The sequence below is a fragment of the Algoriphagus chordae genome (genome assembly GCF_003254055.1).
Taxonomy (GTDB): domain Bacteria; phylum Bacteroidota; class Bacteroidia; order Cytophagales; family Cyclobacteriaceae; genus Algoriphagus; species Algoriphagus chordae.
In genome coordinates this window covers 2221-59891 of the sequence record NZ_QKZT01000021.1, presented here as the reverse complement: position 1 = coordinate 59891, position 57671 = coordinate 2221, and the positions used below count along the sequence as shown (strand labels likewise).

41 protein-coding genes and 1 tRNA gene (1 of these 42 running past the window's edge) are annotated in these 57671 nt (G+C 40.2%); 33 read left to right on the top strand and 9 right to left on the bottom strand.

Features of this window, described 5'->3' with window-relative positions; genetic code table 11:
• The 10 genes from LV85_RS18535 to LV85_RS18490 all read left to right on the top strand — a co-directional run.
• Nucleotides 1-4, top strand: the final stretch of a protein-coding gene (locus LV85_RS18535) for a sodium:solute symporter (protein ID WP_111322245.1). 1487 nt of this gene lie to the left of the window's left edge; the window shows 4 of its 1491 coding nt (coding positions 1488-1491); its start codon lies beyond the left edge, outside the window; its stop codon occupies nucleotides 2-4.
• A gap of 221 nt (nucleotides 5-225) precedes the next feature.
• The gene (locus LV85_RS18530) at nucleotides 226-738 is read left to right on the top strand and encodes a peroxiredoxin family protein (RefSeq protein ID WP_111322243.1); all 513 of its coding nucleotides are present in this window, start codon (nucleotides 226-228) and stop codon (nucleotides 736-738) included.
• A complete protein-coding gene (locus LV85_RS18525; RefSeq protein ID WP_111322241.1) occupies nucleotides 738-1958 on the top strand; it encodes a hypothetical protein in 1221 nt (406 codons plus the stop codon). Before LV85_RS18530 ends, LV85_RS18525 begins: the two co-directional genes overlap by 1 nt.
• A gap of 180 nt (nucleotides 1959-2138) precedes the next feature.
• Nucleotides 2139-2408 carry a quinolinate synthase NadA gene (gene nadA, locus LV85_RS22500; RefSeq protein ID WP_211318442.1) on the top strand — a complete coding sequence of 90 codons (270 nt, stop codon included), beginning with the start codon at nucleotides 2139-2141 and terminating at the stop codon, nucleotides 2406-2408.
• A gap of 9 nt (nucleotides 2409-2417) precedes the next feature.
• Complete coding sequence (locus tag LV85_RS18515) at nucleotides 2418-2666, top strand: FAD-binding protein (RefSeq protein WP_111322239.1); 249 nt, start codon at nucleotides 2418-2420, stop codon at nucleotides 2664-2666.
• 164 nt (nucleotides 2667-2830) lie between these two features.
• Complete coding sequence (locus tag LV85_RS18510; RefSeq protein WP_111322237.1) at nucleotides 2831-3424, top strand: RNA polymerase sigma factor; 594 nt, start codon at nucleotides 2831-2833, stop codon at nucleotides 3422-3424.
• A gap of 225 nt (nucleotides 3425-3649) precedes the next feature.
• Nucleotides 3650-4684 (top strand): FecR family protein, encoded by a 1035-nt coding sequence (locus tag LV85_RS18505; protein WP_111322235.1) that lies wholly within the window; start codon nucleotides 3650-3652, stop codon nucleotides 4682-4684.
• Between the two features lie 67 nt (nucleotides 4685-4751).
• Nucleotides 4752-8237, top strand: a complete 3486-nt coding sequence (locus tag LV85_RS18500; RefSeq protein ID WP_245942372.1) for a SusC/RagA family TonB-linked outer membrane protein — start codon at nucleotides 4752-4754, stop codon at nucleotides 8235-8237.
• A 12-nt stretch (nucleotides 8238-8249) separates the two neighbouring features.
• Complete coding sequence (locus LV85_RS18495; protein WP_111322285.1) at nucleotides 8250-10028, top strand: RagB/SusD family nutrient uptake outer membrane protein; 1779 nt, start codon at nucleotides 8250-8252, stop codon at nucleotides 10026-10028.
• Between the two features lie 125 nt (nucleotides 10029-10153).
• The gene (locus tag LV85_RS18490) at nucleotides 10154-12202 is read left to right on the top strand and encodes a sulfatase-like hydrolase/transferase (protein WP_111322233.1); all 2049 of its coding nucleotides are present in this window, start codon (nucleotides 10154-10156) and stop codon (nucleotides 12200-12202) included.
• 166 nt (nucleotides 12203-12368) lie between these two features.
• On the opposite strand, the gene LV85_RS18485 is transcribed toward LV85_RS18490, so the two are convergent.
• From LV85_RS18485 to LV85_RS18465, 5 genes are all read right to left on the bottom strand, one after another.
• Nucleotides 12369-14672 (bottom strand): DNA topoisomerase 3, encoded by a 2304-nt coding sequence (locus LV85_RS18485; RefSeq protein ID WP_111322231.1) that lies wholly within the window; start codon nucleotides 14670-14672, stop codon nucleotides 12369-12371.
• 245 nt (nucleotides 14673-14917) lie between these two features.
• Nucleotides 14918-14991 (bottom strand) — tRNA-Pro (locus LV85_RS18480).
• 263 nt (nucleotides 14992-15254) lie between these two features.
• The gene (locus LV85_RS18475) at nucleotides 15255-15644 is read right to left on the bottom strand and encodes a hypothetical protein (RefSeq protein ID WP_111322229.1); all 390 of its coding nucleotides are present in this window, start codon (nucleotides 15642-15644) and stop codon (nucleotides 15255-15257) included.
• A 78-nt stretch (nucleotides 15645-15722) separates the two neighbouring features.
• Nucleotides 15723-18185, bottom strand: a complete 2463-nt coding sequence (locus LV85_RS18470) for a TonB-dependent receptor domain-containing protein (RefSeq protein ID WP_111322227.1) — start codon at nucleotides 18183-18185, stop codon at nucleotides 15723-15725.
• Nucleotides 18186-18262: 77 nt separating this feature from the next.
• Nucleotides 18263-19069: an AraC family transcriptional regulator gene (locus LV85_RS18465; RefSeq protein WP_111322225.1), complete on the bottom strand. Its 807-nt coding sequence runs from the start codon at nucleotides 19067-19069 to the stop codon at nucleotides 18263-18265.
• A gap of 421 nt (nucleotides 19070-19490) precedes the next feature.
• Here LV85_RS18465 and LV85_RS18460 point away from each other — a divergent pair, with 421 nt between their 5' ends.
• From LV85_RS18460 to LV85_RS18440, 5 genes are all read left to right on the top strand, one after another.
• Nucleotides 19491-21233, top strand: coding sequence for a GMC family oxidoreductase (locus LV85_RS18460; protein ID WP_111322222.1), 1743 nt, complete (start codon nucleotides 19491-19493; stop codon nucleotides 21231-21233).
• A 3-nt stretch (nucleotides 21234-21236) separates the two neighbouring features.
• Nucleotides 21237-21944, top strand: coding sequence for a gluconate 2-dehydrogenase subunit 3 family protein (locus LV85_RS18455; RefSeq protein ID WP_111322220.1), 708 nt, complete (start codon nucleotides 21237-21239; stop codon nucleotides 21942-21944).
• Nucleotides 21945-22125: 181 nt separating this feature from the next.
• The gene (locus tag LV85_RS18450; RefSeq protein WP_111322218.1) at nucleotides 22126-24732 is read left to right on the top strand and encodes an alkaline phosphatase D family protein; all 2607 of its coding nucleotides are present in this window, start codon (nucleotides 22126-22128) and stop codon (nucleotides 24730-24732) included.
• Nucleotides 24733-24877: 145 nt separating this feature from the next.
• On the top strand, nucleotides 24878-26431 hold the full coding sequence (locus LV85_RS18445; RefSeq protein WP_111322216.1) for a sulfatase family protein: 1554 nt from the start codon (nucleotides 24878-24880) through the stop codon (nucleotides 26429-26431).
• Between the two features lie 77 nt (nucleotides 26432-26508).
• Nucleotides 26509-27912 carry a sulfatase family protein gene (locus LV85_RS18440; protein ID WP_111322283.1) on the top strand — a complete coding sequence of 468 codons (1404 nt, stop codon included), beginning with the start codon at nucleotides 26509-26511 and terminating at the stop codon, nucleotides 27910-27912.
• A gap of 716 nt (nucleotides 27913-28628) precedes the next feature.
• On the opposite strand, the gene LV85_RS18435 is transcribed toward LV85_RS18440, so the two are convergent.
• Nucleotides 28629-28904 (bottom strand): hypothetical protein, encoded by a 276-nt coding sequence (locus LV85_RS18435; RefSeq protein ID WP_111322214.1) that lies wholly within the window; start codon nucleotides 28902-28904, stop codon nucleotides 28629-28631.
• An 82-nt stretch (nucleotides 28905-28986) separates the two neighbouring features.
• Nucleotides 28987-29961, bottom strand: coding sequence for a tryptophan--tRNA ligase (trpS, locus tag LV85_RS18430; RefSeq protein WP_111322212.1), 975 nt, complete (start codon nucleotides 29959-29961; stop codon nucleotides 28987-28989).
• A 70-nt stretch (nucleotides 29962-30031) separates the two neighbouring features.
• On the opposite strand from trpS, the gene LV85_RS18425 reads away from it, so the two are divergent.
• Nucleotides 30032-31126, top strand: coding sequence for a DUF1573 domain-containing protein (locus tag LV85_RS18425; RefSeq protein ID WP_111322210.1), 1095 nt, complete (start codon nucleotides 30032-30034; stop codon nucleotides 31124-31126).
• Nucleotides 31127-31238: 112 nt separating this feature from the next.
• The gene (locus tag LV85_RS18420; protein WP_111322208.1) at nucleotides 31239-34973 is read left to right on the top strand and encodes a T9SS type A sorting domain-containing protein; all 3735 of its coding nucleotides are present in this window, start codon (nucleotides 31239-31241) and stop codon (nucleotides 34971-34973) included.
• Between the two features lie 150 nt (nucleotides 34974-35123).
• Here the strand turns inward: LV85_RS18420 and LV85_RS18415 are convergent, their stop codons facing one another.
• Complete coding sequence (locus LV85_RS18415; protein ID WP_245942370.1) at nucleotides 35124-35837, bottom strand: N-acetylmuramoyl-L-alanine amidase-like domain-containing protein; 714 nt, start codon at nucleotides 35835-35837, stop codon at nucleotides 35124-35126.
• Nucleotides 35838-36146: 309 nt separating this feature from the next.
• Between LV85_RS18415 and LV85_RS18410 the strand changes: the two genes are divergently transcribed.
• Together LV85_RS18410 and LV85_RS18405 are read left to right on the top strand one after the other, a co-directional pair.
• Complete coding sequence (locus LV85_RS18410) at nucleotides 36147-38531, top strand: peptide-binding protein (RefSeq protein ID WP_111322204.1); 2385 nt, start codon at nucleotides 36147-36149, stop codon at nucleotides 38529-38531.
• A 119-nt stretch (nucleotides 38532-38650) separates the two neighbouring features.
• Nucleotides 38651-40432: a glycosyl hydrolase family 28-related protein gene (locus LV85_RS18405; RefSeq protein ID WP_111322202.1), complete on the top strand. Its 1782-nt coding sequence runs from the start codon at nucleotides 38651-38653 to the stop codon at nucleotides 40430-40432.
• A gap of 36 nt (nucleotides 40433-40468) precedes the next feature.
• On the opposite strand, the gene LV85_RS18400 is transcribed toward LV85_RS18405, so the two are convergent.
• The gene (locus LV85_RS18400) at nucleotides 40469-41629 is read right to left on the bottom strand and encodes a sialidase family protein (protein ID WP_111322200.1); all 1161 of its coding nucleotides are present in this window, start codon (nucleotides 41627-41629) and stop codon (nucleotides 40469-40471) included.
• Nucleotides 41630-42020: 391 nt separating this feature from the next.
• Between LV85_RS18400 and LV85_RS18395 the strand changes: the two genes are divergently transcribed.
• From LV85_RS18395 to cas2, 14 genes are all read left to right on the top strand, one after another.
• A complete protein-coding gene (locus tag LV85_RS18395; RefSeq protein WP_111322198.1) occupies nucleotides 42021-42695 on the top strand; it encodes a CRISPR-associated endonuclease Cas6 in 675 nt (224 codons plus the stop codon).
• Nucleotides 42692-44236 (top strand): Cas10/Cmr2 second palm domain-containing protein, encoded by a 1545-nt coding sequence (locus LV85_RS18390; protein WP_111322196.1) that lies wholly within the window; start codon nucleotides 42692-42694, stop codon nucleotides 44234-44236. The genes LV85_RS18395 and LV85_RS18390 overlap by 4 nt, the downstream gene beginning before the upstream one ends.
• Nucleotides 44237-44242: 6 nt before the next feature.
• Nucleotides 44243-44815: an RAMP superfamily CRISPR-associated protein gene (locus tag LV85_RS18385; protein WP_111322194.1), complete on the top strand. Its 573-nt coding sequence runs from the start codon at nucleotides 44243-44245 to the stop codon at nucleotides 44813-44815.
• On the top strand, nucleotides 44812-46236 hold the full coding sequence (locus LV85_RS18380; RefSeq protein ID WP_111322192.1) for a hypothetical protein: 1425 nt from the start codon (nucleotides 44812-44814) through the stop codon (nucleotides 46234-46236). The genes LV85_RS18385 and LV85_RS18380 overlap by 4 nt, the downstream gene beginning before the upstream one ends.
• The gene (locus LV85_RS18375) at nucleotides 46233-47789 is read left to right on the top strand and encodes an RAMP superfamily CRISPR-associated protein (RefSeq protein WP_111322190.1); all 1557 of its coding nucleotides are present in this window, start codon (nucleotides 46233-46235) and stop codon (nucleotides 47787-47789) included. Before LV85_RS18380 ends, LV85_RS18375 begins: the two co-directional genes overlap by 4 nt.
• On the top strand, nucleotides 47786-48202 hold the full coding sequence (locus LV85_RS18370) for a TIGR04423 family type III CRISPR-associated protein (RefSeq protein ID WP_111322188.1): 417 nt from the start codon (nucleotides 47786-47788) through the stop codon (nucleotides 48200-48202). Before LV85_RS18375 ends, LV85_RS18370 begins: the two co-directional genes overlap by 4 nt.
• Nucleotides 48199-50676 carry a TIGR03986 family type III CRISPR-associated RAMP protein gene (locus LV85_RS18365; protein ID WP_111322186.1) on the top strand — a complete coding sequence of 826 codons (2478 nt, stop codon included), beginning with the start codon at nucleotides 48199-48201 and terminating at the stop codon, nucleotides 50674-50676. The genes LV85_RS18370 and LV85_RS18365 overlap by 4 nt, the downstream gene beginning before the upstream one ends.
• 79 nt (nucleotides 50677-50755) lie before the next feature.
• Nucleotides 50756-51826, top strand: coding sequence for a Card1-like endonuclease domain-containing protein (locus tag LV85_RS18360; RefSeq protein WP_111322184.1), 1071 nt, complete (start codon nucleotides 50756-50758; stop codon nucleotides 51824-51826).
• A gap of 4 nt (nucleotides 51827-51830) precedes the next feature.
• Nucleotides 51831-53090, top strand: a complete 1260-nt coding sequence (csx2, locus tag LV85_RS18355; RefSeq protein ID WP_158531205.1) for a TIGR02221 family CRISPR-associated protein — start codon at nucleotides 51831-51833, stop codon at nucleotides 53088-53090.
• 5 nt (nucleotides 53091-53095) lie between these two features.
• On the top strand, nucleotides 53096-53443 hold the full coding sequence (locus tag LV85_RS18350) for a CRISPR-associated protein (protein ID WP_111322180.1): 348 nt from the start codon (nucleotides 53096-53098) through the stop codon (nucleotides 53441-53443).
• A gap of 2 nt (nucleotides 53444-53445) precedes the next feature.
• Nucleotides 53446-54855 (top strand): ATP-dependent DNA helicase, encoded by a 1410-nt coding sequence (locus LV85_RS18345; RefSeq protein WP_111322178.1) that lies wholly within the window; start codon nucleotides 53446-53448, stop codon nucleotides 54853-54855.
• Nucleotides 54856-55031: 176 nt separating this feature from the next.
• Nucleotides 55032-56027 carry a CRISPR-associated endonuclease Cas1 gene (gene cas1 / locus LV85_RS18340; RefSeq protein ID WP_111322175.1) on the top strand — a complete coding sequence of 332 codons (996 nt, stop codon included), beginning with the start codon at nucleotides 55032-55034 and terminating at the stop codon, nucleotides 56025-56027.
• Nucleotides 56024-57061, top strand: a complete 1038-nt coding sequence (locus tag LV85_RS18335) for a CRISPR-associated primase-polymerase type B (protein WP_111322173.1) — start codon at nucleotides 56024-56026, stop codon at nucleotides 57059-57061. The genes cas1 and LV85_RS18335 overlap by 4 nt, the downstream gene beginning before the upstream one ends.
• Complete coding sequence (gene cas2 / locus LV85_RS18330; protein ID WP_111322172.1) at nucleotides 57054-57548, top strand: CRISPR-associated endonuclease Cas2; 495 nt, start codon at nucleotides 57054-57056, stop codon at nucleotides 57546-57548. The genes LV85_RS18335 and cas2 overlap by 8 nt, the downstream gene beginning before the upstream one ends.
• Nucleotides 57549-57671: the final 123 nt, after the last annotated feature.

Sequence of the window (57671 nt, the reverse complement as noted above, 5' to 3'; positions counted from 1 at the left end):
ATAGGACGGGAATGAGAGTTGCCAACTTGGGCTATCACCTAGTGTCCAAGGTATCACTGAGTTGGATTTAGTCAGTTGTACAGCTAATCAATAGTTGGTTACAGTTTCCAATAATTGAGAAGATCTTTCAGTGACAAGCTTGACACATTTAATTTTGATATCTTCGCTGACTATTACCTAATCTAGTTCAGGCTTTTGATCCTGTCCTGATCTTCAAGTCAATGTATGATGAATCGTTTCTTGGTTGTGGTTTTCTTGCTAATGTCTCTCATGGGATGTGAACAAAGTACAAGCTCCATCTCTACTAGTGCTGCTGAGAAGGTTTCTTCAGATAGAAGCTCAATAAATAGCCTGCTTTTTAAGGATCTGGAGGGAAATACTATTGCTATTTCAGATTTCAAGGGGAAACGAGTTTTGCTTCACTTTTGGGCTACCTGGTGCAAACCCTGTTTAGAAGAGTTGCCGGATTTGGAGCAGGTCAAACCTTTTCTGGAAAAGGAAAACTACCAACTGCTCTTAGTGTCGGAGGAATCCTTGGAAGAAATTATTGAGTTTCAAAAGAAAAAGGGCTTCGATTTTCAGTTTGTAAGATATGAAGGGGCATTATCTGATTTGAAAATATACGCTCTGCCAGCCACATTCATTTTAAACGAAAAAGGGGAGAAGGTCATGGAGATGTCAGGTAAGATGGATTGGGATTCTGAACTAACGATCAAAGAACTTACAGAGCTTCACTAATGGGGAAAATCGCGAAAGTTTGTCTATTCTTTACAATAGTATTTGGCGTATCATGCAGTACTCCGAAAGTAGAACCTTTTCAGAATATTCCTTTTCCTGAAGATGGAGAAAGCGCTCTTCCTTATTTGTTTTCGGGCTCTGAAGGTCTCATGATGTCCTGGGTCAAAACACTGGATGACTCTACTTCCCAACTTATGTATTCCCATTTGGAAGGGGCAACTTGGTCGCAACCAGAGACTGTTTTGGAAGGAGTCGATTGGTTTATCAATTGGGCAGATTTCCCATCCATAACTGAGAATAATGGGAATTTATTAACTCATTTTCTGCAAAAATCATCCAAGGAGAAATTTTCGTATGATGTGAAGTTGAATGTACTTCCTAAAGGTTCATCCGACTGGGCACTTGGATTGCCGCTTCACACAGACTCTACATTTACCGAACATGGATTCGTATCGGCTGTCCCATATAGGGATGATTCATTTTTTGTAGCCTGGTTAGATGGTAGAAATACCGCCTCGTCGATGGATCATGGGCACTCTGGACATAACGGTGCTATGTCTATCAGAGCTGCCAGAGTAGGTCAGGATGGCGCTATATATGATGAAGCTCTACTGGATGCAAAGACCTGTGATTGCTGTCAAACAACTGCCGCTATTACTGATAATGGCCCTATTGTAATTTATAGGGATCGTTCAGAAGAAGAGCTGAGGGATATTGCTATCACTCGGTATGTGAATGGAGAATGGACGGCTCCACAAGCAGTGTATGAGGATGGCTGGGAAATAAATGGCTGTCCAGTCAATGGGCCTAAAGTAGATGCGCAAGGTAATGAAGTAGTTGTAGCTTGGTTTACGGGGGTGAATAATAAGCCAGCTGTAAAAGTCGCCTTTTCCTCAGATGGAGGAGAAAGCTTTGGAGAGCCAATACAGGTAAGTGGAATGGAAGCTTTGGGAAGAGTAGATGTGGACTTGTTGGACGATAACTTGGCGGTCGTAAGCTGGATGGAAACCGAAAATGGAGAAACTTATTTGAAAGTTTTGAAAGTTGGGACTTCAGGTGAAAAATATGCTCCCGTAGTAGTGACGCAAATGGACCCAGCTAGAAAGAGTGGTTTTCCTCAAATGGAGAAAGTAGGCGATAGGCTATATTTTGCTTGGACATCGATAAGTGAAGAGAGTACCAGTATTAAAACTGCTTCTCTTGCTATTTCCACACTTTGATTAAAGCTAGCAAACACAGCAATTACATCTTAGCGCGAAGCCAATAGGGTTATGGAGCCTCCGTCCTTCAAAGTCGCTCTGTTTAATGATTTCCAACTTAATCACCTTGGCTGTAAGTCTGAAGAGCATATTTTAAAGACCGCAAATTATGTAGGTTCTACAGACGGAATGATCAATTAATTGAAGGCTAGTTCGAGACAAAAGTTTATTGTTGCTAGGGAATTAGGAATCCTTAACGAGATGCAGAAGGAAGTGCCACTTAAGCAATTAATTCCCGCTCATATTGAGGCTGATAATACCTGTGCCTGTAGTGAGTGTAGCTACATGAAGATAAATACACTTCAAAAAACTTACGATTGTCTGCTATATGAATCACCTGAAATTGAGGTCTCGGATGGTATTATAGAAAAGTCCATTTTGCCCATTGAACGAATGCTACAACTGTCATAAGCTGAAGAAATGATTACAACTGATTTTTTGGTGATAGGCTCTGGCGTTGCGGGTTTGACCTTTGTGGCGAAGATTGCAGGAAAACTTAGTGATAAAAGGATTTTTATCGTTACTAAGGCAAACAAAGATGAGTCCAATACAAAATATGCCCAGGGAGGAGTCGCCATCGTGAATGAAAGTACTGGAAATTCATTTCACAAATATATTCAGGATACATTGATCTCTGGCGATGGATTGTGTAAATACGATTGTTGCTGAGAAAAGAATTGTCGTGGTGAAACAAGCTGAGGGACAGATAGGTAATTGCGATCCTTTCGGTTTTACTAGGCTTCAATTTTAGTCCAAAAGTACTAGATAGTCGGATAATATGTGTTAATTAGTGTTCTAAAGAATGCTCAAAGTAGCAAAGAATACTTAAGTTAATGAGAGTTTTGGATGATGATGCAGCGTATGTAAATGAGCTCAAATTGGGTTCAGAGACTGCATTTAATTATTTATACAGCAAGTACGCTAGGAAGATTTATAACACTTCTAGAAAAATGAATCTGGATCATGAAGATGCTGAAGGAGTAGTACAGGAGACTTTCATCAAGATTTGGAAAAACCGAGAGCGATTGGATCCTTCCTTGAGCTTCAATGCCTATTTGCTGGCTATTCTAAAATCTCTGGTAATACGTTTAGTGCAACAAAATGCCAGAAAATCACTTCAAAAGTCTGAATTGATGGTTGATGGTGCAGAAATTCGGAATTCTATCGAGGAAGATTTTATCTATGCAGAAATGCTGGAAGCTTCTCTTAAAGAAGTAAATAACCTACCGCCACGGCAAAAGCAGATTTTTCTCCTAAAAAGGACAGAGTTACTTTCTCTGGATGAAATAGCTGAACAACTTCATATTTCGAAGAAAACTGTCAAAAATCAATTGGCTGAGGCTAATAAGTATTTGAGAAGTAGAATGTTGGAACAGGATGTTATTGCGTTTTTTGTCTTATGGATATCGGTTTTTTGTGATTATTAGCACTATTATTTTGAGTTAAATCTCAGATGAGATAGAATATTTTAAGTTTTTTCACATTTCCACCGGGACTTTATCTCTGTTCGGGTCTATATATACTGAACCCGAAATATGTAATAGAAAATCTATTACGAATTAGAGCTACCAAATTTATCTAAGCGGATATTCTTGTAGTCTCCATTCTCCTACGAATTCTAATTCATGATCCGGGTTAATTAAATAAACCTAATGGACAAGGATAAACAGTTTAAGGAATTTTTTGAAGGCAGAATGTCTGAGCCAGAAGCGACAGTATTCTGTGCTTGGCTGAATACTGAGGAAGGTGCTGCTTATTTAGATTCTAGAATTGATAGAGCTTGGAATAGTAAGCGGGGAAACAGTAATTATCCAGCTTGGGATAGTCAGACAATACTGCAGAAAATCAATGCTGAAAAGGCGGGTTATGAACAGCAAAAGCCTGACAACAAGCAAGCTAAGGAAGTCAATTTTTCACCTAGAAATCATTTTCCCTCATGGCTAAGTGTAGCTGCCATAGTAGCCTTAGTAGTCTTAATTCCCTTTGTCTTTTTCAAAGCGAATAATTCCGGTTCGACTCAGCAGAGGGAGCCTCAGCCTAAAATTATCACTAGAAGTAATCCTTCGGGTGTGAAATCAAAATTTCATTTGCCAGATGGTTCTCTGGTATCATTGAACTCTGAAAGTTCCATCGTGTATCAAGAAGACTTTGCGGTTAACAGAAATATTGAGCTGATAGGAGAGGCATATATCACCGTGGCAAAGGATAGTTTACATCCCTTTGTGATCAAAAGCTCCGGGTTAAATACAGAAGCTCTTGGGACTATTTTTAATATCAAGGCCTATGCAAATGAGAATAGCGTTGAGGTGTTGCTGGTCGAGGGAAAAGTGAAAGTTGATAATATAGATAGTAATGAGGCCTTAATCCTAGTGCCAGGAGAAAAGGCTGTCTTGTCAAATGAGAGGGGGGATTTTGAGAAAAAGAATGGTGATATCACTCGAGAAACACAGTGGACTCAAGGGGTTTTAGAATTCAAGAATCAAGGTTTTCAGGAGATATTCAAATACCTGGAGCGATGGTATGGAGTGAAAATCGAAGTAACAGGAAATATGACTAAGGCTAAGGGTTTAGGTAAGTTTCAAGAAGGAGAAAGCTTAGATAATGTTTTAGAAGTGCTTAGTTATTCAAATTACTTCAACTATAAAATAAATAAGGATACAGTATTTGTTGATTTTAACAAAGACTAACTGTTTAAATAACTGTAGAATACAAGTGATAATTGCAATTAATAAACCTAACAATAAATGATGCGCTATGATTAAAAGTTTACGTGTTTTAAGTCCGTTTCTAAATCTAAGCCTTATTGCAGTGCTTATGTTGGGGATGTCAGTCTTTTCGACTGCTTCCGCAAATGATCTGCTTCAAGCTGGTGATATAGAGAAGGTTGTGATTTCGATGCAACCAAGAGAGCTGTCGATTAAGGACGCTTTCAGAGAGATTGAACAGAAAACCACTTTCACCTTTTTCTTTACTGATGAGGTGGTGGATCTGTCCAGAAATGTGATTTTGAAGAATAGTCGTGCTTCAGTGGCGACTTTTCTCGGCGAAATCGCACAGCAATCCCAGCTGAAATTTAAGCAGGTCAATGAGACCATAAGTGTGAATTCTGCTATCCCGGCTACCAAAGTAAGAAAGGTGCAAGAAGAACCAGTAGAAAAGGAAATTACTGGACAAATCACAGATGAAGATGGTCTGGGAATACCTGGGGTAAACATTTTGCTCAAAGGAAGTGTAGCGGGTACGATCACAGATTTGGACGGAAACTATACGCTTTCTGTTCCTGATGAAGGAGCCGTACTTGTAGTGAGCTTTATTGGCTTTAAAAAGCAAGAAATAGAAGTAGGCGCTAGAAGTAGTGTTGATATCATCATGGTGGAAGATTTCGCAGGATTGGATGAAGTAGTTGTTGTTGGTTTTGGTAGCAAGGAACGTGAGGATATTTCTGGAGCTGTTACTGCTGTCAAAATGGACAAGGTGCTAGGAGATAGACCTGTGACTGACGCTGCAAAAGCGCTTCAAGGCACAGTGCCAGGTTTACAGATTACTTATGGTAGTGGTCAGCCTGGATCAGGCACGAATATCAATATACGAGGGTTCACTTCTATCAATGGAGGATCACCACTTGTATTGGTGAACAACGTTCCGATGAGTTTGGATGATGTCAACCCAAGGGATATTGAAGATGTAGTAGTATTGAAAGATGCTTCTGCTGCTTCTATTTATGGTGCAGAAGCTGCGTTTGGAGTGATTTTGATTACTACCAAAACAGGTGGGTTTGAACAACCTATGAAGTTGGAGTACTCCAATAACTTTGGTTTTACTCAACCAAGTACCTTGCCTGAAAAAGCTTCTCCATTAGACTTTGTGTCAGCATTGGACGACTGGGGGCAGCAGACATACTGGACTGGTCAGAATGTGTCAGATTGGATGGGATATATCAATGATTATAATGCCAACCCTAGTGCCTATCCTGAAGGATATATTACCGATCCAAATGGGCTGAGATATTATACGCGTGAGAACGACCTATACGGAGAGTTTTTAGGAACAAATGGATTCGAGCAAATTCATTCTTTATCTGTGAAGGGTGGCAGTAAAAAAACCTCTTACCGTATCTCCTTAGGATTCAATGATGAGGATGGAATTATGGTGACGGATAAGGATAGCTATAGGAGATACACTGCAAATGTGGATCTTACTACACAGATCAGTCCTAAGATTACTACAACTTTCAATAGTTTTTACAAAAACGGCTTGAGAACTGGGCCAATTGGAGGCAACTGGAGTAGTTTATATTACAGTGCAATCAACTTTCATTCTGCTACTCCTATTGGTAGTGACAATTTGGGCGGTACTGAAGAGATACCTTTTGCTACTCCTGCCAACCTTATCAAATATTCTCCGGAGCGTGAGAATTTTGAAGAGGTAATTAGATTCTTTTTCAAAGGATCATATAAGCCTTTAGCGGGAATGGAAATCAATGCTGAATATACCTTTGAGAAAAGTAGAGATGAGATCAGTTCTCCTTCTTTTACTCCTACGATGATCAACCCAGCAACTCTTTCTATCACCCCATATAACCCAGGCGCTTCTTCTTACTTCACAAGTTCAAATAAGAGGAATTACCATGCAATAAATGCCTATGGTAAATACAATAAGAACTTTGGGGAGCATGTATTAGATTTCATGGTAGGGATGAACCAGCAGGTGTCCGTTCGTGAAGGATTCAATGCCTCTAGACAGGAACTGATTTCACCATCCAATCCAGGCCTTTCTACGGCTACTGGAGTGGTGAATGTTAGTGATTTCTATACAGATTATGGAATAGTAGGTTTCTTTGCTAGAGCAAATTATCAATTCAAAGAAAAGTACCTTCTTGAGGTGAACGGTAGATACGATGGCTCTTCTAGATTCCCAGAAGGAAATCGTTTCGGTTTCTTTCCTTCTTTATCTGGAGCATGGAAAGTGAGTAGAGAGCCATTTATGGCTGGTGTGGCTAGAGCGATTACTGAACTAAAATTGAGAGCCTCATGGGGAGAAATAGGAAATCAGGCCGTAGAAGGAGCATGGGGGAATTATCCTTATCTGCCTACAATGAATTCTTCAAATGTGGCTTGGATAGATAATGATTCTGGAGTTCGCGCTGTTAGTTTAAGCGCTCCTGGGCTAGTTAGTGCTAATTATTCTTGGGAAGCCGTGCGAACTACCAATATTGGTGTTGATTTTGGCTTATTTGAGAACAAGCTATTTACCACGTTTGATTGGTACAACAGACAGACTTTGGATATGCTTTCTGCAGGCTCTCAATTGCCAGCTTCACTCGGAGCAAGTGCTCCACTTCAAAACGTAGCTGACCTGAAGACAGTGGGTTGGGAATTGGACGTCAAGTGGAGAGAGAATTTCGATAGATTAAGCTATACTGTAGGTTTTAACTTATACAACAATAATACAGAGATCACCAGATTCCAAAATGAAGCTGGATTGCTTAGCCAATATTATGTTGGTCAAAACTTGAATGAAATCTGGGGCTTTACTACTGATGGTTACTATACAGTGGATGATTTCGTAGATGGTTCTTTGGATGCAAATCTTCTAAATGGAGAATTGAAAGATGGAGTGCCTTCCTATAACGGGGTAAACCAAAATCCAGGTGATATCAAATATGTAGATCTCGATGGAGACGGAGAGATTTTCACAGGAAACAGTACCCTAGATGATCCAGGAGATAGATCAGTTATCGGTAATTCCACCAGAGGAATGGAGTACGGGGTGAATGGATCTCTTACATATTCCAACTTTGATTTGTCTATTTTCATTAGGGGCATAGGCAAGCGTGATGTGTGGATCAATAACCCAGTTTATTTTCCATATACGTTTGAATTTACTACGATTTATAATCATCAGTTGGATTACTGGACTCCAGATAATACGGATGCTTTTTACCCTAGAAACTATCCAAATGGTGGTGGAAATTATGGCAATAGCAGAAGAGTTCAATCTAAATATCTGGCTAACGGGGCTTACCTCAGATTGCAGAATATTACACTCGGGTATTCTTTGAGTGATAATTTATTAGATAGACTCAAAATCACACGATTCAGAGTGTATGTTTCGGGAGAAAACCTCTTGAATTTTGATCATTTACCAGATGGTCTTGATGCTGATTTAACAGGCATCAACAATGGAGGTAATTATCCATTTATTAGGAAGATTTCCTTTGGACTTAATGTGACATTTTAAAAAATGAAGTTTATGAAAATAGTTAAAAATATAGCATTCGGTTTTTCTATAGCGCTTTTGACATTTAGTTGTGTTGAAAGTACCTTAGATAAAAAGCCAGAATTAGCATTTTCAGAGGATAATGCCTTTGAAAACTTCCAGGTTTCGCAAACCTATGCTTATGGGTTTTACACTGTGTTTCCTGGATATGGCTTTGGACCAGCCAATAGTGACTGGAATGGAGATCTAATGATGCAGAATAATACCAATCAAGGTTCAGCTTGGATTTGGGGCCGTCAGACGATACCAACTTCTTCTTCGATTTGGGATTTTTCCTTTGTGCGACGTGCCAATATCATGCTCGACAATTTAGAAAGTTCTCCGATGACAGAATCTGAAAAGAATCATTGGAGATCAATAAGTTACTTCTTTAGAGCCTTTGATTACTATGAAAAAATCGCTGCTTATGGAGATGTGCCTTGGATAGATAGAGTACTTACGGATGATGATGAACTCCTATTCGCCCCAAGAACGCCAAGAGAGGAAGTAGCTCAGAATATGTTGGATGATCTATTGTTTGCAGTAGAGAATATCTATGAACCAGGTACTAATGGCGTAGCGAGTAATACTGTCAGTAGTGATGTAGTTCGTGCTTTAATTTCAAGATTTGGGCTTTTCGAAGGTACTTGGAGAAAATACCATGGCCTGCCAGGTGCTGAAGAATTTCTTAGAGCAAGTGTGACAGCTTCTGAGGAGCTTATAGCAAACAATCCTACTCTTCATCCTAATTATAATGAAGTGTTCAACAGTGAGTCATTGGATGGTGTTCCAGGGATCTTGTTATTCAAAAGGCACGAGAATGGAATCCTTACTCACAGCTTAACTTCACGTCATAGAAATTCTGCTGGTAACTGGGATATCACTAAGAGAGGTGCTGATTCTTATTTGATGCAAGATGGAGAGACGATTTGGAACAGTCCTGATTTTGAGACTGACAAGGACCCATATGCAGAGTTTAGAAAGCGTGACTTAAGAATGCTATATACGATCACTCCTCCCTTTAGAGTGTTACCTGTTGCTGGAGATCGCTTAGCATGGGAACATACCGCTGATCCGAAGGATAGAGAATACATAGATTTCTTTGATGGTATTACTACTCAGAATCAGAAGGCTTTGCCATCCCGAAATCATGCAGGATATATATTGAGAGTTGCACCTCATTTCAGAGATTTCAATGAGGGCGATCCTTACAATGTTTCTAGAACGGGTTATAAGTTATTTAAATACTACAACCGTCTTCACGATATCCAAAATAATGATTTCAACGATGCACCTATTTTCAGAATGGGAGAGGTTTTGATAAACTATGCAGAGGCTCAATGGGAACTGGGAGCATTTGATCAGTCTATCGCTGATATGACGATCAATAAACTGAGAGCAAGGGGTAATGTGGCGCCAATGATAATTGGTAATATTACTGCTAGTTTTGACCCAACAAGAGATCCGGAAGTAGATCCTATCCTTTGGGAAATCAGACGTGAGCGTGGAATAGAGTTGATGGCAGAAGGATTTAGATTTGATGATCTGAGAAGATGGAAAAAGATGGGGTATACCAATGATCCTAAGCTTGGTCGTTGGATAGTAGGATCTGAGGTGAATAATAGAATTCCGATTCAAAACGGAGCCGATGAAGGGTATATTCAATTCTTCAGCGGAAATCCTCCAGCTTGGGAAGACTACCAATACCTTTATCCAGTACCATCTGAAGAGATTGCTTTGAATCCTAATTTGGAGCAAAATCCAGGTTGGTAATCCTTAAGCAATAAAAATATTGCCCTTCAATCCATCTTGATTGGAGGGCATTTTTATTACGTCAGAATAATCGTACCAATGGTTATTTATTACACCTCAATTTTCAATACAAACCAATACAGAAAGTGAAGAGTTTTCTAAGAATTATAAGCCTGCTACTGGTGTTAGGCGTTTTTCCATATGCGGGCTATACCCAGGAGAAACCAAATATCATTTTCATCCTGGTGGATGATCTAGGATACGGGGATATAGGTGTTTTTTTCCAAAATGAAAGAAAAGTACGTAACGAGCGAAGTGAACCGTGGATCATGACTCCAATGCTAGATAAAATGGCTAATGAGGGAGCTATCTTAACCAACCATTATACTGCAGCCCCTGTCTGTGCACCATCTAGAGCTTCCATCCTTATGGGGGTCAATCAAGGACATGCGCATGTTCGCAACAATCAATTTGATAAGGAAATCGGTGATAATTATACGATGGCTGATGTCCTTAAAAATGTCGGTTATGAAACCATAGCCATAGGTAAGTGGGGATTGCAGGGAAAAGGAAAAGGTCCAGATTGGCCAGCTCATCCACTTAAGAAAGGCTTTGATCATTACTTTGGTTATATCCGACACGGAGATGGTCATGAGCATTATCCTGTAGAGGGAATATATAGAGGAAGCAAAGAAGTTTACGATGGCTATGAGCTGGTAGAAGGGCTTGACAAATCATATACCGGTGATTTGTTTACTGCTAAGGCAAAAGACTTTATCATATCTCACCAAAAGGAAAAATCAGACCAGCCATTTTTTATGTATCTAGCTTATGATACCCCTCATGCTGTTTTGGAATTGCCAACGCAGGACTATCCTGCAGGTGGCGGCTTAAATGGTGGGCTTCAATGGCTGGGCACTCCAGGGAAAATGATAAATACAGCTTTTGGTGAAGTGGATTCATTTACCTATCCAGAATTTGCCACTGCGACCTACGATCACGATAAAGATGAAAATACACCAGAGATAGAATGGCCATCTACCTATCAGCGCTACGCCACAGTCAATAGACGTATTGATGATCAAGTGGGAGATTTGATGCAATTGCTTGATGATCTCGATATTTCAAAAAATACATTGGTGATATTTACCTCAGATAATGGACCATCCAGAGAGTCATATTTGCCAAAGGAGTATGTGGCTTATACGCCTGAGTTTTTTAACAATTTTGCGAATTTCGACGGTATCAAAAGAGACGTCTATGAAGGAGGTTTACGCACAGCCACTATAGCACATTGGCCTACTCATATCAAAGCTGGAACGGTCGTTTCCGCTCCAAGTATATCCTATGACTGGATGACAACATTTGCAGAGGTTTCCGGTGCAGCAGCACCCATTCGTACAGATGGCGTATCCTTATTGCCTTCTCTGATCGGAAAGGGTAAGCAAGCTTCCAGTAAGATTTATGTAGAGTATTCTCAAAATGGAAAAGTCCCTGGCTACGATGAGTTTCTTGAATCGCATCGAAACAAAAAACGTGGTGAGATGCAGATGCTGAGAAAAGGGGAAATGGTAGGAGTTCGTTACGATATTCAATCGCAAGAAGATGATTTTGAAATATATAATGTGATTAAAGACCCTCAACAAGGGAATAATCTGGCGAATGAAAATCCCAAGCTTCAGGAAGAATTCAAATCTATTGCTCTGAGAAGTAGAATTGCCGATTCGGGAGCTCCTCGTCCATATGATTCCTCATTAGTTCCTGCGTTAAAAGGGTTAAAATTCAAAGATGGCTTAGTGGCTTCAAGCTATAAGGTGCAACGTGCCTTCATTCCTTCTGTCTTGGGAAAAGCGATCTCGGAAAAGGTTGTTGCTTTGCCTACTATAGATGAAGAAGGTGGAGATGGGAATCTAGTAGTATGGACTGGATATATTAAAGTTCCTGAATCAGGCAAGTACAGTTTTTCTGCTGATCGCAAGAAAAGTCACTTCTTTATGCGCATTCATGATATTTCGGTCATTGATGGTAATTATGCCATAGATGATTCACCCCAGGGTACTGTTCATTTGGAAGCAGGATATCACCCAGTGAAAATTTATTTATTGAAGGAGGACAGCTCGCCAAAATTGGAATTGTCGTGGGCCTTTGAAAATGAACCTAATAAAGTAGTGAATTCTGAATATTGGTTTAGATAAGCTGATAGCGACATAAGACTCTGTGGATACATCGAATATTGATTTCTAATCTAAGGTTTTGATTTTCCTATAAACAATAATCAGCCCCACATAAGGCTGGTTTATTGTTTAAACAGCGTGTTTTTTAGATAGAGATATGGGTTTACCAAGCCATTCACTCAATAAGCTAAATACTCACACTCTCCTTCAGTAGATTTTTCACCAGCTCAAGGGTTAATGGTTTCTTGTTGGCTTTTTCCCGGAGGGTATCAAAAGAGTAACGAAAGTCACATCCTTCTTTGTAGGCGCTACAGCCATAAGCTGTTTTGCCCCTTATTATCGTTCCTTTATGGCACAATGGGCAAGAAATGACTGGAGGGGATTTTTTAGCGGAATTTGCAGGTTTCTTTTCTTCCAACACGAGTTGAAAAGTCTCATTGAAACGTACCAAACCTTCTTTATCTCCCGCAGCTGTTTTAAATCCTTTTAAGTTGACAGTCGATCCCTTTTGAAGCAAACGTAAATATTGATTCTCTGATATGTTTTTACCTTCAAAGGAAAAAGGAAGTAAAAAATCGCAGCCGGTTTTATAGGCGCTGCAACCGTAACTCGATTTTCCTTTGATCAGCGAGCCTTCCTTGCATTTTGGACAAGGCTGTCCCACGATCCCAGTTGCAGTGGGTGATTTTTCTTTTTCAGGAGCTTTATTTTCAGTGCTGTGAGATATTCTAGCATGGCTTTGTTCCCGGATAACTTCGTATACCAAATGCTCCACCATAGCCTTCATGTTCTTCACAAAAGAGCCCGCGTTAAAATTGCCTTTTTCTATCTCTTTCAATTGTTTTTCCCACTGGCCTGTCAGTTCGGCTGAGGTCAGAAGATCATTCTTTATAATATCAATCAATTGCAGACCTGTTTCAGTGGGCAAGATTTGCTTTTTATTTCGTTCAATATATTGTCTTCTGAATAGGGTTTCAATAATATTTGCCCGAGTAGAAGGACGGCCAATGCCATTTTCTTTCATTAAGTCTCGCAATTCTTCATCGTCCACTTGCTTACCGGCAGTTTCCATGCCCCTTAGCAAAGTCGCTTCAGTATAGTGCTTAGGTGCTTTGGTTTCTTTCTCCAGGAAGGTAGGTTCATGCGGCCCTTTTTCTCCTTTTGTAAAAATCGGGAGCTCATCTTTCTCCTTTTTATCCTTGCCGTCAGCAGTCTCAAAAACAAGCCTCCAGCCTTTTTCTAAAATCACCTTTCCGGTTGTTTTAAAGGGAACTGTATCCACTTTTCCTAATACTGTGGTGTTAGATACCGTACATTCATCGTAAAAGACTGCGATAAATCTCTTGGCAATTATGTCATATACTTTTATGTGATTCCCTTGTAAACTACTTTGGATTCCTGTAGGAATCATGGCATGGTGATCGGTTACTTTTTTATCATTGAAAACCTTGGGAGACTTTTTTAATTTTTTGCCCAATATCGGCTGAGTTAACGAAGTATAGTTCGTCAGTTGTTTTAAAATTCCTGCTGCTTTAGGATAAATATCGTTCGGTAAAAAAGTGGTGTCTACTCTTGGGTAGGTGATTAATTTTTGTTCGTATAATTGCTGCGCTATTTTAAGTGTTTCATCGGCAGAAAGCCCAAACTTGTTATTGCAATAAACCTGTAATCCTGTCAGGTCAAAAAGCTTTGGAGCGTACTCTTTCCCTTTTTTATTAGCAATGGAGACCACTTCAAAGTCATGTTCTTTTACCCTGTTGGCAAAAGCTTCTCCATCTTCTTTCTTTAAAAATTTCCCCTCTTCATAATTAAATGTAGCCTCTCTATATACGGTTTGTAACTCCCAATATGGTTTTGGTTGAAAGTTTTGAATTTCTTTGAACCGATTAACAATCATGGCTAGGGTTGGCGTTTGGACTCTACCAATGGAGAGCACCTGTTTGTATCCACCATATTTCACCGTATATAAGCGTGTGGCGTTCATTCCCAATAACCAATCCCCGATTGCCCGAGAATACCCGGCATAATACAAATTATCGTACTTAGCAGAAGGTTGCAATTTTTCGAAGCCTTCTTTGATGGCCTCTGTGGTCAACGATGAAATCCATAAGCGTTTGACTTCTCCTTTATACTCCGCTTGTTCGATTACCCATCGTTGAATCAATTCTCCCTCCTGGCCGGCATCACCACAGTTGATCACCAACGTGGCTGTATCAAATAGCTTTTTTACTATATCAAATTGCTTCCTAACCCCTGGATTATTAACGACTTTGGTTTTGAACTTTTCGGGAAGCATCGGAAGGTGACTGAGGCTCCAGCTCTTCCAATAAGGATCATAATCGTTCGGCTCAAGTAAGGTGCAAAAGTGTCCGAAAGTATAGGTTACGCTATATCCATTTCCTTCATAGTACCCATCATGCCTATTATTTGCACCCAGAACAGCGGCGATTTCACGGGCGACACTTGGTTTTTCAGCAATACAAACTATCATCTGAAGCAAAACTAGTAAAAATAGGGTAGGGTTAGTGGAATGCTGGCGCAATCAAAGGCTCGAAAATGAAGTGAGCTTTGTGAATCAAGCTGTTATAGATTTTTTATACAAATCAAATTTTTGCCAAAAAAGGAAATTGTTAAGATGCAAATTTGATGGCTTTTGGCAGAACGGGGGAACTCATTCTTATAACTAAAAATTGGACATAAAAAAAGCTCCTAGAAATTAATCTAAGAGCTAATAAGTCGGGGTGGCAGGATTCGAACCTACGACCTCCTCGTCCCAAACGAGGCGCGATACCGGGCTACGCTACACCCCGAGGTGTTTGTTAATTACTTCAATGAATTGATCTTTCAGCCTTCTCATGATGAGATCACTTGCGGAGTTAATCCCGATAGCTATCGGGGCTACACCTCGAACTTTCAATTATTGACCCAAGACTTGCTCTTGAATCGGATGCAAATGTAGTAAAATATTTTTCTGACCAATGCTTTTTTGAAAATGAAATCGAAAAAAATGTGAGAATATTTTGATGTTCTTTTAACTATGTTTCCAACGGACTTGAAAATGAGTTGGATAGCTTTAGTTGACGATCAATAGTTCCAAGGTCAATCCCAGGTGTTCCGTATCAGATTCGTCCACATCAAGTTTATAGGTGTAATAGCCTTTTGATAGAGGAGTTTCTCCCATATAGTCTCGAGGTTGAATTCTCAATTCCTTACCATTTGCCAATAAACTCACAAAGCCATAACGATAGGCAGATTCAAATTCTTTAAAGCCTGATTTTTTACCAGCCTTGACATCACCAAATTCAACTGGCATAGATCCAGAGCTAATCAGGATATCCTTAAAATCTAATCCTGAACTGTTCTCTACACGAATAAGCACAGCCTCTGGATTTTCATAATCAGAATCATCAGTGCAGGAAGTAAACAAAGAAATAGCTAAAAAGAGGATGATTAGATTTCTCATAGATCAATTAAGGTAGCGATAATGAAAAGACGCAATAGTATTGTTAAACGCTACTTTTCAACCGGGAATTATCATCTCTTAAAATTCCTTTTCACCAAACTCACTCTTGATGAACCTGGAGTTGTTTTTCAATTTGTTGAAGGAATAGCTGATGTTCAACTGAATTACATCTACCTCATAGACATAATTTGTTGTGGTATAAAATTCACCATCAACCCAGGTACTGATACGTTGCTCGTTGGTAGGAAGTAAACCCATGTCGATATTGAGCCACTGAAGCGTTGTGCTTAATCTTCCATCGAGGAAAGTCTTTTTGATATTCAAGTTGGGAGATAGGAAACGGGAATCCTCACCCTGAGCAGTGTTGGTAGGAGATAGATAATTAACTGCCAACTGCGCCTCCCAGTTCTTGCCGAAGTTAAAGCTGGTGTTTGCATTGATGGAGTAAATCCAGCTTTCGGAATGGATCGGTTTGTCATCAAATTCACCATTAATGGAATAGTGATACACATTCGTTCCAGCGAAAATCTGCCACCAATCGGTAGGATTCAGTTCCAGCCCTACTTCTATACCTAGAGATTTTCCTGTACCGACATTTGAATAAATACGATTCAAAATTGTGTCATTGTAAACTGTATTGACTCGGTTTACGAGATTTTGAATATTCCTGAAATAGGAGGTAGCTGTAAATGAATTGTCACCAAAGTTTTTTACCACCCCCAGTTCCACCAAGTCCACAAACTCAGGAAGGAGAGTTGGGTCACCTTGCTCAAGTGTTTCTGAATGCTCTCTTTCTGGAAATGGGTTCATCTTGAAAGTAGTCGTTCTTTCTACCCGTTTAGAATAGGAGGTTTTGACTTGCAATTCATCATTGAATGAATATTGTAAACTTGCCGAAGGGTACAGTTTCACAAAATCATACAAGTAGGTAGTGTCTACCGTACCTCCAATATCCTTCAAATCGAAAATCCTGTCCATGATCTCTAGCCTGGCTCCAGCGGCATAGCTCCATTTTCCTTTTTCTCCCGTCAATTGCCCATAGCCAGAATGCAAGACTCTATTCAAATCGACAGCACTTGAAAATTCTGGAACTAGTTCGAATTCACCCGTTTCATTATTTTTTCGTTCATAGACAAAATCCCCCGTATGATTGAGGTACCTAAACTGATAGCCAAATTCAAGGGTTCCAAAGGCTTTAGGAGCTGCTTTGTAGTCCAGTTGCAGCCTAGTTCCGTTGAGTGGGTTGTCGTTTGTATTGTACTCGTCTTGGTAGATGATGCTGGTATCAGGATAACCTAGGTTTCGGTTGGTTGTAGGTCCACCAAGCATGGTGTACTCGTAAAGAAAAGATCCGGAAAGCTGAGATTTGTTTTGGAAGGTGTGCTTATAGTCTAAGCTGCCAAGCACAAAATCTCCTCTACGAATTCTCAAATTTTCATTGTAATACTGCATCGTATAAATCCGCTGTCCGTTCACCTCAGCATGGTTGTCATAATACAGAATGTCCGCAGTACGGTCCGCAGTTTTCTTTCCTGCATAAAATCCTAGACTAAAATCATTGGCTTCATTGGGCGCATAGGCTAGCGTAAACCTACCTGAGAAGGTTTTGGCATCGGTACTCCGTTCTCCATCCGAAGGGAAGTATGTGGTGGTGTCTCCGCTTATTGTATAGACATTTCCTTCTCGTCTTCCATTGATATCATTCCTCTGATAATTTCCACCTAGAGAAAGATCCCATTTCCCTTTTTTGTGATTAATTGTGAAGTCAGCACCATAGCGCTGTGGCTTATTTTTATTGTCGTAAGGCTCTATGCTCGGCATTCCGAACTTAGCATTCACTTGTACAAAAGTGCCATCAGCAGCGCCTTTCTTGGTGATGATATTGATGATCCCAGCCTTTCCTTCAGGATCGTATTTGGCAGAAGGAGAGGTGACCAATTCTATATTTTCTATGGCATTGGCGGGCAGCTGAGAAAGCAAGGCTTCAGGACTTGATTGACTGGGCTTACCGTTAATCATAACCACAAATCCCGTGGTCCCTCTAACCGCTATTTCACCTTGCGCATTGATGCTAACTGATGGGAGATTTCGAAGTACATCTGTAGCGGTTCCTCCTTGACTTGTCAGGAAGTTATCGGAATTATATACCTGACGATCTACCTGATTCATAGTAGTGAATTTCCTTCCTGAGACTTCTACTTCGGCAAGTAATTGTTGATCAGGATTCAGGGAAATAGTACCTAAGTCAAGTGATTGATTTTTGGAAATAGTTATATCCGAAACAGTGGTTGTTTCATAACCCATGAATTGAGCTAAAAGGTAATAACTTCCTGTTTTTAAACCTTCTAAATAAAATACTCCTTCTTGATCCGTAACTGCCCCTGACACCAAAGCACTATCCTTTGTTTGGAAAATAGCTACACTGGCATATTCCAAAGGGCTGTTTTCGGATCGGTCAATCAGTTTTCCTTTTATTGAGGTTTGGGAAAAAGCTGTTTCATAAAAAAGCGAGAGAAAAAGGAGAAGAAATAATCTATTCATTTGAGGTTTATTTATACACACAAATAACTAGTGCTTCTGTGCTATTTTACGGTAGAAAAATACTGATTATGGTATAATTAGACTTTTATTTTGGATCTATACTCTAGTGGTGTCAAGTTAGTCTGCTGCTTAAAGAACTTCACAAAATTTGAAGAATCAGTGAAATTCAAAGAATAAGCAATTTCCGACACTTGACTACTGGTGTGCGTCAGGGAGTTTTTAGCCTCTATCAAAATACGTTCTTTGATCACTTCCCTAGCATTAGTGTTGAGGGTAGTTTTGCAAATAGCATTCAGTCTTCTCACTGGGATGTTCATCAAGTCAGCATAATCCTGTACATTTTTCAGTTGGGAGTAATTTTCGTTAATAAGTCTTTTGAAAAGTGCTAATTGATCAATGACCGTTGAATCCATCTTAGGAGTAGAAAAGGGAAGATTAAGTGTGGTTAGAATTAATAGATTGAGGTGAGCAGACAACAGATCCTGCGAACTGCCTTTTTTGTATTCTCGATAAAAAGTTTCTAGCATAGGAAAGATTTGGGTCTGTGAATCTCCAATATCAAAGGTTTTGGCTAGCTGAAAAAGGCTATTGAACGCATTCGGATATTGCGATAAAACTTCTTCTTTGAAGAGTATTACATAGCCATCAGGAATCTTGCTGAAATCCCAGCAATGTACTTCACTCAGCCCTAGGTAATAGCCGGTATTGGGGATCACATCAAATTTCTCATCACCGATCGTATGGGAACCGGCTCCTTTAGAAAGGAATATCAATTCATGGTAGCCAGAGTGACGATGTGGAACAGTCGGTTTGATGACAGGCTTCATTCGTGAAACTTTCAGTAGAATTTCACTTTCAAGTTTTGATTTTACTTTGATTGACATGCCGCGTAGCTGATCTAGAATTAATTGTTTGCAAAAATTGTAAAAAAGCCAAACAAGATGACTGCCTTTTAAATAAAAAGGTATTAGTAGTCCAGATATACTTTAAATGAATATTTTTCCGAAAGACCAGCTTTCCATTTATAAAAAAATAGAAGAAGTTGCTGGTGTTTTTATCTGTAGTTTTTTGGTGCAACAGCAACTCAGAATGCCTTGTAAAAGCGTTCTGGGGGCTTTAATGGATCATGTGACAGGTTTATTTTGAAAGGGGTTTTTTTTGGATTCAGTCTGAATAGGTAATTCAGCAAGTTTGGGAAGAAATTATTTTGTTATTTTATGATTAGAAGGAGCCAGCTGAGTGAACACTGGAAATCGACTTCTCTTTTTCAAAATTGAATTACATCAATAAAGTAAATTCTAGCTAATGAGTTTTCAAATCAAAAATTCCGGGGAGGCCTACGATGTTATAATTGTCGGTTCGGGAGCAGGTGGAGGGATGGCCTCCAAAATACTTTCTGAAGCGGGTCTGTCTGTGGCAGTAGTGGAAGCAGGTGGAGATTTTGATCCAGCCAAAGAAGAGGATCGTACACAGCTAAGACCACCATGGGAATCCCCGAGAAGAGGGGCAGGCACGCGTATTCGTCCTTTTGGTGATTTCGATGCAGCTATCGGTGGCTGGGATATTGATGGTGAGCCATACACCAGAAAAAATGGAACTGAGTTCGATTGGTTCCGATCCAGAATGGTTGGAGGAAGAACAAATCACTGGGGAAGAATTTCTCTACGTTTCGGACCTAATGATTTCAAACGAGCCAGCATTGATGGACTAGGTCACGATTGGCCAATCGGTTATGATGATCTCAAGCCATATTACGATAAGGTTGATAAGCTTATTGGCGTGTTTGGAACAAAGGAAGGAATTTACAATGAGCCAGATGGATTTTTTCTACCTCCTCCGAAGCCACGATTGCATGAGCTTTATATGAAAAAGGGAGCTGACAAAGTAGGTATTCCGATGATTCCTTCCCGTCTCTCCATGCTTACTCGCCCTATTAATAAGGATAGAGGGGTTTGTTTTTTCTGTAGTCAGTGTAATCGAGCATGTCAAGTTCATGCGGATTTCTCAGCAGGTACTTGTCTAGTTCACCCTGCGATGAAAAAAGGTAAAGTTGATCTTTACACGCATTCGATGGTGAGAAAAGTCACTACTGACGAAAGCGGAAAAGCCACAGGTGTTTCTTTCGTAAGTAAGGTGGATTTGAAGGAATATAAGCTGAAATCTAGAGTGGTTGTACTTGGTGCATCAGCTTGTGAGTCTGCAAGAATCATGATGAATTCCAAGTCCAAGTCGCATCCTGATGGAATAGGAAATAGCTCTGGGATGGTAGGTAGATACCTGCATGATTCCACAGGAACTGACCGCATGGCCATAGTACCGAGCATGATGGATCGTGAGCGGTATAACGAAGATGGTGTAGGTGGGCTGCATATGTACACACCGTGGTGGGGAGATAATAAGAAATTGAACTTTGCCAGAGGATATCATATCGAGTACTGGGGCGGAATGGGCCAGCCTGCCTATGGTACTGGTGGAAGTATGGATTCGATGAGAAAATACATCACAGACGAATTCGGTAAGCCAAGTCCAAACGGTGGCTACGGAGCAGGTCTGAAAAAAGATATCCGAAAAATCTATGGCTCTACCATGGGTATGTCAGGTAGAGGTGAAAGTGTACCTATGTATGATAACTACTGTGAGATCGATCCAAATACGGTGGATAAATTCGGTATTCCTGTCCTTAGATTTAATTACAACTGGACAGATCAGGAAGTCAATCAGGCGAAGCACATGCATGATACTTTTGAAGAAATTCTCACTGAAGCAGGAGGAATTTTACTTGGTAGCAAGCCAGGTCCAGAGACTAAATATGGTCTTTTGGCACCAGGAAGAATCATTCACGAAGTAGGGACTACCCGTATGGGAAATGATCCTTCTACCTCTGTGCTGAATTCTAATTGTCAAGCGCATGACTGCGACAATCTATTCGTAGTAGATGCTGGTCCTTTCGTATCTCAAGCAGATAAAAACCCAACTTGGACCATTTTGGCTTTGGCGTGGAGAACTTCCGATTATATAGTTTCTGAATTGAATAAGAAAAATATCTAAACCATGAACAGAAGAGAAAATCTAAAATTGCTCTTTACCGGCTCGGTCGGTACGGGTTTATTATTTACTGGCTGTTCACCTGAGCAGCAGAAATTACCTGCCAGGGATTTGCTTTCTGGCGGTACTATTGGTGGTAGAACAGAAGAAGAAAAGCAGCGGGATAAAGAGTTGCTTTCCGAGACGTTTTTCACGGACGATGAGCGTAAAAAGCTTAGTGTCATGGTGGATATTATCATGCCAAAAGATGATGAATCTCCAGCTGCCACCGAATTGGGAGTAGTTGATTTCATGGAATTTATCATGAAGGATATGCCGCATTACCAAACTCCTATGAGAGGTGGCTTGATGTGGTTGGATTTTGAAGCAGATGAGAAGTTTGGCAAACCATTCAATGAGCTTAGTGAGCCTGAAGTTATTGAGATCGTGGAGGAAGTAGCTTGGCCAGACTCAGCAAAACCAGCCTACAAAGGAGCTGTACGCTGGTTTAATATGCTTCGTAATCTTACCTGTTCTGGTTATTTCTCTACCCCAGAGGGTTGGAAGTACATGGGATATGTGGGTAATACACCAAATGCCTGGGATGGAATCCCACAGGAGGTAATGGATAAGCATGGGGTGAAACTGGAAGAAAAATACATTCCTCAGTATCTGAAACCTGAGGATAGAGGTACCATTATCGAGTGGGATGATGATGCAAATATCATTGGCTAATTAGTTGTAGCTCCAATTAGAATTTTATGAAAAACCAATGGGTGTAAGCTCATTGGTTTTTTTGTTGACTTGAAAATTTGGGTAAAAAAAAATCTACCCAATAAGCAAAGCCATTTATCCCATTTTTCAAGGATTATTAGGGCAAACAACCCATATTTACCTTTTCACCACCTCTTAGACTATGAAACGCAGATCCGCTGTCAAGGCCATGGCCTTAACTTCCCTTTCGACTCCTTTTTTCTTTTCTCAAGGATTTACCAGCATCAAAAAACTTCTTTCCCCTGAGACTTCAGGATTTAAAAGTAACTGGGAAAACTGGCCAGATATGAAGTGGATTGGTCCAGAGTTTTGGGGGAATAGACTTCAAGACTGGGAGATCGTAGGTGGCAAGGCAGTCTGCAATATTTCCAGCAACAATAGAGCTTTGCATATTCTTACCCATCAGTTGGGTGCTAATAACAAGGATTTTCAGCAGTCGGTAAGCATCAGCTGGAGCAACAAAGGATTGATTGGCAATGCTGATGTCTATGTTGGATTCAGGTTAGGTGCAAAAGGCATTTTCGAAGACTATCGCTCTGCTGCCGTTTTTGGAAAAGGTTTGGATGTTGGTGTCACAGGAACAGGTCAGTTGATGATCGGGGAGAAGCTCAGTGAGGATAAATTGGATTTATCTAAAGCTATTGATTTGTCTCTTAAAAGTACTTTTAAGCAAGGGAAGTACCTGTTGACTCTTACTGGTACTGCGAGTAACAGCACAGTGGTTTTATCTGCTGATGGGATTGATCCAGAGGACTTGCAGGGCAATTTGGCTTTAGTCGCCAACTGTCCAAAGAAGGAACAAGACACAAACAGCCTAGTGGCATTTTCAGACTGGGTATTCCAAGGCGATAAAATTGTAGAAGCTGCCGATCAGGTATTTGGGCCGATTTTCTTTGCACAATATACACTGCACAAAAACAGTCTTAAATTAACTGCACAACTCGCTCCGTTGGAGCTGATTCCAAATACTAAGGTAGATCTTCAGCTCAAAAAAGGTTCAGGATGGGAGACGGCTCAAACTTCAGCACTTGATCCAAATGGAAGAATCGCCAATTTTAGGATAGATGACTGGAAGCATAAGAAAATGATTCCATATCGAGTGCAGGTGAATGTTCCTCTAAAAGATAAAACGCAGGAATTCTATTTTTATGGTGAAATTGCGGCGCAGCCGAAATCTTCTGATGACTTAAAAGTAGCAGTCTTTAGCTGCAATGCTGACCATGGTTTTCCTGATCAGGAAGTAGCTATTCATGTGGCAAAACACAAGCCTGAAATGGCCTTGTTTCTCGGAGATCAGTTCTACGAGGGTTCAGGTGGATTTGGTATTCAGACCAGTCCTTTGGAGAAGTCGTACCTAGATTACCTTCACAAGTGGTACATGTTTGGTTGGTCATATCGTGATATTTTTAGAAACATACCCACAGCCATTATCCCTGATGATCATGATGTATATCATGGGAATGTATGGGGTGAAGGAGGTAAACATGCGCCATCTGATGAAGGCTGGGGCTATATAGCCCAAGATCAGGGTGGCTACAAAATGCCTCCTGAATGGGTGAATATGATTCAAGATACTCAAACTAGCCATCTGCCAGATGCCTTTGATCCAACTCCTATTAAGCAAGGGATTAAGGTATATTACACAGATTGGGAGTATGGCGGAGTAAGTTTTGCGATTTTGGAAGATAGAAAATTCAAATCTGCTCCGCAGAATGTCCTGCCTAAGGAAGCAAAAGTAATGAATGGCTTTATTCAGAACCCTGATTTTGACATCAAAAAGTATTATGATATAGATGCCCAGCTACTAGGCAAAAGACAACTTGATTTCTTGGAAAGTTGGACCGCGCAATGGGATCCAGGAGTTCAGATGAAAGCTGTATTGTCTCAGACGAACTTTTGTACTGTAGCCACTTTACCGGAAGGAAGTATCATTGATAGCATAGTTCCTAGTTTGCCTACTCCTGAGAAGGGAGAGTACGTGGATGGTGATGCGCCGACTACTGATATGGATTCGAATGGCTGGCCGCAAAAAGGCAGGGATAAGGCCGTGAGAATTATTCGTAAATCTTTTGCCCTACATATCGCCGGAGATCAGCATTTGGCAAGTACTGTGCAATATGGGGTGGAGGAATTTCGTGATTCTGGGTATGCCTTTGGAGGGCCGGCACTGAATAATCTATGGCCGAGACGCTGGTGGCCTCAGGTGCCCGAAGGACATGAGCCATTCCCAGGAGGAACCAAAAATACGGGAGATTTCGAAGATGGCTTTGGAAATAAAATGACAGTAATGGCTGTAGCCAATCCTTATAAAACTGGTTTCACACCTACCCGAATTTATGATCGAGGGACAGGTTATGGAATAGTCACATTCGATAAGAAGGCTCGGACGATGAAGATCGAATGCTGGCCAAGAAACGTTGATCCGATTGCTAACCCTGAAGGACAATATGAGGGCTGGCCTATTACAGTTTCGCAGAAAGATAATTATGCTAGAAAAGCTGTCGGCTATTTGAAAACCTTGAATCTGGAGGGAGTTGAAAATCCACTAGTTTCTGTTTACAATGAGTCCACAGGAGAACTAGAATACGCGATGCCTGTCAATACTGCTAGTTTTCAGCCAAAAGTGTTTTCTGCTGACAAGTATAGAGTAGAAGTAAGAGATCAGGATAAAGGCTTGATGAAAACGTATGCAGGGCTTACTATGCAAAGCGATCATTCGGATAGTATAGTTGTGAATCTTGCGGAGTAATTTTATTGGTTAAAGTACGAGCTGAAGGGCTTCATTCGTCAGGATAAATCATTCTACTTTCGAATTTTTAATGAATAGTAAATGTCGAATACTGAATCAAGAATGCTGAATTTTAGGATTAAATATGATATATAAACATAACATCATGAGTTTTAAGAGTAAACTTTTGCTAGGATTGACTGGCGCTGCCCTGTTTTTTAACTGCAGTTCCCCTAAAGAAGAACAGACTGATTCAGAGCTGAAAAAGCCAAACATTGTCATCATTTATATGGATGACTTGGGCTATGGTGATTTGAGCTCCTATGGAGCTACTGAGCTTTCTACTCCGAATATTGACAAAATAGCAAATGGTGGAATTCGATTCACCAACGGCTATGCCACTTCGGCTACCTGTACTCCAAGCAGATATGCCTTGCTGACAGGTGTGTATCCATGGAGGAATAAGGATGCCAAAATCCTTCCAGGTACGGCCCCTTTGCTAATCAGCACAACTCAGATGACTATTCCCAAAATGCTAAGAGGACAAGGTTATCAAACTGGAGTAGTAGGGAAATGGCACCTAGGTTTGGGTGACGGAAATGTTGATTGGAATCAGCATATCAGCCCAAGTCCAAATGAAGTCGGCTTTGATTATAGCTATATCATGGCCGCAACTCAAGATCGAGTGCCTACAGTGTATATAGAAAATGGTGACGTGGTGAATTTGGATCCAAATGACCCTATTGAAATAAGCTACAAGGAGAACTTTGAAGGGGAGCCAACAGGAAAGGATAATCCTGAACTAACTACGATGAAGTGGCATCATGGCCATAATAATAGCATTGTGAATGGCATTCCTAGGATAGGATATATGAAAGGTGGAGAAGCTGCGAAGTGGTCAGACGTAGATATGGCTGATCATTTCTTAGAAAAAGCCCAAAGCTATGTAAAGTCCCACAAAGAAAACCCGTTCTTTCTTTACTATGCATTTCAGCAGCCACACGTGCCAAGGACTCCTCACCCAAGATTTGAAGGTAAATCAGGAATGGGGCCTAGAGGAGATGTGATTTTGGAAGCTGATTGGATGGTAGGGGAGTTTATGAAAACCTTGGAAGATGAAGGCTTGCTTGACAATACGCTGATCATTTTCACTTCTGATAATGGCCCAGTCTTGAATGATGGCTACTATGATGATGCGGTAGAAAAGCTTGGGGATCATACCCCTGCAGGTCCATTGAGAGGTGGTAAGTACAGTCTGTTTGAAGCTGGAACTCGAGTGCCATTTATGCTGTATTGGAAAGGGAAAATCCAGCCACAGGTTTCGGATGCCTTAGTATGTCAACTTGATTTGCTTAGCTCTTTGGCTTCTTTGACTGGAAGTACAGATACTACAGAGGATTCTGAAAATCTCTTGCCAGCTTTCTTTGGTGAGAAAAAAACTGGTAGATCCGAGCTGATATTGGAAGCTACAGGAAGAACAGCTTTGAGAAAGGGAGAGTGGATTATGATTCCTCCTTACAATGGCGCAGCAAAGATCAAGTCTGTCAATATTGAAATCGGAAATGATAAGGCATATCAATTATATAATCTCACAGATGATATAGGGCAAACCAACAATCTTGCGGAGGCCAATCCAGATAAGTTGGAAGAAATGGTCAATGATTATACTACTATTCGAGGTGATTTGAATGAGAAAGTAGAAGATGTGGTGCTGAAATAAGTCGTTTTCTTTAATTTACAATGGAAGATCCTGGAGCATTCTCTAATGCCCGATCTTCCATTTTTATTTACCTAATTATGCATAGACCCTTAGTTTTCCTCCAACTGCTTGTATTATTTCTCTCTTTTTCCCCTCTGGCATTTAGTCAAAGTAAACAGGGAGATAAACCCAATTTCATTATAATTTTCACAGACGATCAGGGCTATGGAGATTTAGGGGCATTTGGTCATCCCACGATCAAGACTCCTAATATCGATCAAATGGCAGTGGAAGGGCAGAAGTGGACTAGTTTCTATGTAGCAGCGAATGTATGTACTCCAAGTAGATCTGCGATTTTAACAGGAAGAATGCCTGTTCGCACGGGAATGTACTCCAACAAGCGACGAGTCTTATTTCCTGATTCAGACGGTGGACTTCCGGCCTATGAAAACACAATTGCCACGTTACTTAAAAAAGAAGGTTACGCTACCGCGGCAGTTGGGAAATGGCATTTGGGGCACTTACCGCAATACTTACCAACCAGTCATGGCTTCGATTCTTACTTTGGAATTCCCTATAGCAATGACATGGATCGTATTAATGATGTGACTCACACGCAGGCATTTCTCGAATCAAAATACGAGTATTTCAATGTGCCATTGATGAGGGATACCGAGATCATTGAGCGACCAGCAGACCAAAACACCATTACCAAGAGGTACGCTGGAGAAGCTGTGAAATTCATTACAGCTAACAAGGACAAACCATTCTTTCTGTATTTAGCTCATTCTCTACCTCATGTTCCGCTTTTTGCCTCAGGTGATTTCAAAGGGAAAAGTGAGCGAGGATTATATGGTGATGTGATAGAGGAGATTGATTGGTCAGTGGGAGAGGTACTGAGAGCATTGAAGGATAATGGGCTAGACAAAAACACCTATGTTATTTTCACCTCAGACAATGGCCCTTGGTTAGTTTATAATGAGCAGGGAGGTAGCTCTGGATCTTTATTTGGTGGCAAAGGAACAAGCTATGAAGGTGGTGTTCGTGTACCAACAGTAATCTGGGGACCAGGAAATGTGAAGCCAGGGCTGATCTCGAAAATGGGAAGCACGCTGGATTTATTACCTACAATCACGACACTTGCTGGTGCAAAACTACCTCAGGACCGAGTGTATGATGGATTTGACTTAGGTCCTGTACTTAGAGGCGAGAATGCGACTCCACGGGATGAAATGTTTTATTACCATGGAGATCGTCTATTTGCTGTTCGCAAAGGAGATTTCAAACTTTATTTCTACAGTAACAATCCTGCTGGTTATCCTGAGAAATTGGAGAAGCTTGAAAAACTGACTTTGTATAATTTAGGGCATGATCCTTCAGAGCGTTTTGATTTGGCAGAAAAGAATCCTGATAAAGTAGCAGAGATCAAGGAGATTGCTAGAGAACACTCAGAGAAAATGGTGTTTGGAGCGACGCAATTAGAGAAGCGGATAGAAAAGTGATTTTGATGATCTACCCTGAAATGGTAAGGCATCGACCAGTGTTAGCATCGACCTGTTTCTGAGTAGGTAATTTTATTAATTTTTTCATCTCCAAGTCGCAAGGAGCTCGAAGAATTCTGCAAAGTGTCATATTTGAATGGGTGAGATACTGATCGTGCCGTTGGCACTCTTAGGTATAAGGTTTCCTATTATCCCTGAATTTCGCTTTGCTGTATTCAGGGTTTTTACTGATTGTGCCTTTGGCACAAAGTATACAGAAGGGTAATTAAATTCTCCTGCCAAAGGCAAGGCCTTTAACTGCTCAGAATGGAATTCTTATAGCATGAATCTCTGATGCTGTACAGAGTCCCATAGGCAGGATCTAAACACTGTGTACATATTCTTTTCGCAAAGAGCTCAAAGAATTCCGTAAAGGCTCATTTTTGATTGGGTGAGATACTGATCGTACCGTTGGCACTCTTAGGTATTAGGTTTCCTATTATCCCTGAATTTCGCTTCGCTGTATTCAGGGTTGTTACTGATTGTGCCCTAGGCACAAAGTATACAGAAGGGTAATTAAATTCTCCTGCCAAAGGCAAGGCCAGTTTGTGCCCAGAATGGAATTCTTATAGCATGAATCTCTGATGCTGTACAGAGTCCCATAAGCAGGATCTAAACACTGTGTACATATTCTTAAACCGCCTAGTCGCAAGGAGCTCGAAGAATTCTGCAAAGTGTCATATTTGAATGGGTGAGATACTGATCGTGCCGTTGGCACTCTTAGGTATAAGGTTTCCTATTACCCCTGAATTTCGCTTCGCTGTATTCAGGGTTTTTACTGATTGTGCCTTTGGCACAAAGAATACAGAAGGGTAATTAAATTCTCCTGCCAAAGGCAAGGCCTTTAACTGCCCAGAATGGAATTCTGGGTAATAAAGAACAGTAAAGTTACACAGAGTGCTAAAGGCACGATCGGTAATAAAAATGGCTCCGTCAGATACTGACAGAGCCATTTTTATAAAATATAATTTCAAAACCTACGAGGAGATTTCTCAGTCGTTCCTCCTTCGAAATGACACCTCAAAGGTTAAGTGTTTACTTAAAGCCTAGCTTCATTCTTACCTTATCCAGAATCTCAGCTCCTACAGCCTTGGCTTTTTCTTCGCCAGCGGCAAGTTTCATTTCTATTTCCTCAGGATGATTCATATAGAAATCAAAAAGCTCACGCTCTTTTCTGTACTTATCTAGGATCAACTGCAATAATTCTTTCTTCGCGTGGCCATAGCCATAATTACCAGCTTCGTAGTTTGCTCGCATCTGCTTCGTCTGCTCTTCTGAAGCGATCAGACTGTACAGCTTAAACACATTATCTGTATCCGGATCTTTGGGTTCTTCCAAACCTTTACTATCCGTCACGATGCTATTTACATTCTTTTTTAATGCTTTTTCCGGAAGGAAAATATCAATGAAGTTGTTGTAAGACTTACTCATCTTCTGACCATCTGTGCCAGGAATAGTTTTTACCACCTCATCGATTCTAGCTTCAGGTATGGTCAAAATATCTTCTCCCACTATTCTATTGAATGTGGAGGCGATATCCCTTGCCATTTCCAGATGCTGCATCTGATCTTTTCCCACGGGAACCAAATCTGCAGAATAGAGCAAAATATCAGCAGTCATCAATACCGGGTAGGTGAATAGACCAGCATTTACATCTGAGAGTTTTTCTGCCTTATCCTTGAAGCTATGTGCATTGGCAAGCATGGGAAAAGGAGTGAAGCAGTTCAAGTACCAAGTCAATTCCGCTACCTCAGGTCTTCTGGACTGACGATAGAAAGTGGTATGCTCGATATCTAAACCAAAAGCCAGCCAAGCAGCAGCCACAGCGAGTGTGTTTTGCTTTCTTAGCTCACCATCTTTGGAGGTGGTCAGGGAGTGCAAGTCTGCAATAAAAATGAAGGATTCTTCCTTGTTCTCTTTGATCAGTTCAATAGCAGGGACGATCGCACCTAGGATATTTCCCATATGAGGTCTGCCGCTACTTTGAATGCCTGTAAGTACTCTTGCCATTAGTCTGAATTTGCGGCAAATTAAGTAAATCAGCCTATAATTCGTTTGAAATTATGCGTTAATTGCGACTATGATTCGAATTCCATTTTCTCTGTTTGCACTACTTTTACTTTGCTTTACCGCCCAACATGCACAGGCTCAGGAACCTGTCACTCCAAAATTGATTTGGGAGATCAACAAAGCAGATTTGGGAACAGTGCTGGAAGAGCAAGGTCCTCAACTGGAGGAGTTTCATTTTACGCATACCCAGGATTCTCTTTTTTTCATTGAGAAAGTCTGGACGGACTGTGGTTGTACGACAGTGGAATACACCAAGGATACCTTGGAGGTAGGAGAGACAGGGACTTTGCAGGTTTCATTTGATCCATCTTCAGGAGCTGGGTTTTTCTCGAGGATGATCGTCGTGAAAGGCAATTTAGAAGGCACTCAGGATACTTTATTTATAGAAGGAAATGCTATTCCTAGAGCAAGTGATCCAGAGGGGACTTATAGAACTCGAAAAGGAGATTTGGGCTTTCGACTTTCCAAAGTAAATGTCGGAGAGGTATTTACCAATGAGCCAAAGCTGAAGCAGGTGGAGGTGTTTAATTTTGGAGATAAGCCTTTTTATAAGGACAGCGTAGAGTTTGCTGGGCCAGAATATATCCAAGTTTCACAGTTGACAGACTCTATAATGCCTAATGACCGCGGCCTACTTCAAGTGTATTATGATGGGGCTATGAAAAATGATTTGGGGTATTTTGAGGATCAGGTTTCTGTAAACTGGAAGGATAGCACCAGTTTTATTCAGCTAGAGATTTTGGCTGATGTGTTTGAGTATTATGCGCCTTTTGCCAAGGATGATTTGAACCTAGTTCCTCAGTTAGTAATCGACCCTAGAGAAATTGACTTGAAAACCATCAAATCAAGTGAGATTAAGGTGGAGAATGTGGTGCTTAGCAATAGAGGTAAGCAAGTGCTCGAAATAAAAAAAGTACAGGGAAACTGTGAATGCCTTAAACTCGAGATGTCCAAAACTTCACTTAATCCAGGAGAATCCATAGTGCTTAAAGTAGTATTTGATCCTAAAGGAAGACAAGGGATAGATCAGCGGAATATCTATGTATTTACTAATGATCCATTAAATCCAGTGCAATTATTACTGCTTAAAAGCAGAGTGGAGTAGTAATTTTCAATTTGCATTTTGATTTTTTGCCTTATACCAAATAGGCTGATATTTTGTATCTTAGAAATTGAACTTCCTATATTTTTGTTGGAAATACCTCAACTGTTTAACAATGAAAAAACAACTACTGTTTATACTGGGGCTACTTGTTTTTATGGTTTTAGCCTCCCACAGGCCCACAGAAGTAAATCCATTTAGGGTCTATCCTTACCTACAAGCCTATGGGGAAGGTAAGATGCAGCTGACATGGTTTAGTAATTCTTTAGCTACGAGTTCTATCAAGTTGCTAAGTGCTACCGGTTCGGTGATGTATGAAGGTGCAGTTACAGCCGAATCTGTACCGGAAATTTATTACACTTCCGCAGAAAAAAATCAACAGATCGATGGATTGGAACAAGGAAGTTGGATCCAAAGTGAGCAGGCTTTTCGCTTTAGATTCCCTATAGATTTGCCTGCTGATGTGCAGGTGAATTATATCGTGACGCTGGCAGGATTGAATTATTCAGGGACTTTTACCATGCCCTCATCCAAATCCAGCTGGGAGAAAATCAGATTTATAGCCTTGGCAGATTCCGAGACAGATCCCAGAGGCCGAGTGACCAATAGAGCTTGGTATCCAGGAACGCCCTTGTTTCGACCGATTACAACTGTTCCAGAACTGTGGAAACAAAAATTTGGAAGCACCATAGAGCAAGGTATAGAGCTGCCAAACTATATGTTGACTGAGGAGAAAGGCTACAATGAAAACCTGCGGATCATCAATGCCCGTAACCCCAACTTCATTATTATGCCTGGAGACCTGGTTCAGGGGGCAGGGTATCAGCCAGCCTGGGATGAGTTTTTTAGACAAAATGCTGGTGAGCTTGGAACAGGCTTGTCTCGCTATGCAATAATTCCAGCCTTGGGTAATTGGGAGGCTTTCGGAGCAGTAAATGGGGGCTATGGTACTAATGAAAAAGGTGAGTTTCTCCCGGTTTTGGGGAGGAAGCGTTTTCATACCTATTTCGAAACACCAACGGAAGATCCTCTTCAAAAGCATCGCCAAAGTTATTACAGAGTAGATTATGGGCCAGTGACTATTTTGACCCTAGATTCTAGCAACGGTACACCTGATCAGACGGAAGCGGATTTTGATGGACAACCTAAGCTTAGTGGAAAGGAATTTACCCTGCCGGGAACTGACACGCAGGAGAATTATACGGACTCACAATACAAAGCTGCGGGAGGAAATGACCTGAGTAGTTTTGGTCCAGGTTCTGATCAATATATTTGGTTGGAAGATAATCTTAAAGATGCCAGTGAAGCTGGTCAATTGATCTTTGTACAATACCATCACATTGCTTTTTCTTCGGGTGAACATGGGGTGCCTTTAAATCATGAACTTTCCATTGGTCAGGTAGGTACACCGATGCGAGTGCTGAATCCTATGCTAGAGGAATATGGCGTAATCGCAGTGTTTTCTGGGCATGATGAATTGTTTGAACGAAGTTTCGTGGATGAGGATAGTGATGGTAAAGGTATTATGTATTATGACGTAGGCGTGGCTGGAGATGGTATGCGGGGTGAAAAGAGAGATTGGCTGGGTAATCCCTTGAACACGCTAGATTACAATCCTTACCGTATGTGGTCTGCAGATCAGAGTTCTGCCGAGGAATGGGATACCTCTGGAGCCAATCCAGTGTTGACCGATGGAGGGAAGCATTATGGGCACTTGGAGGTGAATCTAGAGAAAACCAAAGAAGGTAACCAGGAATTTGCCTTGGTCAATTTTACCCCAGTGTATGTCTTTCCAGTGATGGATCAAAACTACAACCTGCAGCAAGTGGAGCGTAGAGTTTATAAGGATGAGGTGTCTTTGAAAATCCCGCTGCGTGTGGCAGCCTTTGAACCAGAAGTTAAAGATTCAGTGGCGATCTACCTCAATCATGAAGGTGAAGGCTATTTGACAGCGCTAGACTTTTTAGAAGATATGCCAGAAGGCAATTATTTCGTGTTCAGTACTGATCCTGGACCGGAATTCGGCTGTGATGATATAGGATTGAACGAGGTCAAAATCACTTCCAAGAATACTAGTACAGGTCAGGAATGGATGGATCAAACTAGGCTTTATGTGCTGGATACTATCGCGCCCACCTTCACTTATGCAAATGCCTATGAAGCTTTTGACCTCGTAAGTGGAAGTATTACAATTGGAGGGCCTGATTTTGCTATTTGGGATCCTCTGGATAACTGTTCCACGTCTTTCGACTTGATTATAGAGAAAAACAATATTACCTGTGAAGATATTGATGAAGAATCAGGCTATGCAGAGGTGCCGGTTAAGATCACTTTGAAGGATAATAGTGGAAATAGTACAGTAGAAAAAGCAAAAGTATTTTTGAATATAATAGAGTCCAAAACTGTATCCTTAGAAAACACTGAGGAGTTCTATGAAGGTCAGACGGTGAAAATTGAATTAGGTGAGGAGTTGGGATATGAGGTGCTAGCATGGTACAGAAACGGTGAGCTGCTCGCAGATCTCCAAGGGAAAAGTATTGAAATAGATAAGGTTGGTAATTATTACGCCAAAATTCGACTCAGTTCTGGCTGTATCACAAGATCTCAAACACTTGAGATTTCGCTGAATCCTAATCCATATCCGCCAGTCAAAGAACGCATAGAATTAGTGTTAAATGAATCTGGACAAGCTGAACTTCTTCTAGAAGATGTCTTTCAATCATGGCCTTTAGAAAATGAGGATTTGATTCTGTCATTAAGTAAAAGTGAATTCACCTGTGAGGATTTAGGGGCTCAGGAAGTCATCGTGATAATCCAAGACGGAAGCGGAAATGACTGGGAGGAGAAAATTGAGGTAGTTGTACTGGATGAAATGGCGCCTATTTTGGAGACCAAAAATCTGGAACTTGAGCTTGATTTGACTTTGGGAGCTCTGCAATTGAAAACCGAGGATTTCATAGAGTCAGTAACTGACAACTGTGAAATTAAGGAAGTGACTATCAGCAGAACTCAAATCACCTGTGAGGACCTTGGGAAAGAGATCGGGGTGGAAATTAGGGCAGTTGATATCGCTGGGAATGTCACAGAGAAAACAGCCCAAGTCATGGTGAAATCACTTAGTACAAAACCAGTGAGTATTTCTGGACCTGAATTGGTCTGTATTGGTGATACGCAGATATTGACCTTAGCTTCTGAAGCTGATTTCGAAGTGGTACGATGGAGAAGAAATGGGACTGAAATTAGTGGTGCTACCGGAAAAACTCTCGAAATAGAAGAAGGAGGAAGCTATCATGCTATTGTCAGATATGCTGGAGCTTGTCTTTTCGAAACGGAGAAATTTGAAGTGGTATCAGCTGCTTTCCCAAGCGGAGAAATCGTGGAAGACGGTAATATCCTGAGAGCACCAGAAGGTGATTTCACTTATCAATGGTACAAGAATGGAGAAAAGATTGATGGGGCAATTTCCAGATCTTTGGAAGTTCAATCTATGGGAGAATATAGCGTTGAGCTAAAGAATACCGCGGGCTGTGAGACTAGACTTGCTGCTGTGACAATGACCATTTCGGGTATATTCAATCCTGGGATTTTGGTTTCTGAGGAATTGAAAATCTATCCGAATCCAGCCTCAGCTGAAGTGGAAATTCAAGCTTTGGGAGATTTGAAATTTGCTGAGAACTCTATGAGAATCTATAATTCCTCTGGAAGGGAAGTCAGTTCCAGCGTAGAAGTCATACGCCAAAGTTCAAGCTCTGTCAGTTTGGCTATCGCTAGGCTTTCTGCAGGAACCTATGTGATCATGGTGGAAAGCAGGGATAATCGGGTGTTTGTAGGCAAGTTGATCAAGCAGTGAAATAGGTGAGGGGTTCAAGACAACAGAGTCTCAGATGGAAGTGAATTTCACTACGGCTGCCAGCATTCTAGCTTGGGACAATAAGAATTAGTTTTCTGTAGAAGCTGTGATTGTCATTCAGTACTTATACCAAGCACAAACTTTTTTGGTCTAATTTTCGGTAAGTCTCATGACTAGGATTCCAGATTGGGTTTTATTTCCAGCTAGGTAATCACTAAGGGTTTTTTCTGAGATTTCTACTTCCATGTTTTTTGAAGAGGCGTGAAGTAGATGGATTCTTCCATCTTTCTGAATTGCAAATCCCGTGTGAACGATGTCCAAATTGTCCATAGATGTGGTGATGGCGATCAGATCACCAGATCGAATACCCTTCTCTAAACTGCTGATTTCGGATTTTGGAATGTAGAAATAGCTTCTTGTTTTGATGTCTGCTTCGGCTGTTTTGATTGCTTCGAGATTGGAAGGATCAGCAAGCTGAGCATAGAATTGAGGGTTCTCCGACATAAAGGATGGAGCGTTCGGATAAGGAGATCCACCAATTTCTTCTGTGATATCAGTCAAGATTCCCTTTTGCTGATTTTCATAAACCCAATCAGAAAAGTAATGCAAGCGCGAAGGATAAGCTTCCTTGATCCCATCTCTGTAGCGCAGAAATTCTAATTCTTTCTCAAAGTCCTCAAAAGTAAATTCCTCTTTTTCCGTCATCCTCACCAATGTCACCACCGTTTCCAGAAAAGTAGTGCAGTCCAAGCCAGTTAAGTTGATGACCAATTTTTCTGCTCCGGGAAGTTCCAAAGTTTTCTCCACGTAGGGAGTTTCGAGAAACCATTGTGCTACTTTAATAGTCAGCTCATTTGCTGACAAATCCGAATAGTTTCCAGAGGATAATTTACTGAGGTAGCTATCTAGTTTTTCGCGGCTTTCTAGAGTGCAGACAGTCTGGGCCGAAACAAAAATAGTAATCCAACAGAAAGTTAAGCTGAGCAGATATTTCACCTGAGTGAGGATTTTAATGAGTCGAAATCTACTTCATTTTTAAATAAATGGAAATAGAAATGAAAACTAGCATGTCTTAAGGTATCTTCAAATTCCCAAAGAAATTTCATTTAACGCCAGTAAAGTTGCCTAGTCGATAAGCACTAGGCATTCTGACAAAACTGTTTTATTCCCAATATGAGTTCTAATTCTATCAAAATTCCTTTTACCCTAGTTCTCCTAATTCTTTTGCAAAGCATCGCCTTTGCGCAGAGAGAGTTCTATGTCTCTCAACTTGGAAACGATGATAACCGAGGAACTGAAGAATCCCCCTTTCGCAGTATCGGCCATGCAAAGGAGGTAATCAAAGCTTTTAAAGCAGAAAAGCCAGCAGAGAAGGTAACGCTGATTCTCAGGGATGGGACTTATTATCTCAGTGAGCCATTGGTTTTTGACTCAAAGGAATCGGGAAGTACAGATGCCCCATATACAATTCGAGCAGCTGAGGGAGAGAAGGTAATTCTGAGTGGAGGAATGTCTTTGGATTTGAAATGGAAGCATTATAAGGGAGATCTATTAGTGGCGAAAGTTCCTAAGGGGATAGACTTTTCTTCGCTTTATATCAATAGCGAAAAGCAGATCCGAGCTAGATATCCCAATTACCAAGCTGATGTTTACCCCTTCAATGGCTTTTCTGTAGATGCTATTTCAAAAGAGAAAATCGCGACTTGGAAGAATCCGAAAGGAGGCTACATTCATGCGCTGCATAAGAGTAAATGGGGTGGAATGCATTATGTGATCACAGGAAAATTTGGGGCGGATAGCTTGATGTATGAAGGCGGCTGGCAAAATAACAGATCCAGTGGATTGCATCCGGAATACCGGTTTGTAGAGAATATTTCCGAAGAGCTGGATAGTCCGAATGAGTGGTTTTTAGACAGGGAAAAAGGCCTGCTTTATTTTTATCCTGAAGAAGGGCTAGCAATAGAAAGCATCCAAAAAGTAGAAGTGGGGATGTTAGAAAATTTGATCTCTTTCAAAGGAGACAAGGATCTTCCCGTACATGATATCGTCTTGCAGAATTTGACTTTTCAGCAGAGCAGACCAACCTTCATGAAGACTGAGGAGCGTCTGATGAGGAGTGATTGGACGGTGTATAGAAGTGGAGCGATTCTGTTGGATGGCACTGAGAACATCCTGATTGAAGACAATGTTTTTCAGGATTTGGGAGGCAATGCGATTTTCGTCAGCAACTATAATAGAAACACGAGCATCAAAGGGAATTTGATTGAGGAAATAGGAGGGAGTGCAATCAGTTTTGTAGGAAATCCAGATGCTGTTCGCTCTCCATCTTTCAATTATCATGAGTTTGTTCCAGAGGCAGAGATTGATACTGTTCCGGGTCCAAAGTCTGAGAATTACCCCGCTAACTCACTCGTTGCGGATAATTTGATACGTAACATTGGTACGATCGAAAAGCAAGTTGCAGGAGTTCAGATAGAAATGGCCATGGACCTGCACATTGTGCATAATACCATTTACAATGTGCCCAGAGCTGGGATTAATATTGGTGATGGAGCCTGGGGAGGGCATATTATTGAATACAATGACGTGTTCAATACCGTGATGGAAACCGGTGATCATGGGGCTTTTAATTCCTGGGGAAGAGATAGGTTTTGGCATCCGAATAGGCAAACTATGGATGAGCTAACGGCGAGGCATCCGGACTGGATAAAGCTTGATGCCATCAAAACTACCATTATCCGCAATAACCGTTTTCATTGCGACCATGGCTGGGATATAGATTTGGATGATGGATCGAGCAATTATGAGATTTATAATAATCTGGCACTAAGTGGAGGAATCAAATTGCGTGAGGGATTTTATAGGACTGTTTACAATAATATTATGGTGAATAATGGCTTTCATCCTCATGTCTGGTTTAAAGAAAGTCATGATGTTTTCACTCGTAATATTGTGATGACTTCGCACAAACAAATTCGAGTAAACTACTGGGGAGACAAGGTCGATGAGAATTTTTTCACTACAGAGGAAGACCTTGATCAAAGTAGATCCTTTGGGATAGAAGCGAGCGGTGAGTTTGGAGATCCTATGTTTGTGGATCCTGAAACAGGGGATTTCAGTCTTCATGAAGATTCTCCAGCGATCCAAAGTCTGGGATTTGTCAACTTCGATATGGATAATTTTGGAGTGACTTCTCCAGCATTGAAAAAAATGGCTGCTACTCCAGAAATCCCTTTTCTCCTACTGGAAAATGAAGAGAATAAGTCGGAAATCAGAGAATGGCATGGTTTCAAGGTGAAAAATATGGAGACTCTAGGAGAGCAATCTGCAGCTGGATTAAATGAAATTACAGGAGTAATTGTTCTTGAGCTACCGGATCAGTACGATACTTCTGCTGCCAATTCATTGAGAGTTGGTGATGTGATCTTGAGCTGCTGGGATGAAGAGGTAAGTGATTTTATATCGCTTAGTAAAGTGGAAAAAGGTAACAATTGGAAAGGCCGTACCGAGTTAAAAGTGTGGAGAAATCAGGCGATGACCTCGGCAATGATTCAATAGAGTATTTGGATTTTTGTATAGAAAATGGGAGTTTTCCATGCTGGGACCAGACAGAATTTTGTGCCTGCATTATTTCTACTACAAATTAATGAGCTTATTCATTCTCAACCACCTTACTCATGCTAAGAGGAAAAATTAGAAATACTTCGATTGCTTTATTGTTGACCCCATTGCTCGCAGCAATTCCATTTTATGGGTTTTGCCTTCAAATGGGACAACAGGAAGAGGTAATCAATGTTCGCGACTTTGGGGCAATACCAAATGATGGGAAGGACGATACGGCATTTTTGAGGAAGGCTGCTGAGAAGGCCAGAACTACCCCGAATGCTACCTTGTACTTTCCCGCAGGAGAATATCAGCTCAGAGATCAGAAGGCGGTAGATATTCAAGAGGCTGCATTTGCAGGAGAATTAGGAGCAAATCCCCAGGAGGTTCTCTACGTGCCAAACCAAGAATATGTGATAGGATTGGACTTTGAAGGAGCAGATGGTTTGACCATAGATGCCAATGATGTGAAAATAATTTTTGATGGCTGGATGGAGCCGGTCTCCTTTCGGAATACACAAAATGTGACGCTAAATGGCCTGACCATTGATTACAAAAAGCGGCCAAATAGCTATGGGGAGATCATCAAGTTAGGTGAAGATTATGTTGATGTGGAATTCCCCGAAGAGGAGGAGATGACTGATGAGATGCTCATCCTGAGAGTGATGCTCTATAATAAAGAAAAAAAGTCCTTGGTAGGTACGGCCGTTTACTTCGATAGCAAAAAAGGTATTGCTCCCAACGTCCTTCGTTTTTATGGGGCTGGAATTCGGAATCAAGCCGAACTGGGCAGAGTGCTGATTACCTTTTCGGGCTTTCATTACAGACCAGCGATTTTAATTTACAAGACCAAGGATATTACCCTAAACGATGTGACGATCAATGCTCAGGCAGGAATGGGAATCGTGGGGCATTTGAGCAAAAATATCACAATGAACAGGCTGAAAGTAGTTCCTCCAGCAGGCAGATATGTCTCTTCCAATACTGATGCCACTCATTTCGCGACCAATAGAGGCTTTATACGCTTTGATGATTGTGAATTTGAAGGACAGGGAGATGATGCTACCAATGTTCATAATTACTATGCACATATCGTGAGCAGACCTGCAGAAAATGTATGTGAGACATTTTTGGGAGAAAAGAATTTTACGCATTCCACCTATCAAGATGAGCCACAGAATGGAGATGTGTTGGCGGTGATAGAAAAGTCGACCTTGAAAGAAGTGGGCTATATCAGGGTAAGTGATTTCGAAACGAACCCAGAGGAGCGCCTTGTGAAAATCACTTTTGATGGGGACTTGCCAGAGGATATTGAGAATTATTACCTGGCAAATATGTCTGCTACACCTAGTTTGGAGTTTGCAAATAGCCAGGTGAGATCTCATCGAGCTCGCTCAGTATTGGTGAAAACCAGAAAAGTATTGATCGAGAATTCCTCTTTTGAAAACACCACAGGCACTGCTATTCATATTGGAGCAGAGGGAAATTGGTTGGAGGGAGTTGCCTCTGAGGATGTGATTATACGGAACAATACCTTTACCAACTGTGGCTTGGGAGGGAATAACGATGGCACCATAGATGGTGCATCTGCTATAGCCATTCATGTCAATGCTCCAGATCGTACTATTCCAGGATTACACAAGCGGATTTTGATAGAGAACAACAAGGTGATTGGAGGCGAACATGCTTTTACTGTCAAGGGCGCAGAGAATGTTACGATTCGGAACAATGAATTTTTGGAAATCGTAAAGGAGCCAATAGTAGTGGGCGCTTCTAGAAAAGTAAGCGCTTATGAGAATAAGGGCGCTGCAGATATAGCAAGCAAAATCAGCCCCGTAATTCCAATTTGGTGGTAAGAGATGCAAGGCTAGATTGGGAAGTCTGATCAGTTATCAGTTTTCCCAACCCAGCCACTTAAAGACAATTTCCTTGTAATCATCGCGCTCATAAAGAATACCAATGGTCTTCGAATCGAGCAAAACCAAATCGCTGTAAGCTGTCCAGGTTTTACCTTTAGGAACATCTTTATGGTCGATAAGAGTGGTTTTAGGCCAGGTTTTGCCTTGATCGGTACTAATCTTTAGACTTAGGTTATTTCTAGATGCTGTATCAGCATTGTTGGAATGAAATAATATGGTGTTTCCGGCTTCATCTTCAAAAGCAAGAATGGATCCTTGGCATACAGGATCAGGTAGACTCTCTTCAAAATACTGTTCAGACCAAGTAGCTCCGCCGTCTTCAGAATAGGCCAGAATTCTGCTTCGAATATCTCCTCGCTGATTTCTGGTACTCATAATCATTCGACCATCGGGAAGTTCTGCGGCGATGGATTCATTGGAGCCTGGGAACTTGATAGACTCGGAAAGGTTGAAAGTTTTGCCATGATCGTCCGTGTAAAACCCATGTGCCTGATAATCCTTGAATTCTTCTTGTGGAGGACCTTGAGAATGATTGGCTGCCACATAGATTCTTCCTTTATAGGTGCCCTTTTGAAACTGAAATGCATGACCGGGAGTATTGGCATAATGCCTCCAATCTGCAGGATTGGTGTAAGAAGCATTGAATTCAGGATTGTTGGGCTTATGAACTTGGCTGGTGATGTTTACTGGCTGTTCCCAAGTATGTCCCAAATCCAGAGAACGAATCATCCATACTTCCCGCACTCCCTGATTCATTCGAATCTCATATTCGTGATTGTTGCCTGTATTGTAAAACAGGTAAACCACGCCGTCCGGATGAGCCGGGTCCATTAAATCTAAGACAGGTGCTGGATTGCCGGCTTGCAAGTCATCGTAATCCACAATCGTTTGAAGTGCTGACCAGGTTTTGCCTTTATCCGCACTTCTCTTGAGTACCAGATTAATATCTCCATAGTCATTAGAGCCGTTTACCCTGCCTTCGGCAAAGGCCAAAAGTTCACCATCAGGTAAGTCAATGATTGCTGGGATCCTGTAGGAAGCATGACCTTCTTGACCACCTTGATAAACAAGTGATTCCTGGGCAAAGCTAGATACAGAGCAAAGAATGAGAAGGACTAAAAGTAATTGTCGCATAGGGTTTGGGTTTGGCTTGTAGCCAAAAATGAAGAATTGAAGGATAGGAAGCAATTGGCGCGGTTAGAGTTTTGGGTTTTTAGGGGATTCTTAATGATGATTTATAAGACTGGAACGTTGGTGCTCAAAAGCAACGACTGGCATACTAGAATATGGATTCCTAGAAATCTTGTGAGTATTGGGTTTTGATTTTTTTAGTATGATGAATTAGAAAAGATAGCTGAGTAACACCGTCTAACAAGTTTAGTCTTCTTATTTATCAATTAATTAATTGTAAGATATTGGTTTTCAAATAATTATGATTCTGTTAAATAAAATACCCTGTACAGGGTATTTTATTTAACTATCATTTTTTTTAATATGTGATTTCATAGTGCAAAAATTGTCGTTAATGCCCATTATTAAGGTTATAAAAATCACTTTTGATACCAATCTGAAATCAAGTGAAATTCCAAAATTTAGAGGAGCAGTAGTGGAAGTGGTTGGACGGCAAAACGTCGCTTTTCATAATCATATCAGCGATTCCCAATTTGCTTATAGTTATCCGGTAATTCAATACAAAACTACCAATGGCAAGGCAAGTATAGTCTGCATTCACGATGGAGTCGATGAAATCCATGAATTTTTCACTAAAAACACTGGGCGAGTTAGAATAGGATCTCAGTTCAGGCCTTTGATGGTGGAGAGTATGAAGATCAATTCTTTTGATGTGGGGCTGACGTCTACTTCACATCGATATCAGATAAATGATTGGTTAGCATTGAACGAGATCAATCATATTAAATATCAGGAATTGGAAGGGATTTCGGAGAAAGTCCAGTTTCTAGAGAGAATGCTGATTGGTAATTTACTCTCATTTGCTAAGGGGATAAATTGGACTGTGGGAGATCCAATAATTCTTAAGATTACAGATATCCCATCAGAGAGCACAGTTAAACATAAGGGGATAAAGTTTCAATCATTTTCACTTTCATTTAAAACTAATATGTACCTCCCTCCAGATATAGGCCTTGGTAAAGGAGCTAGTATGGGATGGGGTACGATAAATAAACCCATAAATCTATGACCAAGTATTTATATGGTGCCAGTATACAAGGTATCCAGAGTTTTATCTTCCAAACGAACAAACTCAAGGAGATTGTGGGAGGGAGCGCTCTTGTAGAATATATATGCACTCAGCTGTTTAAGAATGAACTTGGTTCCAGGTTCAAGGAGGAAAATGTTATTATTTCAGCAGCAGGAAATATTAAATATCAATTCGATGACAAAAAATCTTGTGAATTATTAGTAAAGACATTTCCAAAGATAGTCATGGACTTGGCTCCGGGGATTACTGTAAGTCAGGCAGTTCAGGTTTTAGAATCATCAGAAGATTTCTCGAGTGCTATCCAAGAATTAGAAAATAAACTGAAAACTCAGAGAAGTAAAGCAAACTATTCGATGAATCAGTTTTCTCCGTTTATGATTTGTGAGACTGCCAGAAGAACTGGTGGTGCAGCTATTTCGTACTTCAAAAATGAAGCAATAGATAGTACTCAAATTGCTAAACAAGATTTTGAGAAACGAGGAACAAATGATTTGTATTTTGATCTCACAGGTAAAAGAGTAAAAGTGTCAGATCAGACAAAGAATATTTCCGACTTGGTTGACAAAGAATTTGAAGGACTTACTTCTATAAAAAATTGGATAGGGGTAATCCATGCAGATGGCAACAACCTAGGTAAAAAGTTGATTAAAATATATGGATCTAGCTCTGGGAATGATCTGAAAATAATTTTAAGTGAATTTTCAAAATCTTTAGATATAGCTACAAAGAAAGCAGCAAAAGAAGCTTTTGATGAGGTCTTTGATGAAGAAGACACTCAAATAAAAATCCGTCCGATTGTATTAGGGGGGGATGATTTGACAGTCTTAATCAATGGAAGTAAGGCGGTTCCATTTACGTCAGCATTTTTAGAAGCATTTGAGTGTTATACAAAGTCAGAATTTGTAAAACTTAACTCTGAGTTAAAAAAGAAAAATATCTCTTTTCAATTGGAAGAAGGTGGGCTTACTGCCTGCGCAGGGATTGCATTCGTCAAGGCAAAGTATCCTTTCCATTATGGAGTCCATTTGGCTGAAGAATTATGTGCAAAGGCTAAGAAAGTTTCCAAAAAAATTGCGGAAAGTGAAAATGAAGAATTAACTCCGTCTTCGATAATGTTCCACAAAGTACAGTCCTCTTTTGTGTCAGATTTCGATTCGATTGTAAAAAATGAATTGACTACTTCTAGTGGTACTAGATTTGATTTCGGTCCATATTTTTTAAAGCCTCAAAAAGGGTATGCTACAATAAAGGATTTGGGGCAATGGGTAGCGGAAATAAATCTTTCAACTGCACCAAAATCCAATCTTCGCCAATGGCTCACTATTGTAAGAGATGATGAGACTCAGGCAGAATATCTGATGGAACGAATTCTAGAAAAAACCAAATTTGATAAAGGATTTGATCAGCAAGCTTTGAAGCTAAATGAAGTATATACTCCCCGATTGATTCAAGCTGGTGGGGATGATACAGAAATTGGATTTACTCATCTCTATGACACTTTAACCCTAGCTAACCTGTAATTAACTATGCACACATTAAAATATAAAATTGATTTTTATAGTTATTGGCATATTGGTTCTGGTATATCCGGAGGCACTTATGCAGATAGCACAGTTTTGAAAGATACTAATGGCTTGCCATATATTCCTGGTCGGACTATCAAAGGTCTTTTTCGAGAAGCAGCCAATTCAATTGCTTACTTTGATAATAATTTCGAATTTGATCAAGTTGAAAAAATCTTTGGAAGCCCAGGTACACACTTATCTCTTCAAAGTTCTAGTTTTTTCTCTGATGCCAAAGTCTCAAGAGCCTTTGCTGAAGTAGTTTTGGAAACTAAAGATTTTCCTTTGAAAGATGCGCTTTTCCAAGTGATATCATCTACGCAAATTGAACATGAATCTGGCACTGCAGCTAAAGGTTCCTTAAGGCAATTAGAAGTGACTGTGCCCTTAACTTTGTTTGGGAGTATTTCTTTAGAAAATCCAGTAAATGATGTATTAATAACTAGGAGTGGAAGTTGGATAAAAAGCTTGGGACTGAATCGTACACGTGGGCTAGGTAGATGTTCTATTTCTTTCACCTTTAATTCACCGCAATGAAAATCTATCATTTTACCTGTACACTACTTTCTGAGGTGGTTTTAACGACTGCTGCTGGCTCAGAATCCCCAGCAAAATCTTTAGACTATATTCCTGGAGCTAAGTTCCTAGGGATAACTTCCAACGAGCTTTACGATGAAGCTTCACGAGATACACAAACCCTATTTCACTCAGGGAAGGTTAGGTTTGGAAATGCTTATCCGAATATAGATCAGAAATCTTTCATTCCTGTACCAAATGTTTATTTTACTGAAAAAGGTAAAGGGTTAGAATCTGAAGTATATCTCCACCATAATGTGTCTAAATCAGATCTTCAATTGAAACAATCCAGAGAAGGATATATTCATATAAATGGAAAAAGCTCTCAACAGATAACTCTTGACCAAAATTTCAAATTGAAATCTGGTTACGATGCTGAAAAACGAAGATCTGAAGATTCAAAAATGTTTGGTTATTTCAGTTTACCAGTAGGTTCGACTTGGAGTTTTTCTGTTTCAGATGATACAGGTGAATTTGAGAATCAAATTAAAAATGCACTGACGGGAGAAAGAAAAATAGGGAGATCCAAAACTGCAGAATACGGACTGATAAAGATTTCTTTCGAGAAGACAACAGATGTAATAACTTCAGAAGAGTTTGCTTCTCCTTTTATCATTTATGCTTTGAGTGATTTATGCTTTTTGAATGATTTTGGAGATACAACATCACAACCAACATCATTTCAATTGACGGGTGATTCTACCTGTGAAATAGACTGGAACCTATCTCAATTACGCACTCGCATCTATCAAAACTGGAATGGGAAACGTGGTGCTAGGGATGCAGATAGAATTATTATTCAGAAAGGGTCAGTATTTTTTGTAAAAGGAAAAAATAAACTCAAATCTGATTTCTTTGATTCAGGCCTAGGATCATTTAAAGCAGAGGGCTTTGGTCAGGTTGTGGTAAATCCAGATTTTCTTAGCAGAAACGATGCGATTTTACCTTTTACGTTTGAAAAAATCAAAATAGAGTCAGACCCATTATTTAGCTATCCAAAGGAAATACAAGATCAGCTGAATACTCAAGTTGATGCGCTTAAGACTATAGTTAAAAGAGGGAAGGCAAGTGAAACAATACGGACTGAAGTTCTGAAGTTTAAAAAAGATCACCAAAATGAATTCAAAGGAGTCAATAATAGCCAATGGGGAATGCTAGGTGGTTATGCTTCTCAGGCACTAAATGCTGATGTATTTGAGAAAATGGTTTTTGATTCTGAAACTGGAGCTCTTTTCCGCGGTGCTTCGGAGCAAAACTGGCGTACAGGAAGGAAAAGACTCCATGATAAATTTCTTGAAGTAGCAAAATATGACAAGCTCAAGGCCATGTTGTTTATCAAAAAACTAGTTAAAGAAATGCCACTTAAAGACCATACGAAATGAGCTACCCGATACGTAAAAATGCCAGAATTCATTTAGAAGCAGAAAGTGCCTTTGCTATTAACTCTGGTAAAGTTGGATTAATTCGTGACAATGAGATACTTCGTGATTCCAATGGGCTTCCCTATATTCCTGGGACTACACTAGCTGGGATATTAAGACATTTATCAGGTAATCTTGAGGAAACTGCCCAAGTTTTTGGATCAGGTGGCAAGGACGGTGAAGGTAGCAAGGTGATGATTTCTTCTGCATGTATTATAGGAGAGGAAGGATTGGTTATTGAAGGATTGCAGTCACTTCCTCAGACCGATTTTTACAGCCATTTCCAGAAATTGCCTTTTAGAGATCACGTTGCAATTAGTGAGAAAGGTGCTGCTGTTAAAGGAGCTAAGTTTGATGAAGAGATTATTTTCAAGGGTACCCGTTTTGTTTTTGATTTGGAATTGATCTGTAATTCTGCTAAAGAGACTTCATGGGATTCACTTATGGATACATTATTTGATCCTGATTTCCGAATCGGCCACGGTACACGAAAAGGGCTGGGGCAATTCAAGATTTTACCAGATAGTCATCAAGTCTGTTATAATCTTAACCTAGAGGAGGATCTTGAAAACTATCTAAAAAAACCATCTTCACTCAATGGGAAACTACCTGGCGATAGAAAGCAGATTAACTCACTAGAAAACAATTTTGACGACTATCAATCAGAAAAAATTGAGTTGATACCTGTAAATTTTTTCCTCTTTGGGGCAGGATTTGGTGATATGGATGTAGATCATACTTCTAAACGAGAGAAAATTGTAAGCTGGGTTGATGGTAAACCAAAAATAACTGAGAAAGAATTTATAATAATTCCAGCCACTTCTATCAAAGGAGCATTAGCTCACAGAGTAATGTATCATTATAATTATAAGACTGAAAATTTTATACAATCCTCAAAGGGATCGGAGGAGAAAGATACGTCTATGGATATAGAGTTGTTGTTGAATAAACTACAATCCTTAAGTCAAGAAACTGAATTGACAGAGGAAACTACAGATGAAAAATTTTCTGCTATGCTAGAGGTTATTTCAAATTTTCAGTTCGATCAGGATGAAACTTGGATTACCTATGAGAAAAACCTTACCAACGAATTAGATCATAGAAGTAGAAAGGGAAAAGTGGCCGACCAATCCAAAAAAGTTATTAGGGATTTATTTGGTTATGCTGGTGATCAAGAACAGGAACAGGGGCAAGGACAACGTGGGAATGTACTTGTAGAGGATTGCTATATTCCTTATCAAGAGGATCAAGAGAAAATATTTAATCACGTGAAAATTGATAGGTTCACTGGAGGAGCAAGTAGCAGTGCTCTTTTTCAGGAAAAAGCATATTATTATCCAAAGTCAATCTCATTACAGATTTTAGTGAAGAAATCGATCTTTGATCTGGATCCTAATTATTCAGTAGCCTGGGAAAAAGCAATCGAAGAACTGAAATCTGGTCAAATTCCACTCGGTGGAATGACAACCAAAGGACACGGATTATTTAAACCACTCAATAGCCAAAACTCATGAAAAAGATACAAGTAAGTGATATCAATTTCAGCTTAGAATACGAAGGATATATATGGTATTCTAATGTTCAGAACCCAATTTATATTGATTCATCTCGACCAATAGCAAAGGAAGATTTTACCGACATGCCTTTTATAGTAGAAGGCTATCTATATAATAATTCTGAAAATGGTAAGAGTATCAAAATCAAATTTATTGACGGAGTCTATCAGATCTACTCTGTAGAACTCCAAGGAATTGCAGATGAGCAATGCTCTAGGGTGGAGTTTGTGATCAAAAACGATAAACGCAAGCTCAAAGCAGTACAATTTTGGGAGGAATCGCAGGATAGTGCCTGTGATGGAATGCCCGTACTTAAACCTTCTTGGATTGCTTTTGAAGGATTCCAATCATCAAACTCACCTGAATCATGATTACAGCACCCTATAATTTTGTACCCCTAAATGACAAAGTCGTAAACCCATTTTGGTCAGAATTTGTCAGTCATGATAAGCCATTTGAAAACGCTAAGTCTGGAACTCTTCAGGTAAAAATCACCGCTGAAAGCCCTATTTTTGTTAGAAATGGTAGCAAGAGAAAATTTAAAGAAGTTAAAGCTGAGAACGAAAAGATTGAACTTGAGGAGATTATAGATCCAGAATTTAACCATCTCAATGGGAAATACTTTATTCCTGGTGCTTCTATAAAAGGGATGATCAGAAATCTTATTGAGATCATGTCATTTGGAAGTATGGAGGACAAAGTTGATGATATTCGCTATTCTGTTAGAGACTTTCAAAATAACTCTATATACCCTAAGTCTGATCTTTCAAAGGAGTCTCTTTGTGGTTGGCTTCGTTTGGTAAATGGAAGTTATTATCTAAGATCGTGTGGACGACCTGGAAGAATCAAGCATATGGATCTAGATAAAATTTCGGGACCTCGGAAAATCTCTGCACATTATCAAAATCGTGGTAATGTATCAAAGCCTAAACAAAAAACTGCGAAGGATAAATATGATAATTTTACTTTCAATAAGGAAGGACATCGTTTCCGACAAGAGGACGAAGAAGATGGGATTGGGAGAAGAAAATTTGTAATTGATTCAGCCGGAGTAAATACTGGCACGATAGTATTCTCTGGGCAGCCAGGAAATCGAACAGAGCCCAATAAAGGCAAGCAATATGAATTTATCTTTTTTGAAAAGGATACAGCTGAAGTTGAATTGGGAACTAAGGAAGATTCCATCATCACTAATTTTTATCATGCTTATTATGATCATGATCGTAATCAGCAAGGTGATGATTGGAAATGGAGAAAAGCTCAACTATTAAAAGGAGAATCAATACCAGTTTTTTTTAGACTTAAAAATGATGAAAAGCCTCCAACAGCATCTAATATTAAGGATATGGGTTTGTCCCTGCTTTATAAGATCACGTATAAGCAATCCGTAAGAGAATTAATCAGAAATACTCAGGGAGAGAAGTTGAAAAAGGATTTTGCAGAGACTTTGTTTGGATATGCTACTAAAAATGAAGCGTTAAAAGGTAGGGTGAATATTAGTCATGCCTTTGCGACAGGAAGTCCTACAGTACTACCTATGGTAAAAGAAGTTCTTTCTGGGCCAAAAGCAACCTATTATCCAAACTATATAGCTCAAAACTCGGCTGATGGAAAAGTTTCTGGGTATTACAAAACCATGATGGATGCCAATGCAAAAATCCGTGGATATAAGCGTTATCCGGTTAGAAGTGGTGATGTGACACATAACCCTGCCCCGATCAATGAGAGAACAGGCAAGCCCAATGAGGGGGTTACTACGCAATTCAAACCTCTTGCCAAAGGTACTGAGTTTTCTTTCACAGTCAACTATCATAATCTGAGAGAAGAAGAATTAGGTGCGCTATTTTCCGCACTAACTTTTCATCTCAATGAAGGTTTCTATCATTCCATTGGAATGGGAAAGCCACTTGGCTACGGTAAAGTGAAACTAGACCTTCAAGATATCAACCAAGATGAAGCACTTTCGGCTGTTAAAAACTATGAAGGTTTTATGAACTGGGCCTTGAATAATTCCACTCCGTCATGGCACAAATCAGATGAAATTAAAGAATTGTTTACTATGGCAAAACCTCATACTCAGACTGACAAAGATCTGAAATACATGAAAATGGATATGAGGAACAATGAGTTCGTGAATGCAAAAGGTAGAAAGAAGCAAGATCCAAAGTTCTCATTACCTACATATTCACAGCTAGCTGGTGAGATAGTAATTAATAATCATATTGATGAATCTGACCTTTATAAATACAAGGCCTTTTTCGAGCAAGATGAAGTTAAATTCAGAAATCTTCAAACTGTCAATCCGAAAGAGCTCTATACTCAGATAATTACTGCTGAGAAAAATAAGATAGAACCAAAAATTGCAGCGCTAAAAGTTAAATTGATACAAGAACTCGAAGAGAGAAGGAGCAACTTGATTCTACAGCATGAGGAACAATTGCTTCGACTTAAACAGGAAGAAACAGCTCAAATATTAGCTCAACTAGATCATGAGAAAGAATTAGAGATTAAGAAGAAATTGGAATCAGGCCCAGATTATAGTTCCCTGAAGATGAATTCCAGAGCATTTGAGTCCTTTACCAAGCTGGTGAATCAATATGTGAAACTTATCCATGGTAAAGATTCAAAAAATCTAGGAAATGAGGCTGTTCCATACATGAAAGAAGAAGAAGCAATCGCCAAAACCTACAATAAGCTGAAAGAAATAGCTGGCCAACTATCTAAAAAAGATAAAGAGAACTGGTTGAAAAAACCTAGAGAATCGAATAGAACGTTTGAAAAGATTTCATTATGGATTGGTCAAGATCAAGCTGAAAGTTTATTCAATGAATTAGAAAATTCATAAACGTAGGATTATTCACACTTACCTAATAGCCATCTTGATCTAATGATCTGGATGGCTATGAGTTTCGTTTTAACCTGAAATGCCTAGCACCCTACTCTCCATTATCTCCAAACAGGCTCTCCCAACCTTGCACTTTATCAAGCAATTCAGAGAGCCTGATTCATTATTCATCTTTATCAGTACGATAGAGATGGAAGATACTCAGGCTACCCAATACATCATTGAGGCACTGTCACTACCACTAGATAAGTGTCGAACAGTAATCATCGATGCCAATGATGCTGCTCAAGCGAAAGAAGATCTCGCAAAGGCAAAATTTGCTAAGCAAGGAAAATATCTGATCAACCTCACTGGTGGAAATAAACTGATGTCCCAGATGGTCTTCCAGCAACTCCAGTTTTTTGATGCTGACATGTTTTATGCTCCTATAGGTTCATCTACCTATCAGCAGCTTTATCCAGAGATAAAACAAATCCCTAAAAAAACATCGATTTCAATTTCCCTAAAAGAATACCTCGAAGCCTATGGTTTTGAAATGTCTATTAGTGAAGATTTGATTCAATATCAGCCTTCACCCAAAAAACTGTTTCAGAGGGTATTAAAAACCGGGCATCCTGCAAAAGTAGCTGAAATAGCCACTGCCACAGATCAAGAGTACAAGGAATTAGATAAAAACTACCTCATGGGAACTTGGTTTGAATGGTACTTATACGATCACTTCAAGCAAACACTCAAGCTTGCTCCAAGCCAGATTGCATTCAATGTAGGTATCAAACGAAAAGATAACCCAAGTCTCTTGGATAAGGATAATGAGTTTGATGTGATGTTTATCTATCAGAATGACCTCTATGTCTTTGAGTGCAAGGTGTATCCTTCGGGAAAATTGAAAACAAATAGAATATCACAACCGCTATTTAAGCTTTCTTCACTGACTCAGAATTTTGGGCTTCAGTGTAAAAAGTATTTTGCCTACCTAGGTGAGTTTACTGAAGATTCTCAGGCAAAGGATCAATTGGATATACTGCGTCACAATCTCGGCGTAGTCAAAATCCTAGAGATCGAGCATTTCCGAAAGGAATCAGGTAAAGACCTCCTTAGAAATGATGAGGCATACAAAATCGATCAACTCATTAAAAAATTTAACTCTTAACGCTATGGCTAGGAAAGTATTTTTATCGTTTTTGGGATTAGGGAAATATCAAGAAACAGATTATTTCTTCGATCAAAAAAAAGACAATAGCTTTAAAACTCCCTTTATTCAAGAAGCTATTTTAAAACATTTAATTTCTAATGATATTCATGATATTAAGCCAATAATTTTTCTTACAAAAGAAGCTTATCAAAATTGGAATATCAATGATTTTAACAAAGGTCTTAAATGCTCTTTATCTAAAATTAATAAAGAGTTTGGTGATAGTAATTATGAAATACCTAGTGGGACTAGTCAAGAGCAAATTTGGAAAATATTCAAAGTTGTGTTTGATCAACTTGAAGACCATGATGAAGTTTTTTTCGATATTACGCATGGGTTTAGGTCCTTGCCTATGCTTGCAATAGTCCTATTGAACTATGCGAAATTTCTCAAAAATATAAAAGTTCAAGGTGTTTATTATGGTGCATACGATGCGAGAGAAACTGTAGGGGGCCTATCTTATACACCGGTATGGGATTTAAAATCCTTTTCAGCTATTCAAGATTGGACTAATGCTGCTAATCAATTTTTAAAAACTGGTAACGGTCTTATGCTTTCAGATCTTATAGAGGATACTGATTATTTTAATTTAAAAGATTCTATTTCACAATTTTCAAAGGAAATTCTTGTAAATAGAGGGCCAGAAATTTTTAAAGGTACCACACAATTAGCAATTCAAAAAGAACTTCAAACTTTAGATTTGAAAGTAAATGACCCTTTAAAATATATACTTAAAAGAGTAAAAAGTCATTTCGATGAGTATCAGGAAAATTCCATCATTAACGGTCTTAATGCAGTGAAGTGGTGTATTGATAATGGTTTGATTCAACAAGGTGCTACTCTCCTAGAAGAATTTGCAACTACTTACGTGCTTGTGAAGATTGGCAAGGGAAAATTGATGCAAAATCCTGATGTTAGAGGCTTTGTCTCAGCCGCACTTTCGGTAGCTGAAGGGAGTTATCGATATATGTATCTCGATCCAAACAACCCAAATATTAAACAAATAGAAAAATACCAAAAATTATCTTTTGTTGAAAAAGATGTTGTACCCACTGTATATCTATTAGACAATTACAAAGCCTTAAAATGTTTAGTAAATGACATTAAAAGCTCGATAAGAAATGATGTAAATCATGCAGGGTTTAGAGAAGCTCCCAAGACTTATGATGGGATGAAAAAATCGCTTGTAAAGAGATATGAACAATTTTTAAATCTACTATAGTCTCCATGCTCCTCAACTTCTCCAACCACCCTTCAGCCTCATGGCCAGAAAATCAAATTAAGATTGCTCAGCAATGGGGAGTGATTCAAGATCTTCCCTTTCCTCCAATTGACCCAACTGCCGATGAGCAGGAGATTGACATGCTTGCGCAACAGTATCTAAGCCAAATCCTCGAAATCAATCCTAATGCTGTCCATGTCATGGGTGAGCTGACCTTTTCGTTCAAACTCATCGAACTGCTGAAATCACATGGAGTCACCTGTATCGCCAGTACCACTTCACGCAATACGCAGGAAATGTCTGATGGTACCAAAGTCTCCAAATTTGAATTTGTCCAATTTAGATCCTACTAGTCATGTCCGAAATCCAGTTTTCCAATCACCAACTTCAAGCAAAAGAGGAAATAGAGTCTTTTCTACAGCTTGAAGGCCCTGCTGTATTCATACTCAAAGGCTACGCTGGTACGGGCAAAACGACTCTCTTGCAGTACATTGCCAAAGAACTGGCCTCCAAAGATCAGGACTTTGAATTGCTGGCTCCTACGGGTAGAGCAGCAGCCGTACTTCGCGCCAAAACTGGGCTGAAGACTACCACTATACACTCCTCACTTTATCAGTTCAAAGACATAGATGGCGAGCCTGAGGACTCCAAGGATGCTCCCGCCGAGGAATCATACGGGCAGATGCGCCTGATCTTTTCTGCCAGAATTATTGACCCTGATGAGCGTAAGCTTTTTATAGTGGATGAAGCTTCGATGATAGGCGATGCCAATACAGAAGCCACGAGCTATGCGCACTTTGGATCTGGCCATTTGCTGACCGACCTGATGCGCATGGTAGGCGACAATAAATTGATCCTTTCGGGAGATCCTTGCCAACTGCCTCCCATAGGTATGGAAACCAGTCCTGCCTTGGATGAAAATTGGTTTCGGCTTCAGGGTAGAAAAATCCGCAGCTTTGAGATGACCCAAATTTTGAGACAAAAAGCCCAAAACCCAATTCTCAAAACTGCCACGGCGCTGAGAAGAGAATTTTATAAAAGCAGTCTACCAAAATGGGTGAAACTCCCAGCCAGAGAAGCAAAAGAAATCCACCTACATAGCTATGAGCAAATGAAAGCTCAGTACCTAGCTCATCTGACTCAGCATGGACACGATGATTCTATCGCAGTGTGTATCAGCAATAGTAATGTGAAGGATATCAATGAGCTGGTAAGGCAGAAGATCTATGGCAATGCGAATGCTCCGCTTCAAAATGGAGACTTGCTCATGGTATCACAAAATAACTACCGTGTACCGCTGACCAATGGGGACTTTGTGGAAGTAACCCAGCTTGGAGAAGTTCGAACCCACTGCGGTATGTATTTTCAAGAGGTACAGGTAGAGGCAAAACTGACAGGTGTGCAGCATCAGACCTTACTTTGCTTAGAACCACTGCAGAATGGGAAACCAAATCTCAGTAACGATCAACAGCGTGCCTTGATGATAGATTTTAGTAGAAGGATGAGAGCCAAGGAAGTAAAAGCAAAGTCAACAGCCTTTTTTGAAGCGATGCGTACGGATCCTTACCTCAATAGCCTAAGAGCCAACTTTGGCTATGCGGTCACCTGTCACAAGAGCCAAGGAGGTGAATGGGATCATGTATTCTTTTTCCTCAACAAAGCCATGTATGTACAATCCCCGAGATCCGTCTTGCGCTGGTGGTACACCGGAGTGACGCGGGCCAAGGAACATCTTCACTTGGTCAAAGACTGGTGGATTGTATAGTATATTATCGATGCATATGTCAGTTTCTTTATTTTCAATGATAGCAAGATTGATGCGACTTGTGCGGTGGATGAGAATCTGGTTTATAAAATACTAGCCACCTAAAGTTTTGGCGCTAGGTAATAGTGAACAATTATCTTGTTAAACAGACTGTTTAAATCAAAACTCCTAAAATCATGAACCTTGTCATCAATAGCTTTGGAGCCACTTTGATCAAGGAAAATGGACTATTTGTCGTTCAGACAGCTGAAGGCAAACAATCCTTTCCTCCAGATCTAGTGAAGACCATCAGTATCTCCAAGGCAGCTCGGATCACTTCTGATGCAATTATCTTAGCCATACATCATCAGGTTGATGTCTTGTTTGTCAATGATATGGGTACTCCTGAGGGCAGGGTTTGGTCTGTCAAATATGGTAGTATTTCTAATATTCGCCGGGCGCAACTCAATTTTCTTTATTCTCCAGCAGTAATACCTTGGGTGAAGAAAATGATCTTCGAAAAGCTAGATGCCCAGGTAGCGCTCTTGCTTACGGTACAGCCTGAGAAGGAGGTCTTGCCCGCATTTAATATCATCAAAAGTGCAATCAATTCTATCGAAGATTACAAGGATAAGATCGATGGTATCGCTGCTGAGCACCTTTCAGATATTGCACCGACGCTAAGAGGCTGGGAGGGAGCTGCTTCCAAAAGGTATTTCCAGGCCATAGCCTCCATTATGCCTGAGCAGTATAGGTTTGAAGGCCGAGATAGAATGCCTGCCAAGGATCCATTCAATGCCCTGCTCAATTATTCCTATGGGATGCTTTATGGCAAAATAGAAGGAGCGCTGATCAAGGCTGGTATTGATCCCTATGTAGGTATATTCCATAGGGATGAGCACAACCGCCCCGCACTGGTATATGATGCCATTGAGAAATATAGGCCTTGGATGGATTATGTGGTGATACAGCTCACTACTCAGGAAGCCATTCCGGGAGAGGCATTTGAACGCAATGAACTAAATGATGCTGTGCTTCTCTCTCCATTGGCGAAGCGGATCCTTATCCAATCTGTCAATGATTACCTAGGCGAAATTATACCATTGGGCAATCGTACAGTTAGTCGCCAAAGCCATATTGACCTCCAAATGCAGGCATTGGCTCAGCATTTTCTAAAATTTGCAGAATCATGATTAGACTCGGTAAACATGTCACCCAGGCAGGAGATCAGCTTCAGGATGTAAGCCTAGCCAAATTTCACAAAGCACTACTCAATTCTGAAGGTGAAGTAGCTATTTTACAGCGTCGACTTCAGGCCATCCGCGGAATAGACCCTGCTCAGTATCGCAAACAAAAGACAGCGCTACCCTATGTAGTATGTGCTGATTTTCATCCTAAAGTGAGAAGAAAGGAAAACTTCATTCAGACAGAGCGATTTATACTAGACCTAGATCACCTTTCCGAATCAGGAATTGAGCTGGATGAGATGCGAGCCCAATTCCAGCAAGACAGTAGAGTAGAGCTACTCTATGCTTCGCCCAGTGGCGATGGACTAAAGGTGTTCTTTCGATTGGATCAGCCAATCAACGATTCGGCTTACTATGCAGCTTTCTACAAATCTTTTGGTCTCAAGTTACAAGCTGTTTACCAGCTGCAGGAGGTACTTGATATCAAAACCCACGATGTCTCTCGTTGTTGTTTTGTGAGTTTCGATCCCAAGGCTTATTACAATCCTGAAGCCGAACCAGTGATCGCGTCTGACTACCTCAAAAAAGAAGATTTATTTGCCCTAGATGAGCTTAGGTCTGCAATCAAAGAGGCTGAATCTATTCGCAAAGAATCCCCATCTGCCTTGACTGATTCTGCGGTCAAAGCACTTCCTGATGATGCCATCATGAGGATAAGAGAAAAAATGGGAATGAAAACTAGAGCCCCTAGAGTCAAAGACTATGTGCAGCCAGAGGAATTAGAAGATATTGTCACTCAGATGAAGGAAGTGTTGCTGGAAGTGGAACTCGCTATGGTTCAGGTTGATCCTATCTCTTATGGTAGAAAATGTAGAATTGCTAGTCGCAATGTAAACGTCTGGGCGGAGATCAACGTGTTCCTTGGGCGCAAGGGCTTGAGTTTTGTGGCTACTACCAAAACCGGAAGTGATAAGGCATTAGCCAAAGAAGTAGTGGTCTATTTAGATAGTACGATCAACCCACTATTTGCGCATGGCTAAACCCAAGCAACGAAAATTTGATCTGAAAGAAAAGATCGATAAAATCCGTAAGGCAGGACTACACAGGACCCTTGAACCTGACACCGATGACTCAGAATCAGCGCAAGATGCCGTATTGCCTCTGCCCGAGCGGATCAAAAAAATACTTGGAATTCTCCGAGACAAACCCATCAAAAGCACAACCATGAATTACCTGATACTCTACGACATTCAAAACAACAAAGTAAGAACGCTAGTTGCCAAGTACTTACTTCAGAAGGGTTGTGTGCGGGTACAGAAAAGTGTATTTTTATGCCATTCAGATCATAAGCTATTTGATGAGATCAACAAGACCCTAGCAGAGATCAATGAGGTGTATGAAAATCAGGACAGCATCATCTTAGTACCGATGAATATCTCAGATGCTAGGAGCATGAAGTTGATAGGTCAGAACGTAAACATCGAGCAGATCGTGGATCCGCCAAACACAGTGTTTTTTGTAAATTAGGAACCTTTATTATTGAGAAAATGAAGAGAAAGTATACAGAAATAGAAAATAAGCGATTGATAATCAATAAAATGACGGCACAAGGCCTCAAAAAGTATCATCCATTACAATAAGGATTAAGAC

Excerpts from the sequence above, each read along its gene's own strand:
- LV85_RS18530 (WP_111322243.1), top strand. The coding sequence starts at position 226 with ATGATGAATCGTTTCTTGGTTGTGGTTTTCTTGCTAATGTCTCTCATG.
- LV85_RS18525 (WP_111322241.1), top strand. The coding sequence starts at position 738 with ATGGGGAAAATCGCGAAAGTTTGTCTATTCTTTACAATAGTATTTGGC.
- LV85_RS18515 (WP_111322239.1), top strand. The coding sequence starts at position 2,418 with ATGATTACAACTGATTTTTTGGTGATAGGCTCTGGCGTTGCGGGTTTG.
- LV85_RS18510 (WP_111322237.1), top strand. The coding sequence starts at position 2,831 with ATGAGAGTTTTGGATGATGATGCAGCGTATGTAAATGAGCTCAAATTG.
- LV85_RS18505 (WP_111322235.1), top strand. The coding sequence starts at position 3,650 with ATGGACAAGGATAAACAGTTTAAGGAATTTTTTGAAGGCAGAATGTCT.
- LV85_RS18500 (WP_245942372.1), top strand. The coding sequence starts at position 4,752 with ATGATTAAAAGTTTACGTGTTTTAAGTCCGTTTCTAAATCTAAGCCTT.
- LV85_RS18495 (WP_111322285.1), top strand. The coding sequence starts at position 8,250 with ATGAAAATAGTTAAAAATATAGCATTCGGTTTTTCTATAGCGCTTTTG.
- LV85_RS18485 (WP_111322231.1), bottom strand. The coding sequence starts at position 14,672 with ATGATAGTTTGTATTGCTGAAAAACCAAGTGTCGCCCGTGAAATCGCC.
- LV85_RS18475 (WP_111322229.1), bottom strand. The coding sequence starts at position 15,644 with ATGAGAAATCTAATCATCCTCTTTTTAGCTATTTCTTTGTTTACTTCC.
- LV85_RS18470 (WP_111322227.1), bottom strand. The coding sequence starts at position 18,185 with ATGAATAGATTATTTCTTCTCCTTTTTCTCTCGCTTTTTTATGAAACA.
- LV85_RS18465 (WP_111322225.1), bottom strand. The coding sequence starts at position 19,069 with ATGTCAATCAAAGTAAAATCAAAACTTGAAAGTGAAATTCTACTGAAA.
- LV85_RS18460 (WP_111322222.1), top strand. The coding sequence starts at position 19,491 with ATGAGTTTTCAAATCAAAAATTCCGGGGAGGCCTACGATGTTATAATT.
- LV85_RS18455 (WP_111322220.1), top strand. The coding sequence starts at position 21,237 with ATGAACAGAAGAGAAAATCTAAAATTGCTCTTTACCGGCTCGGTCGGT.
- LV85_RS18450 (WP_111322218.1), top strand. The coding sequence starts at position 22,126 with ATGAAACGCAGATCCGCTGTCAAGGCCATGGCCTTAACTTCCCTTTCG.
- LV85_RS18445 (WP_111322216.1), top strand. The coding sequence starts at position 24,878 with ATGAGTTTTAAGAGTAAACTTTTGCTAGGATTGACTGGCGCTGCCCTG.
- LV85_RS18440 (WP_111322283.1), top strand. The coding sequence starts at position 26,509 with ATGCATAGACCCTTAGTTTTCCTCCAACTGCTTGTATTATTTCTCTCT.
- LV85_RS18435 (WP_111322214.1), bottom strand. The coding sequence starts at position 28,904 with ATGGCTCTGTCAGTATCTGACGGAGCCATTTTTATTACCGATCGTGCC.
- trpS (WP_111322212.1), bottom strand. The coding sequence starts at position 29,961 with ATGGCAAGAGTACTTACAGGCATTCAAAGTAGCGGCAGACCTCATATG.
- LV85_RS18425 (WP_111322210.1), top strand. The coding sequence starts at position 30,032 with ATGATTCGAATTCCATTTTCTCTGTTTGCACTACTTTTACTTTGCTTT.
- LV85_RS18420 (WP_111322208.1), top strand. The coding sequence starts at position 31,239 with ATGAAAAAACAACTACTGTTTATACTGGGGCTACTTGTTTTTATGGTT.
- LV85_RS18410 (WP_111322204.1), top strand. The coding sequence starts at position 36,147 with ATGAGTTCTAATTCTATCAAAATTCCTTTTACCCTAGTTCTCCTAATT.
- LV85_RS18405 (WP_111322202.1), top strand. The coding sequence starts at position 38,651 with ATGCTAAGAGGAAAAATTAGAAATACTTCGATTGCTTTATTGTTGACC.
- LV85_RS18400 (WP_111322200.1), bottom strand. The coding sequence starts at position 41,629 with ATGCGACAATTACTTTTAGTCCTTCTCATTCTTTGCTCTGTATCTAGC.
- LV85_RS18395 (WP_111322198.1), top strand. The coding sequence starts at position 42,021 with ATGCCCATTATTAAGGTTATAAAAATCACTTTTGATACCAATCTGAAA.
- LV85_RS18390 (WP_111322196.1), top strand. The coding sequence starts at position 42,692 with ATGACCAAGTATTTATATGGTGCCAGTATACAAGGTATCCAGAGTTTT.
- LV85_RS18385 (WP_111322194.1), top strand. The coding sequence starts at position 44,243 with ATGCACACATTAAAATATAAAATTGATTTTTATAGTTATTGGCATATT.
- LV85_RS18380 (WP_111322192.1), top strand. The coding sequence starts at position 44,812 with ATGAAAATCTATCATTTTACCTGTACACTACTTTCTGAGGTGGTTTTA.
- LV85_RS18375 (WP_111322190.1), top strand. The coding sequence starts at position 46,233 with ATGAGCTACCCGATACGTAAAAATGCCAGAATTCATTTAGAAGCAGAA.
- LV85_RS18370 (WP_111322188.1), top strand. The coding sequence starts at position 47,786 with ATGAAAAAGATACAAGTAAGTGATATCAATTTCAGCTTAGAATACGAA.
- LV85_RS18365 (WP_111322186.1), top strand. The coding sequence starts at position 48,199 with ATGATTACAGCACCCTATAATTTTGTACCCCTAAATGACAAAGTCGTA.
- LV85_RS18360 (WP_111322184.1), top strand. The coding sequence starts at position 50,756 with ATGCCTAGCACCCTACTCTCCATTATCTCCAAACAGGCTCTCCCAACC.
- csx2 (WP_158531205.1), top strand. The coding sequence starts at position 51,831 with ATGGCTAGGAAAGTATTTTTATCGTTTTTGGGATTAGGGAAATATCAA.
- LV85_RS18350 (WP_111322180.1), top strand. The coding sequence starts at position 53,096 with ATGCTCCTCAACTTCTCCAACCACCCTTCAGCCTCATGGCCAGAAAAT.
- LV85_RS18345 (WP_111322178.1), top strand. The coding sequence starts at position 53,446 with ATGTCCGAAATCCAGTTTTCCAATCACCAACTTCAAGCAAAAGAGGAA.
- cas1 (WP_111322175.1), top strand. The coding sequence starts at position 55,032 with ATGAACCTTGTCATCAATAGCTTTGGAGCCACTTTGATCAAGGAAAAT.
- LV85_RS18335 (WP_111322173.1), top strand. The coding sequence starts at position 56,024 with ATGATTAGACTCGGTAAACATGTCACCCAGGCAGGAGATCAGCTTCAG.
- cas2 (WP_111322172.1), top strand. The coding sequence starts at position 57,054 with ATGGCTAAACCCAAGCAACGAAAATTTGATCTGAAAGAAAAGATCGAT.